Consider the following 57671-nt stretch of genomic DNA (forward strand, 5'->3'; position numbering starts at 1 on the left):
TTTTTACTTTTGTTAACTCACAATACTTTGAAATAATCTCTGACTTCTCTTTTTTACTTGATTTCAAATATTTTTCTATCAACCTTTTGGTTAGTTCCATATCGAATGCCTCCATTTTTTCCTTGCCTCCTTCCAAAAGAGTCAAGGATATGATATCATTTCAAAGACATCGAATTATGATCTAACCAATCTTTTTCACGGACATGTAATATTATCTAATGCGTACAGTTGACATTTTTGAAATTATATAGTAAAATACACAATGGAGGGCCTAAAGAATCTCGTGCACGTAATGGTGCTTGGCACTTTAATAGTGCGAAATTCCGCATTAAGGTCGGATATTATATTTTTTGATAATCAGGCCCTCCATTTTTGACCCCAAATAGGGGTTTTTTGTATGTATTGTCAATAACGGATTAAGTTGCCGGTGTAGCTCAACGGTAGAGCGGCTCATTCGTAATGAGTAGGTTGGGGGTTCAAATCCCTTCACCGGCTCCACAATATTTTTAGTAATCAAAGCGTCTTGAGACGCTGTTTTGTTTTTATAGACGTTATCAGATTGATAATTGAAAGGAGAAGAGGAAGTGATACTCCAAGATTTTGAGAAAAAAATATTTAAATTTATAAGAGACTATAAAATTTTTAACAAATATGATAAAATTCTATTAGGAGTTTCCGGTGGAAAAGATTCAATGTCTTTGCTTCATGTAATGTTTAAATTATCCAGAATTATGGGATTTGAAGTATCTGTAGCCCATTTAAACCATTGCATGAGAGAAGAGGCTGATAGTGACGAAGCCTTTGTAAGACGAGTTTGCGAGAAACTAAGTGTACCTTTTTTTTCCAAAAAAGCGGATGTTTTTACATACTCAAAAGAAAACAAGGTAGGCGTTGAAGTAGCGGGGAGAAATTTAAGGTATGAGTTTTTTTATGAAACATTAAGAATGTTAAGTTATAATAAAATAGCAACCGCTCATCATATGGATGATTTATTTGAAACAATGATTTACAGAATTTTGAGAGGAACAGGTATATATGGATTAGGCGGCTTAATCCCTATAGAAGAAGAAATAACAAAACCAATGTTATGTATAGACTTGGAAGAAATCAAAAATTATGTTACAATTAATAATATAGAGTATGTGGAAGATAAGTACAATTATTCTTTGGATTATGCCAGAAATAAGATAAGATATGAATTTACTCCTTTATTTGAGAAGATCAATCCAAGGTACAAAGAAAGTTTCTTTAGACTTGCAAAAATCATTTGGAGTTACAGGGAAGAAGTTAAAAGGAAATTTGAAGAAAGAAGTGAGATCAGTAAAGACTCATTAAAATTAAGATTAGAAAATGACTTTTTCGATGGCGAAATAATAAGAATTGCCTTTTTGAAGTTTGGTAAATATCCTCCAAATATGGAGGAAACAGAGAAAATCATAAAAATGCGCAAGGGTGGAGTAAGAAAGATAAATGGGTTAAGTATAACAAAAAAAAGTGATTCTCTGCTAGTTAAAATTTAATAAACTTATAGAATTGAGAAAAGAGGAGGTCTAGTCTTGCAAAATAAAAGAAACCAATCTAGAGTTCTTTGGCTATTATTAATATATATAACAATAGGTATTTTTATATATGTTGGAGTTAACAGCCTTATCGGTACTCCAGATGTTTCGAAAATAGAATATAGTGAGTTAGTTCAAATGTTGGAAGATAAAAAGATTGTCTCTCTAGAAATAGAAGATTCTGGCTATGCCAGAGCAAGAGATAATAGAGGACTTTATTATGAAACATATGCCCCAACTCTTTTATCAGACCAACAATATGTTTATGGACTTGCAAATCAAGGAATAGAGATTAAATATGTCAGAAGCTTAGAAAACAGTTGGTGGTTCTCTATTTTAACGTTTCTTTTGCCTGTTTTCTTACTTATTTTTCTTTTCACCTTTTTGTTTCGATCAAGCGGGGGTGGAGCAAATCAAGGTATGAATTTTATAAAAAGTCCTGCTAAAAAATATGACCCCAAAAAAACCCGCACCACTTTTAATGACGTTGCAGGGGTTAAGGAAGCGAAAGAAGAATTAACAGACGTAGTAAAATTTTTGAAAGATCCAAAGGTTTTTAATAGGCTAGGCGCTAGAATGCCAAAGGGTGTGCTTTTAGTAGGGGAACCAGGCACAGGTAAAACTTTACTTGCTAGAGCAGTGGCTGGAGAGGCAGGTGTACCATTTTTTTATATTAGTGGTTCTGATTTTGTGGAACTTTTTGTTGGGGTAGGAGCCGCAAGAGTTCGAGATCTTTTCAATCAAGCTAAGGCAAACGCACCTGCTATCATTTTTATTGATGAAATAGATGCAGTTGGTAGGCAAAGAGGATCGGGTCTTGGAGGAGGTCATGATGAAAGGGAGCAGACCCTTAACTCCATATTAGTAGAAATGGATGGATTCGATCCAAGTATTGGAATAATAGTTATGGCAGCTACAAATAGGCCTGATGTTCTAGACAAAGCTTTGCTAAGACCTGGAAGATTTGATAAAAAAGTGGTAATTGATAGACCTGATGCCGAAGGAAGGAAGGATATATTAAAGATTCACTTTAGAGGCAAGAAAATAGCCCCCGATGTTGATTTAGAGGTGTTAGCCAGAGCTACTCCTGGATTTGTCGGAGCAGATTTAGAAAATTTAGTCAACGAAGCGGCGCTTTTGGCAGCAAGAAACGGGGAAAAGTTCATAACAATGAAGGATTGCGAAGAAGCTATCGAAAGGGTTATAGTTGGTCCCGAGAGGAAAACGAGAGTGCTTTCCGAACAAGAAAAAGAAGTCGTTGCATATCATGAACTAGGTCATGCTATTTTAGGAACTATCTTACCAAATGCTGACCCTGTACACAAAGTAACAATTATTCCTAGAGGTTACGCGGCCTTAGGGTACACCTTACAGTTACCTTCTGAAGACAGGTATCTGATGAATAAATCTGAAATACTCGATGATATTGCGGTAATGTTAGCTGGTAGAGCCGCAGAAGAAATAATATTCGATGAAATTACCAGCGGAGCCGAAAATGATTTAAAGCGAGCTACAGAAATGGCAAGAAGGATGGTAGAAAGTTTTGGTATGAGCGAAAAAATAGGTCCTGTAGCTTGGGCTAGCGAAAGTGAAGAAACGTTTTTAGCACGTGAACTATTTAGAGAAAAAAACTATTCGGATGAAACTGCAAAAGAACTGGATTCTGAGGTAAAGCAAATAATAAATAAAAGCTATGAAAAGGCTAAATCAGTGTTGTTAGAGAACAAGGAGAAGCTACAATTCATTGCTCAATATCTTTTAAAAAAGGAAACTATCTCAGGACAGGAACTAAGAGACTTATTACAGAAAGATACAGATGACCTAAAGGAATATTTTGAAAATCTTGGAGTATCCTCAACTCAAGAAGAAGCAAAGGTGGTAAACTATGAGTACCTTTCTAGAGAAAATAATCTCATTGAAAGGAAAGGAATTTAATTACTCCTTTAAAGTAAAAGATGAAAGTTATTTATGGTCAGAAGATAAAGAAGTTATAAGTTTTCATGCTTTAAGCACCTCTTCTCTTTTAGAAGAAATACATAAATGTACGTATAATATTTTAAAAGATCTTTTGGAAAAAGATCAAGTTTCTGTAGTTTCACATAGTTGCATAGACCATCTGTCCTCTACACCTTATTCTTTTAAGGTATTCATAAAGTTAAAAATAACAGATGTTTCCTACAACAAAGTGCATTTTCAGGGAGAAGCCTTTGATGAAATTAACAAAATCGCAACTTTTGAATTAACTCGAAATATTGTTTCTAAAAAGATCCTGAGAAAAAACTTAAATCAAAAAATGGAGAGTATAAATTTGTCAGGACAAATTTCTGAGCGTTACACATGAAGATGAGTCTTAGTTAAATAAGTTAACCAAAAAAATATCCCAAAGGGGGGAAAGAAAAGTGGCAAAAAAAAGTATTATGATAGTAGAAGACGATCCGGCGATCTCTGAAATGTTATCTTTGAACTTGACCAAAGAAGGTTACGAAGTAATAACGGCTGTGTCTGCTGATGAGGCTTTAAAGAAATTAGAGGAAAAAGATACCGACTTTTTCATAGTGGATATTATGTTACCAGGTTCAATGGATGGATTTGATTTAATTAGAATCTTGAAATCCAGCGAAGATTATCGCAATACGCCCGTACTCATATTGAGTGCCAAAGATGATGCTGCTGATAAAGTAGCTGGGTTAGAACTTGGTAGCGATGATTATGTCACTAAACCTTTTAATGTAAGAGAACTAATTGCAAGAATTAAAAGCATATTTAGGAGACAAGCTGCATCAGCTCAAATGAAAGAAGAAGGACCCAAAAAAATTACAGCCAAAGATTTAATTATCGACACTGAAAGATTAGAAGTTTGGGTAGGGGGAAATCCAGTCAGCCTTACCCCGTTGGAGTTCGATTTGTTAGTTTTTCTTGCTAAAAATGAAGGAAAAGTCTTTAGTCGAGATGTATTGTTGGATAAATTGTGGGGTTATGACTACTACGGAGATACAAGAACAGTAGACGTTCATATCAGAAGGTTGAGAACAAAGATCGAAGAAGATCCTTCTAATCCAAAATACATAATTACAGTAAGAGGGAAAGGATACAAATTCAGAGATCCTGGAAAGGAAAGAAACTACTAAATATTCAATGGCAGAGGGTAATACCTCTGCCTTTTTTCCAATTGGATTTTATTAATAAACTAGGTGAAAATATTGGTCAATATATATATTATCGTTATTTTATTGCTTATTATCACAAATATTTTATTTATATATGCTTATTCAAGAAAGAGAAAAGAAGAAAAGGCTCATCAACGGTTTAAAAATGAGATTGCAAAAAGCATAAATATAAACATAAAAAATCCTGTTGATGATTTTCTTTTGCATCAACTAACTTTGTATATTAAAAATTTAGAAGAAAAATACAAATCCGAAAAATACAAAAGAAGGAACATATTTTCGATTCTAGATACCCTTTCCGAAGGAATAATATTGGTTTCTTATAATCAAAATGAAATTATCAGGGTGGATTTCGCTAATTCTTTTGCCAAAAATATTTTCACAACAGAAAATTTTGTCGGTAGGTCATTAACAGAGGTAGTTGACAATCACAATCTCATTGAATTGACTTTAAAAAGTTTTAAAACTAATAAAGATTTGGAAGAAGAAACTTCATTCTATTATCCAGAAAAAAAATACTTCAGATGTCAAGTTAAATCAATAAATGTTGAAAATTATAGAGTTATTATTTTGTTAGATATCACGAAAGAAAAAAATTTAGAAGATCTAAGAAGGGAATTCTTAACCATCATGTCGCATGAAATGCGGACACCTTTATCTGTTATAAGCGGATACTTAGAAACGATATTGCACGAACCTAATTTGGACGAAGAAATTTATCAACCACTAAAAAAAATAGAAGAAGAAATATCGAGATTAACCAGAATGTTTAACGATCTTTTAGATATAGAGAGATTGGAAAAAAATATAGGCGAAGAAAAAAGATTTGTATATTTCAATTTTTCTAATACGGTAAAGAGAGCCTTTGATTTCTTTAAAATTGTTGCTGATAAGATGTCCATTGAGTTTGAAGAACAAATAGAAGATGATCTATACGTTTTCGGTAATGAAGATAGACTCCTTCAGGTAGTGTATAATATTTTAGACAATTCTTTTAAATTCACAGCTTTAAAAGAAAAAGGCGAAAAGAAAGTATGGTTAAGATTGTACGAAAATGACAATACTATAATTTTGGAAATTGAAGATACAGGAATAGGCATACCTTCAAAAGAATTAAAAAGGATTTTCGATCTATTTTACAGAGTAGACAAATCGAGAAGCAGGCAAGTACCAGGCTTGGGGATTGGTTTGTACATAGTCAAAACTGTTTTGGATAACCACAATGCAAGAATATATTTAGACAGTGAAGAAAACAACGGTACATTGTTTCAAGTCATCCTTCCTATCAAAACAAATAATGAAACGGAGGTTTAAAGTTGAGAGCATACGATATTATAAAAAATAAAAGAGATGCTAAAGAAAATACAAGAGAAGAAATAGAATTTATGATCAATGGCTATTTAGAAAACCGTATTCCAGACTATCAAGTTTCTTCCTGGTTAATGGCTATTTTCTTCAACCATTTAACAGAGGAAGAAAGTTATAATCTAACGGATGTAATGCTTAAAAGTGGAGATATTATAGACTTATCAAGGATCACAGGTAAAAAAATCGACAAACACTCTACTGGAGGCGTTGGTGACAAAACTACAATAGCCATAGCACCTATGGTTGCTTCATTAGGGGTTAAAATAGCCAAATTATCGGGCAGATCTTTAGGGCACACTGGAGGAACTATAGACAAGCTTGAATCTATTCCTGGTTTTAAAACCTCTCTGACCACTGAAGAATTCTTTGAAATAGCGAACAACGTAGGGATTGTTGTGGCTGGACAGACTGGAAATATTGCCCCAGCAGATAAAAAGTTGTATTCCTTAAGGGATTCTACCGCAACTGTTGAGGAATTATCCTTAATAGCTTCAAGTATAATGAGTAAAAAACTCGCCATAAATAGTAACGGAATCCTTTTGGACATCAAAGTGGGTTCAGGGGCGTTCATGAAAAACATTGAAGATGCCAAAGAGTTAGGTAGAATCATGCTAAAAATCGCAAAAAGATACGATAAAAATACTGTTGCTTTAATTACCAATATGGATCAACCTTTGGGAGATAACGTTGGAAACGCTTTGGAGGTAATGGAAGCAATAGATACAGTCAAAGGAAAAGGCCCAAAAGATTTTTCTGAGTTATGTTTAGAAATCTCTTCTTATATGGCTTCCTTATCTGGTATAATAACCTATGAAGAAGCGAAGAAAAAATTAATAGAAAACATAGAACGCGGTATAGTAAAAGAAAAAATGAAAGAATGGATAAAAGCTCAGGGCGGAAAAGAAGAAGTAGTTGATGATCCCACTAAGTATCTTAATATATCCTCAAAAACTTTAGAATTCAAGGCAAAGGAACAAGGGTATATAACCTTTATTGATACCGAAAAAATAGGTTTAGCATCAATGGTATTAGGAGCCGGCAGACAAAAAAAAGAAGATATTATCGATAAAAGTGTTGGTTTAACAATTAACAAAAAACTTGGTGATAAAGTTGAAGAAGGGGAGACAATAGCTAAGTTGTTTGTCAGTGACAACAGCGACGTTGATGCCTCTCTAAACCTTTTAAATGCTGCTTACAACATTAGTAAAGAAAGACCTAAAAACATAAATAAAAATGTAATTCTTGATGTTTTATTTTCCAATGAGAAAAGTTGATTGGATGGAGGATCATTCATTGATGAAAAAGCTTATCTTTCTCTTCTTGCTAATAATTCTAGCAATAAATTTATTTTCTGAAGAAGCTATTTTTATATCTCAAAAAAATCCTCCTGTGAATATGGAAGCTATCAAAAATCAAGATTATTTTTATATTAATGTTGATTATCTTTCCAAATATGATAGCATGGTAATGAATCGCACTTCCAGAATAATGTATATAATATACAATAAAAATGTTTTAGAAATTAGTTTGAACGATTATTACTCTAAAATTAACTTTATAAACAAATACAATAATTCCGTACTTATTATCGATGAAAATGTATACATAAGGGAAGATGTCTTATCTACATTCTTACAATTGAATAATTTTAAAGATATTGACAATATTTTCTTCTACTCAGAAATTCCTAAAATAACTACCTGTAATGTTAGTACAAGTGAAATCAAAATTGAATTTAATTCATATCTCTCAGAAGATTCGATAACTTTGACTAGAATAACAAAAGATGGAGATTACTTATTAAGCATAAAACCTGTTGCACCTATGGAAAGTATTCCAAATAATCTCGACTATTCATACTCAAACAATACCGCTTACTTAAAGTTCAAAAGTGATTTCAACTATGAAGTTAATTTAAATGGGAAAAATTTATCTATTATCATCGATGAAAAAGTTATTTCAACCAGCACCGATACGGATAAAACCACATATGAAAACGAAGGTCTTCAATACATTGAAAAAACCGAAGAATTAAACGGACAAAGGTTAAAAATTTACCAATTAATCGTCGATCCAAAAATATATCAAATAAAAGTTGATTTGAATAATTTAGGAACACGCTCCGATGTATATTCTTTTTTAAAAGAGAAAAATCCGATCTTTTCTGTTAACGCTTCTTTTTTCGATCCTCAAACTTTGGAACCAGTGGGAAATATCATATCCGACGGCGCATTATTACATTTGAGTTCTTATTCTCGGCCTGCATTAATTATAGGAACAAATTTTCTAGACATCGACTATATTAAATTAGAATACCAATTAAATATTGATAATCTGCTTTTTTGGATAAAATCCATTAATTCTACCTGGAAAGGAGACGTTAAATTATATACTCATCATTATAAGGGAAACATAACGGAAACAGAAGAGAATTATGTTTTTTTCTTAATTGATGAAAATAACCGAATTATATCAAAAAACAAAACAACTCCTTCTGAAGGTGAAAAATTAATACTTGTAGATAAAAAATACGAAAAATATTTAGAAAATATATCTTTGGGAACAAAAGTCGATTTCACACTTAATAAAAGCGAAAATTTGACAAACGATCCTACTTTACTTTTAGAGGGTGGGCCCATATTGATACATTCCAAATATACGCAAGAACAACTAGATGCAGAAAAGAAAAGTTACTCCAATGGAATAATTTATGGTAAAGCCCCTAGAACTGTAGTAGCGATAGATAAAGAACAAAATATCAATTTAATGGTAATTGAAGGACTTGATAATCCGGAAACAGGTCTTACATACGACGAAACAAGAAACCTGCTATTTAAAATTGGTGAGTTTGAAGTTGCGATGATGCTAGATGGTGGTAGTTCTTCTATAGTTTATTACGAGGGTGAAATACAAAATTTCAAAAACGAAAAAACTCGTAATTATATTCCCGTGCTTCTAAGTGTTTATAAAAAAATCCCGTAGTTAAGAAATAGATTTAGAATGGAGGGGTAATAGTGAGTGAATATAACGCTGAAAAAAAGAGGATCATAGGATTCTTTGGACATCATGGATGTGGTAAAACTACCCTTATGGACGATGTCCTTGTAAATCTTGGATTAACTGATAGAATAGGTCAAAGACATTTAGACAAGGATCCTGTTGAAAAAGAAAAAGGAGCAACCTTTTCTAACCACATTTTCTCGTTCGATTTAGATGATTCAAGAATGTACTTTTTTGATACACCGGGATCTTTAGACTTTATAGGAGATATACAAATAGCTTTAAACGCTGTGGACAACGTAGTTATTGTAATAAACGCTTCTGCTGGTGTGGAAGTAACAACAGAAAGAATTTGGAATATGGCGAGAGAATTAAACAAGCCTATCGTATTTTATGTAAACCAAATGGATAAAGAAGAAGTTAACTTCGGAAACTTAATGCAAGAACTCAAAGAAAGTTTTGAGGACGAAATAAGAATAGTTCCTTTCCAGGTTCCCATAGGTGAAGGCTCAGATTTTAAAGGAGTTATAAATCTTTTATCAAATGACGTATTTATATATGAAGAAGGGACAGGCAAATCCTCCAAACAGAGTGAAATCCCTGATAATGCTAAAGATTATTTGGAAAGATTTCATTCTGAAATAATAGAAGATATTGTTGAAACCAACGAAGAACTAATGGAAAAATATTTTGAATCCGGCGAAGAAGGATTAAGTCAAGAAGAATTGATTTCCTCACTTCATAAAGCGTATGATGAAGATAAAATAATTCCTGTATTCATTGGATCTGCTTTAAAAAACATTGGTTTTGATCAATTGATAAAGGCTTTAATGAGTTTCGGAATGACCCCGCTTGAAAGAAAGTTTCACACTGAAGAAGGCAGTGAGATTTCTTCCCAAGAAGATGGTCAGTTTTTAGGTATCATCGTTAAAAATGAAGTAGACCCGTTCGTTGGAAAACTCACCTATCTAAGGGTTATTAGCGGTTCTTTAAAAGCCGGTTCTAGTATCTATATTGTTGAAGAATCCACAAGAGAAAAGATTTCCCATATCAACATACCTAGATTTGATAAGAACGAAGAAGTCGAAGTCGCTGGTGTTGGCGATATCTTAGTTATACCTAAGCTTAAATCGAGTAAAATAAATCAAACCGTATCCAGTGAAGAAACGTCAAATAGGCTGAAATTACCAGAATTTCCAGAACCGATGATATCTAAGTCTATAGCCCCTAATTCTAAAAATGAAATAGACAAAATTACTGAATCGTTGGCAAAAATTGCAGAGTCAGACCCAACATTTAAATGGGAATTCGATGCGGAAACTGGAGAAACGGTCATAAGTGGAATGGGAACCATTCACTTAGAAATAATGATAGAGAAATTGAAGAAGAATTTCGGCATTGATTTTGAGGTAGGAAAACCAAAAATTGCTTACAAGGAAACCATAAGAAATAAATCCCAGGCAGAATACAAACACAAAAAACAAACCGGAGGTCATGGTCAATACGGTCACGTTAAAATAGAAATTGAACCGCTAGAAAGAGGAAAAGGCTATGAATTTGTTGATAAAATCGTTGGAGGAGTTATCCCAAAAAATTTCATACCATCCGTAGACAAAGGTATCAGAGAAGCTATCAAAAAAGGTGTTTTGGCTGGTTTTCCTGTTGTTGATATTAGGGTCACTCTTTTTGATGGCTCTTACCATGAAGTTGACTCTTCAGATATTTCATTTCAAATAGCTGCAAGGCACGCATTTAAAATAGCTATGGAAAGCGACACACCGGTTATTTTAGAACCAATTATGCATGTTGAAATATTCTTACCCACTGAAAACACAGGAGATGTTATCGGTGAAGTTACAGCTAAAAGGGGAAGGCCTTTAGGAATGGAATCAGCCGGGAAAGGATACGATAAGATAGTGGCTGAAATTCCATTGGCTGAAATGCTGGATTTTTCACCTCGTCTCAGTTCTATCTCCTCAGGAAAGGGTTATTTTACCATGAAATTTTCCCATTATTCAGAAGTCAGCCCTGATATACAAAACAAAATAATAGAAGAAAGAAAAAGGGAAGAAGAATTACAAAAATAAAATGGGGCTATGCCCCATTTTTATATATCTTTTGCAGCTTTGTGCAAAATGGTTTTTTAAGTTTGCCGCATTGTGCAAACTGTGGCACTTCAAAACTAAGATTTTCATTTTAAAAGGGTCACAGGACAAATAAATAAAAAGGAGAGATGTATGGTGTCTATTACAACAAAAACAGGTGATAAGGGTGAAACTTCTCTTTGGAGTGGAGAAAGAGTATCAAAAGACGACCTAAGGGTTGAAGCCTACGGTACCGTAGATGAATTAAACTCATTCCTTTCCGAAGCAAGCCACTATTTAAAATCTCATGAAGTAAAAAAAATAATTAACGAAGTACAGAATAATTTATTTAAAGTAGCAGGAGAATTAGCTTCCAAAAGTCAAACATATAAATATCCCATTCAAGAAGAAGATGCCCTTAAAATTACGAATTATGTTTATGAATTTGAAAACAGGTTAGATTTAAAGGGATTTGTAATACCCGGAAGAACTTTGCAATCTGCAAAGTTAGATATTTGTAGAACTATAGCTCGAAGAGCAGAAAGACGAATTATCGCTTTAGACAAAAAAGAACCTGTATCAGAGCCATTAAAAAAATATGCAAATAGATTATCTGATCTGTTATTTGTATTAGCTCGTTTTGAAGAGTACATAGAAGATAAAATTGAATTCAAAAAATGGTGAGGGAATTAAAATGTTCTGCATCAAATTAGAATTGAAAATTAGGTTGTTTGGAATTGGTTCTTTGAAAGACAAAAGATCGGTAGTGAAAACACTTATAAACTCACTTAGAAAAAAGTACAATGTGTGTGCTCTAGAAGGGAATTATAACGACTCGAAAAATTACTTGGGAATATTCGTATCGTCGTTAAGTCAAAGCAGAGATTATTTACTAAACCTTATTGAACAGATTGAGGATGACATCGAACTTAATTATGGTTTAGAAGTTGAAAGGGAAGATTACACAATTTTTTAATTGTTATATGACCGCATAGTTAGGAGGTTATAATTTGGATTTAACCAGAATTATAGAAGAATTAAAAATGTATTTAAAAGCAACTATTAAATCTAAAAAAAGATTAGAACATATCTACAACGTTGTCAATTTCTCCATAAAATTAGCCCAAATCCACAAACTTCCAGAAAGAAAAGTGGAAGTCGCCTCGTTAGGACACGATTTGTTTCGAGATGTAGATCCAGGCAGGTTAATAAAATTGGCGGAGTTTTATAAAATTCCACTTGATAAATTCGATAAAAATCGCCCCATTCTCTTGCATGGAAAAGTAAGTGCGGAATTTTTGGCAAGGAAATTCCTTATTGACGATGATATATACCAAGCGATATATTATCACACGAGCGGTTATGAAAAAATGGGAGATATAGGAAAAGCGCTTGTTATTTCCGATTCAGCAGGAGATGACAAGAATTTTGAAGGCGTTGAAGAACTAAGAAAGGTATCAATCATATCTTTGAATGAAGGGTACAAATTAGCGATTAAAAACAAAATAAGCTATGCATTAGCTAAAGAGAGATACATATTGGAAGATACATATAAGACATGGAACGCACTGTGTCAAATTTGAGGATTTGTATCAATTTCCACCTAAGCCATATTCGTTTTCTGTATTATTCAATACATAAATTCTATTACTGGAAGGCAAAAATACTAACGGGTCGTAATTTGTATCGGCCTTTTTAACTTCGAAGTGAAGGTGAGGACCTGTACTTAAACCTGTATTTCCCACTCTTGCTATCATTTCGCCTTTTTCGACATATTGACCCTCATACACATTTATTTGAGAAAGATGACCGTAAACATAAGAACCATTGGAAGATTCTATTTCAACCATCAAACCATATCCGCCATTTTCGCCAACGAATTTTACTTCTCCCGCTTCAACACAAAAAACGGGTGTGTCGATGGGTGCCGCAAGGTCGATCCCTTTATGAAAAGAATATTCTTTAGTAATAGGGTGAATCCTATATCCATAAAGAGAAGAAATCGTACCATAAACAGGCCATATTATACTTCTTTCGTTATTAAAAGCTTTTCCTACAACACTTTTAGGGATAAAAAGTTTTTGATTAACAAAAATAGTTGTTGTAGCAAGATTGTTCGCTTTAACTATATCAGAAACGCTTGTGAAAAACAATTTAGCGATATAAGTTAGATTATCTCGCTTTTTGACTTCATAGATATACCCTTCCGGTTGAGGAATCGATATTACTTGCCCAATTTTTAAATTGTTTGGAGATAAATTAGGATTCCAATCTAAAATAGTTGAAATGGATACGTTGTATTCAATTGATATACTATACAATGTTTCATTACTTTTAATTTGATGTTCAACGATAGAATAAGACGAAAAGGCTACTACAGCCAAAATTGAGAAAGTAAAAAATACAGCCGCTCTTTTAAGACTGCCCAAAAGTTGTCTTCCCCCTTACTGATTCAACAGGTTAATAAAGAATACGAATTTATTATACCATATGATAATCTTTATCTAGTAAAAAAATAATTAACAATTCCTAAATTTACTTTCTCTTATTTTGATTTTTCTAATCATTGACATCTATTAAAATTGGTGTTAGAATAGAAAAATCTCTTCTGAGAAAAGCCTATGATTGCCACTATGGTAAAAATGGGCTTTAATTTTTTAAATATCTTCCTAAAATGGGGGAATATTTTTAATATGAATCTATTTTATTTAATCCCAGCTATATTGTTAGGATGGTCTTTAGGTTCCAACAATTCTTCCAATGTATTTGGACCAGCTGTGGCTTCTGGATTAGTTCCATACAAAAAAGCTATTATAGTATCTGCATTTTTTGTTTTTGTCGGCTCAGTAGTTGGGGGGAGAAATGGGTTAAACACCTTGGGGGCTTTGACTAATTTAAGTGTTGAACTACTATCATTAGCCTTATTTTGTGCTTTTTTAACGATGATTTTTATGAGTTTGATTGGGCTTCCTGCATCTGCTACCCAGGCTGTTGTAGGAGCTCTGATTGGTTTAAGTATTCTAAAAGGAACGTTCAATTCAGCCATTTTAACAAGAATTTTTATTTCGTGGATACTTACTCCTATTGGTGCCTTGGTTTTCGCTTTTATATTATATAGACTTTTAGCCCTAATATTTAGAAAATTTTTGGGGATCACAGCCCAAGATAGATTCTTAAAAGTACTAACATGGCTCGCTATTTGTTATAGTGCCTACTCATTAGGGGCTAACAACGTTGCAAACGTTACTGGAGTATTTGCAAACGTTTTACTTACTCCTAACTTTTTACTTATTATAGGTGGTTCAGTAATAGCGGTTGGAATTTTATCTACAAACAAAAAGGTTTTATATACCGTAGGGAAAGGAATTGTTGAATTAGATCATTTTTCATCATCCATATCGATTTTGGGGGCAGGGGTTACCTTGTGGGTCTACTCTTTAATTGGTATCCCTGTCAGTGCCGCACAGGCTACAATAGGTGCCATTATAGGTGTTGGATTAGCAACAGGTACTAGAACTTTTGATACTAATACGATAATGAAAGTAATATTTGGTTGGATAGGAACACCTATGATTTCTGGACTTATTTCTCTTATAGTATTATTACTAATTCAATTATTATATTAAGAAGAGGGGAGTTACCAAGCTCCCCTCTATTTTTTTATTTTGAAAATTTTTTCTCCATTATATATTGGTCTATTCCTTGAGCAGCTTTGTGTCCGTCTGCAACTCCGTGAATTACATCTGGACCATGTACTATATCCCCACCTGCAAACAGCCATGGTAAACCTTCCACTTGACCGTACTCGTTTGTTTTTATTTTTCCTCTTTCTATCTTCATGTTCTTTTGGATCTCTTCCGGCAGATAGCTGTAATCTGGAGCCTGCCCAACAGTCATTACGACCATATCTGCATTTACCGTAATAGTGTTACTTTCATCGTATTTTGGGTTGAATCTTCCGTCCTCATCGAATACTTCCACACATTTCCTAAATAACACACCTTTCAGTTCTCCATTTTCAACTATCACCTTCACGGGACCCCATCCTGGATGAAAAATTACCCCTTCTTCTCCGCCTTCAACAATCTCGTCTTCATCAGCAGGCATCTCATCAAAGTTTCTCTCTAAACTGAGGACATGTACTTCAGATTTATTATATTCCATGTTTTGGAGTCTGAGCATGGACCTTGCAACATCCATGGCAACATTTCCTCCCCCAATTACCACAAGAGATTTCGGTATATATGGTTTTGGACCTTCTCCTCTGACATAATTTTTCATTTCTTCTAAAATTGTCAAAGAATCAAAGACTTTTTCATGATCAGATCCTTCGATGGGAAGCTTTCTACCTTTGTTGAATCCAGTTGAAACAAATATTACATCGTTTTTTGCTTTTAATTCTTCTAATGTGATATCCTTACCAACTTTTGTATTTGTTACTATCTTTACTCCCAACGACTTTATGTAATTTACATCTTGCTCAAAAGCCGAGTCTGGAAGCCTATAAGCAGGACCTCCATAATTAAGAACACCTCCCGGCCTGTTCTTTTCCTCATAAACAGTTATTTCATATCCCATTAAAGACAAGAAATAAGCTGCAGAAAGTCCGGCAGGTCCAGCTCCAACGATGGCAACCTTAGCGTTAGCCTTTTTTATAATCTCCTGATCTAAAATCTCTGGATATTTATCCTGTGGAACGTTATCCACGATATATCTTTTTAACCATCGTATTGCTATAGGTTCTCCTCTGTGACCTATAGTACAAGCTGTTTCACATCGATGAGTACAAATTCTACCGCATACCGCGGGCAAAGGATTCGTTTTATAAAGATCTTTCAAACCGGTTTGAAGATCGTCATTGTATATATCCTTTATGTAATCTGCTATGTTCATGTGTGCCGGACATGTCTTTTCACAAATACTACACCCCACACATCTTGAAGCCTCTTTTACAGCTTGTTCTTTTGAAAATCCTTTAACCATCTCTATGAATGAGGTTTTTCTGATTTCTGATGGGTCAATTTCCATCTCTTCTCTTTCCAAGTCAAGTAGGTCTGAATCTTCATCTCTAACATAACCTAAAGGTTTTTTAACTCCATGGATCCCGTCATCTGTGGGAATAAAAAAGAAGGTGTTTGGATCTTTAGATATATGTACATATTCTTTGGTCATCTGCAATGAACCAGTGGTACATATATCCACACATAAACCACAAAAGCTGCATCTACCATAATCTATGGCGGGCCTTTGTGGTTTAGAGCCTTCTACATCTGGGAGTTCTTCGAACTCAATCATTGTTATAGCATCTGTCGGACATATTTTTGAACAAGTACCACAACCGATACATTTTTCCCAGTCGTTTATATGAAAACCTCTATATCTATCCGAAGCCTCTCGAGGTGTCATTAAGATATCTTCCATAGGAACACTAACAGGCTTTTTCGTAAGGTATTTCCAGGCCCTTGCTGGAGCAAAAAAACTTTTTTCAGGTGTATTCATCATATTCACCTCTTCCTTTAATTTTTATCTATCTATTTCAGGAGCACAGACACCCATTGTATCCATCCAAAGCGCTGCATCCTCTATCCTCGTACCGGGCAAATATTTTTCTACCCCCAATAAACCTTGTGGATAGGATGCTCCTCTAACAGCAACTCTATAGGGTTTATCTTCTCCTTCTGAAACCATATAATAACCATATTCTCCTCTTGTGCACTCGATATGAGTGTAAACTTGACCCTTTGGAACACGCCACCTTAAAGCACTTCCACTAGATATTTTGTTCCATACTTTACCTTTTTTGGGCATTTTTTCAATTACCTGTCTTATTATTTTTATGCTCTGATACGTTTCGAGGTATTTGAAATACACCCTTGTATATCCATCTGAGTAGTTTGCGGTTGGGACAGAGAATTCTACTTGGTCATACCTTGCATATGGGTCTACTTTTCTAATATCGTATGCTTCTCCCACAGCTGATCTCATGCCTATCCCAGTAACTCCTAACTCCCAAACAACCTCTGCAGGTAACAACAACTTATCTTTGGTTCTTCTTTGAAAGAGGGAGTTCTTGAGAATCAAATCTTCGTATTCTGGAAGTCGATTTTCTAAATAATCGAGAAAACTCTTTATTTTCTCAATAGTTTCTTCACTCAAATCCTTTCTTACGCCACCTGGTACGATATACATATGGTAAACTCTTGCCCCTGTTATCTCTTCAAAGATATCCAATATAAGATCTCTATCTGCGAGTCCCCAATTGGGTCCAGTATAGAGTCCAACAGGTCCTCCTATTCCTCCAAGCGACATTAGATGGTTTGCGATTCTTGCTAGTTCTAAGATTATCATCCTTATCCAATGAGCTTTTTCAGGGACTTCAATTCCTGCTAACTCCTCTATCGCCATGGCGTAAACCATCTCATTAATATCAGGTTCTGGTACGCAAATCCTTGGTATGAGTGCAAGATTATTCATCCAAAGTCTTCTTTCCATAAGTTTTTCAAATCCTCTATGCAACATACCAGGCATAGGCCTTGCCCTGACGATGGTATCTCCATCAACATACATATGTACACTGAAATTTCCGTGCATTCCCGGATGATTTGGCCCCAAGTATAATTTAAGTTCTTTCATTTATTCCACCTTCTTTTATGACTTCTTTTACTGCGTTCTTGGAAAGTTCCACATCATACTTTCTATCAGGGAATTTACGCTTAGAATACTCTAACGGATCAAAATCTTTTCTCATAGGTGGTTTATCATCCCATAATTCTAAGAACAACGGTTTTTCAGAATCTGAATTACCTTCAAATTTTACTCCGAAGAACTCATGGATATCCCTTTCGTAGTATCTGGCTCCAGGGAAAATATCTATGATACTGATATATTCCGGATTTTTTCTATCTATCTTTGTTTTTACTAAAAAAGTAATTCCATTTGTCCAGTTGAACAAAACATAAGCTAGTTCAAATTTGTTTTCTTCAATCCAATCAATACAGGTTATCAAACTTAACTGTTTCCAACCTTTGTCCTTTAAATAAGTCAATATCATTGGTACATTATTTTGATCAACAACTAAACTTATTTCATTTTTCTTTGGCGTGGTGAAATCTTTTATATCGAAATTTTTCTCAAGAATGCTTATCATCTCTTTGGCATCATTCGTGGAATTCATCCTTTACATACACCTCCCCTAAAGAACGGATTTGATTATTTCGATACCAATCGTAATTCTCAACATATTTTTTCCATCCGTTGGCTTCGCCTTTTGTTATCATGTTTTCAAGCGTTTTGAAAGTATTCATTATAGCTTCAGGCCTTGGCATACATCCGGCAAGGTAGAGATCAACTGGAAGATAATAATCCAGCCTGTTGATCACCGCATAGGAATCATAGTAGATTCCCCCGTTTAAAGTACAAGACCCAAACCCTACAAGATATTTTGGAGTCATCATTTGTTCATAAGTGTATATAACTCTTCTTAAAGTTTTAACGCTTAAATAACCTGTTATCAGCAGAACATCTGCTTGACGAGGTGTTGCCATAGGTCCCATACCCAATCTTTCCATGTCGAATCTTGCTGTCATTGTTGGCGGAAGTTCTACCGCGCCACAACCTGTGCAATAATGAAGCATCCATAAAGATTTGCCTCTGAAGATATTTTTTATCTTTTCCCAAAAAGTTATGGTATCGTTTAAATCTTCTTCGAAGATATTCATCTGCTCTATTTTCTCTTCATTTGTCATACGTTCACCCCCAGTCCTGTAAAAATTACTATCGCAGCTTGAACAAGTGACAGTACTATTGGAACTCCATAGAAGAATGTTACAACATTCTCTATTCTAAAACGAGCCGAAACAGCGTATATCAGTGTGACTAAGGTATAAACAAAAAAGTACTTTATTAAGTATTCAATTAAATTTCCTCCTCCTAAAAACAGGTTCACGAACAAACCAACTTCAACTAAAGTTGCAAACTCGTGCTGCAACATCAACATACCGAAATGTTTTCCACCATACTCAACCATAGGTCCAGAGGCTATTTCTGCTGGTGCGATGGGCGTATCAAATGGTACCTTATTAAGCATACCGAGTAAAGATATAAAAGCTACTATGGCTCCTAAGGGCATAGTAAAAATATGCCATCCAAAAATCCCATTCATTTGTTGTACATGTGCCAATTCACTAAGTGAAGAAGTACCATAAACGTGTATCATACCGAATACAACTATCATAAATGGGACTTCATAAGCAACCATCTGAGTCAACGCCCTCATAATACCTATTCCTGCCCAGGCGTTTCCTGAACCAGAAGCACTCATAGCCATCCCAAGAGAACCTATTGCTAATAAATAGACAACTACAAAGAAATTATCAAGACCATTAAAAGCCACGATATTGCCAAAAGGTAAGAACATAAAAGTGGCTATCGTTCCTCCCAAAGCCATCATCACACCAAAATCATAAATAAAACCATGTGTTATAGATGATTTTGATAAAGCTTTAAAAATATCCATAAAAGTTTGATACCAGGGTGGTCCTACTCTTCTGTGAACTTTAGCGGTAACTTTTCTTTGAATACCATCAAGAGATACCTGCCATAAAAATCCCATGAAAACTATCATCAAGGCTATCAAATAACTCATATTTTATCACCCCAGAAAAAGGCTATTGTTATTATCACAGAAATCCAAAAGACACCTACAGAAGCGTTTGAAGAAAAGAACCAACTTCTGACAAGACGGCCAAATTCGTTTACTCTTAAAGCTATGGCATCATAAAATTTTTCCACTGATGGATGATTCTTATACAATCTTTCAAAAGGAGCGTAATAGTTTTTGGCATAATGATACGATTCAGGATCGTATATAAATTCGCCAGCAGTGTAAGTGTTCATTTGATCAACGGGCTGAGCCTTTTTATGTGTATAAAAAATCAATGCGGCTATAATGAAACCTATTACGAAGACGGCCGTAATCACTAAAGAATCCCACATGCCACTGAAGGAGTATATCTTAGAACCTTCTACACTGATTGGAACAAGATTCAGAGAAGCCTGAATCTTAGAAATAAATCCTAACATGTGAGAAGGAAACACGCCAAAATATATTGTAAGTAAAGACATCACAAGCATTGGAATCTGCATCATAAAGGGAACTTCTTTCACATCGTTGTGTTTAGGTGACAATTGACCTAAAAATACGGTAGCAAGAGGCCTAAATACGTACATGAAAGACCCTATACTTCCAAAAAAGGTGGCAAAAGCTATAAACATAAGTCCTTTGCTCGCTAAACCTTGGAAGATCAACCACTTTGATGCGAATCCACTCGTGGGTGGTATCCCCGCAATGGAAATTATGGCAACTAAATAAGCGGCAAAGGTTACAGGCATTTTCTTTATCAACCCACCCAGTTCACTCATATTTGTTGTACCAGTCCTATAAGCAACCGCTCCAATAGTTAAAAACATAGCGGCTGATGCCATTGCGTGATTGAAAATATGCATCATTCCACCCGCGAATCCTACTTGATCTAAAAGCGAGATACCGATCAATATGTATCCACCATTTGCAACGGTGGAATAAGCTATCAATCTTTTAGCGTCTTCTTGTTTTATTGCCATAAGGGTTCCAACTATAATGCTTATTGCTCCTAAAACCATGATTATATAATTTTCATAAGGAACACCGATTATATGAATATGGTTAGAAAAAATCTGCGAAGTGGGTATAATTGCGCTAACCAACAACGCTATAAATGCCCCCATTTTAACTAATCCTCCCGAAAGAACTGGAGAAAAAGTATGAGGAGCGTTCCCATGGGCAATGGGGAGCCACGTGTGAAATGGGAAAATTCCGAGTTTTGCTAGTCCTGCGATAATAATTACAAAATAAGCCATCACGGCTGTATTGGGACTGCTAATTAAATTCTGTGAGATACTTTCTATATCAAAAGTTTGATACAATGAGTATAAATACATCACAGCAAAAAACATTGAAAAAGAACCGATCGTACTGATTGCGTAATAAACTACAGAGGCCTTCCTTGATTTACCAAGGGGAATTATGAACAAGGAAGACCAAACTACCATCTCCCAAAATATGAATAACGTAAGAAAATCCTTGGCAAAGAAAACCCCCAACGTAGAAACTACAGAAAACACGTAGAGCATGTTGTATGAAGCAGGATTAACCATTTTTTCTATCCAATATGGATTAAAAAAAGACACAAGAAAATAAGTTAAAACCATTATTATGGAAAAGAACCAACCATAATTAGAACTCACCAATTGCAATGAAAATCCTCCAAAAGACCAAAGGTTAAATACTGTTCCAACATCGTTCATATATCCAAACAAAAAAACTAAAACAAACAATGTTGAAAAAATGGTAAAGTAGCTACCCAACTTTTTGTTTATCTTTGTTAAGAAAAAAGTCAAAATCGATAACAACAAACCTGTAATTAACAGAGAGTTTAACGCCATCTACATCACTCCCACTGACAAATAAGATAAGGATTCCTTCAAAGGTTCAGATACATTCTGTACAAAATCTCCGAGTAATTCTGGGTAGATTCCTCCAATAATGAATAAGAATCCAACAACTACCGCTACGACACTTATAACAAATAATTTGTTCATGGAAAATTTGGTGGTCAATTTTTCAGTTGCCTCCTCGTGTTCTTCACCTGGTACCCATAGTTTAACTAGCATCCTTATATAATAAACACCTTCCAACAAACTTCCCAACAATATTACTAATGGAATAATCCAGTTGGTATTGAAAGCAGTGTTTATAATATTGAATTTCGCATAAAAACCGAAGAACAAAGGAAGACCTATCAAAGACAAAGCAGAAACAGTAAATCCAAAACCTATTAGAGGATACTTTCTAAATATCCCCGCAGCCTGATCGATAGAATCACTTGAATTATTCTCATAAACGTTCGCGGCAGTAGAAAACATAACTATCTTAGCAAAAGCATTGTTTATAATTTGTAAAATTGCTGCGTACCCCCCACCTATTAAAAATAGTCCAGTGATCAATCCTGCCTGTCCAATACTTGAGAAAGTAAGTATTTCTCTCATATTCTTTGTGGCGGTCGCAGAAGCTTCGGCAAATATAAAGGTGATGAAAGTAATCGCGATAAAAATATTAAACAAAGGCCCACTAATGGTAATTAAATTGGAAAAGAACCTTCCAAATACCAAAAAAACTGTTGACGCATAAACAGCAGAAAATAATGGGGCAGTCAAGGTGTTCACATTAGAATAAATACCTCTAACCCAACTATTAAAAGGTATAAGTTTTGCCTCAACCGCTAAACCTGAAAAAATTAAAATGGAAACTATCAGTTGAATATTTGCTGAAAGTTCCGAAAAATGCATGGACAAATCAGACATGTTAAGACTTCCAACAACGGCGTATACAATAATTATTCCAAGTAAATACAAACTAGATCCCACGGAACCTAAAACCAAATAATTAAACGTATGATGGTACTTTCCATGTAACGTTGATATTATATAAGCTGAAATAGTGGCTATTTCAAAGAAAACGTAGAAGTTGAATAAATCATTAGTTAACACCATTCCATTTAAACCGGCTAAAGATATTAACAGAGGCAATGAATATTTTTCAATCTTCCTTATTCCAATCAGAGAGGAAACGAGAAACAAAACATTAATTAATACTATCCCAAATAAAGAATAATTATCCACCAACATGTTAATACCAAATGGCGGTTGCCAGCCTCCAAGTTCGTAACTTCCTTTTTGTACAAAAAAAGCAAAGATGGTGTTTAAAATCAACCCAAAAAACAAAAGAGATTTTGAAAGGTTTTTAAACATTACCCCAACGAACGCTAGAAGTAGAGGGATAACTATTAAAAGTACTGGATTAATCATCTGAACCACCTCTAATTTCATCTATTTCGATAGAACCCTTTTCAAAGTATACCTTTCTAATAAAAGCCAAGCCTAAAGCGGTAGTCCCAAAACCGATAACAATGGCTGTTAATACCAACGCTTGAGGGAGTGGATCAACATAATTTGAAACAGATTCAGGAGTTATAATCGGTGCGTTACCACCTTTAATGTATCCAACAGATATAATGAAAAGATTCAAACCTAATTCTAAAAGGTTCAGTGAAATAAGCATCTTAATCAAATTCTTCGATGAGAGTAAGCCGTAGATTCCAACAAAAAACAGTGCTAAAAATAAATACTGAATCATTCTTCTCCCCCCTGTGTTAAAAAGTTGCCAATGATATTTGATAATTCAGAACCAACTTTTAAACCTATCAAAACGTATAGTATAGGTGTCAATCCTGCGCTGAAAAGTTGACCAATCTCGCCCGAAGGCAAAAAGTTGTATAAAAATGAATTAAAAGCAAAAAGTCCTATTAACCCTAAGACTATAACCAAAACTCCCGAGGTGCCTTCAAGTACATTGAAGGCTTTCATCTTCTCTTTAAATTTATCATCGCTTATGTACATCAATAAAACCGATGAGGCTATCATTGCACCACCCGGGAATCCTCCACCTGGGGTTAGATGACCGTGAACGAAGATATAAATCCCAACGATCAATATAATGCCTGTTATAATTCGAACACCAGCTTTGAGAATGAAATTTGGTTTTACTCGAAAGATAATCCTTTCTTTCCCTACATTTAAAAGCAAGGCTACCCCCATTGCCGAAATAAAAAGGACTGTTAATTCTCCTAAGGTATCAAATCCTCTGTAATTAACGACTACAGAAGTAACAATATTAGCCGATCCTGTTTCCGGATAAGGTCTGGTTTCATCGACGTTTTTCTCTATGTATCCTTGTGAAACGGTGTTATTTAAATCTCTCTCACCGTACTTTGGAAAGAAACTTTCCGAATCGTACAATAATGAAAAAATAAAAAAGGCAAGGGCAAGCGTCATTAAAGCTGAAATAAACTTCTTCATTATTTTTCACCACTCTTTTTCATAGTCATCAAAGTAAAAACGAAGAGCGAGGTCATCAAACCCGAACCTATAACAGCTTGAGTTATAGCAACATCCGGAGCTTTCATGATTATGAATTCCACAACTGAGAGCAAAGACGTTATAGATAAAAAAACGATGGAATTCAACAACTTTTTCGATTCAATTGCCATCAAAGCGAAGAGAATCATTGTAAAACCAATGATTACAGCTATTATTTCAATCATCTTGGCTCATCTCCTCTTTCTCATACAAACTTTTTAAATCATCTTTTTGCAATTTTGCTATTTTTGCACCATGTAAGTAGGAGGCGCGAGCTAAAACGGAACTTCCAACGGGATTGGTGATAGTCATAAAAACGACTAAGATTAGTGACTTCAAAAACCACGTTGGGTTTAAAAATCCAACTCCTAAAATTAAAGAAAACGCACCTAAAGTCGTGGCTTTCGTACCTGCCTGTATTCTATTGAAAACATCCGGCATTCTGAATATACCTAAACCTCCCAATAGATAGAAAATCCCTCCAATTATTATTAAAACGTCTCCGATCACCTTCATTTTTTCGCCTCCAAATATCTGGAAAGAACAACCGTTTCCAAAAAGGACAGAACTCCGTAAACTATTGCAATATCCAAATAAATTTCATTTTTAAAAATATGCGACAGCAAAACAATAATTCCTGTGATCATTACGTTCATAGTATCCAAAGAGACGATTCTATCTGTTACTTCAGGACCAATTATCATTCTCAAGATCGAAAAAAACACACCTATTCCAATGAGGCTAAATACGACAATCTCTATCATTTGTATATCCTCCCCAAAATTTTTTCGAAAGTCCCTGTAACATGCTTTTTGTAATCTTTTTCGTTTTCACCTTTTATATCTATCCAATGGATGTATAGGTTTTCATCATCAGCATCAATTGCTAGTGTCCCAGGGGTTAAAGTAACGGAATTGGCTAAAGTTAACTTACCAACATCTCCCTTCAAATCAATAGGAATTTTCACAAAACCTGGGTTTAAAGGTATTTTTGGTGTTAAAACCCTCCTTGCAACATCGATATTTGATAAAAACATTTTGTAGACGAAAACAGGTACGTATACAACCACAAACAAAGGTAGTTTGTAAACAATGGAAAGATCAAACTCATAATCCACAAGACCTGCAATGACTCCTGCTAAAACAATTGAAACTAAGAACCCTACGATCAATTCAGAAAGGTTAAAAGAAGTCAAAAACAGCCAAATTACTAGAAGAACAACAAAAGTTGAAACAAACTTCTTCACAACAATCCCTCCACTTTATATAGTTTGTGAAAAAAAACTCATACTTGACACAATATAAATAATATACCCATACATTATACCAGTAATTGGTATAATTTCAAAATCAAAAAACAACTTTCTAATCGTTTTTAATCGTCCTTAATTACCTCTAATTATTCCTAATCGCTAATTTTCTATAGTATTTATTTTTTATGGTATAATTGAATATGCAATTTTTCATATCTTTTTTAAGTGTTGATCACCTTCCAGGGGGTACCATTGAAAGGAGGAACAAGATATGGAGAGAAGGATTTTAGGTAAGACGCAAGAAGAACTCTCTATCATAGGTTTGGATTTGGAAAAGCTGCTCGTAAGCGAATATAATTATGAAATTAAAAGGTTTTTAGAAAAGTTTATTCTAGGTGGTGTAAATTTCTTTGAAATTTCGCCTACATTGGAACCTAAAGACGAAGCGACTATTTTTCCAATAAATTTGCATAGGGATAAACTTTTTATTGCGGGTAAGTCTTTCTCCAAAAGCAGTGATGAGATACAACTGGACATAAAAGAACTCTTAGCTAAATTCAATCTTCAATATCTAGACTTGATCCAAATTGTTGCAAATACCCAAGAGGATATTCATAGAATTCTAGGTCCTGAAGGCGCGTTAGAGGGATTCTTTGCCGCTAAAAATTTGGGCTTAGTAAAATACATAGGTTTTTCAACAAACAAAGAAAGCATAGCTTTACAACTTTTAGAAAGTTATGATTTTGATTCGATTACCTTTCCCATAGATTGGATGAATTGGTACACTGGTTATGGAAGAAAAGTAATTTCTAAAGCCAAGGAAAAAGGAACTGGCGTAATAAGTAAACAAAATCTTATAAAAAAGATAACGAAGATAAATGCAGAAAAAGGGATATCGGACCTTCTTTATATTCCTTCTGAAAGTTATGAAGAAGTGAAGACAACGATAAGATTTTCTCTTACTAAGCCAATAACCTCTATATTATGCTCTAGCCACATAAACCTTTTAGAATGGTTAATAAAAGCAGCAGACGAATTCACACCACTTGATATAGAAGAAGAAGAAAATTTGCGAAAAAGTTGTGAAGATCTAGGAAAAGTTTTTAACCCTAAAAACATTTGAGGAGAAATTTTATGTATGTATCAGTAATAGGAGGAATAAATACAGATTTCAAAGGATCTTCTTACGAAAAATTATCTCTCAAGACTTCAAACCCTGGACGTATCTTTTATTCTTCAGGAGGTGTAGCTAGGAACGTTGCCCACAATTTATGCAAATTAGAAGTCCCTGTTAATTTATTTGGAGCAGTTGGGAACGATGTATTTGGTGAAATAATTTTAGCCGAATTAAATAATCTAAAGGTAAATACTAATTTTATCAAGATTTGTGATAATAGCAGAACGGGTGTTTACCTGGCTATTTTAGACGAAAAAAAAGATATGTTTGTCTCTATATCAGACATGGATATTATTAATGAGATAAATATAAATTATATAAAAAAACACAAAGATACGTTACTCCAATCAAAAATTGTCTTTCTTGAAGCAAATTTAGAACCTCAGACGATAGAATATATACTTAAAATCCTTGAAAACACGAATGTTTACACAGTTTTTAACGCCGTATCAAATCTAAAAGTAAAAAAATTAAAAAATATAACTGGAAAAATAGATTATCTGACCCTAAACTTCTCAGAATTGAAATCCTTAAGAGAACAAGAAAACTTGAATTTTTTTGATTATAAAAGTATACAAAAGACTTTTTCAGAAAAATTCCCCAATATTTTTAATTTAATTGTAACAAACGGGGAAGAGGGGGTTCTCCTTTTAAACAATCGCATTAAAAAAGCAGATTTCTTTTCTGTAGATGAAGTCGAAGACTCCGAAATAGTCGATTCCAATGGTGCCGGAGATGCTTTCACCGCTGGATTTATCTACGGCATTTACAAAGATGCTGATATAGAAAAAAGCATTGAATACGGAATAAAAGCCTCTCAAATTACCCTAAAAAGTCCAAAAACAGTGGCAGATGAGTTATCTTCTAAAATTTTTGATTAATTAAAAGGGCTGCCGGGCAAAGTGGCGCTATAGAAAGTTTGTAAAACAATAAAAATACAGCTTTTGGAGGAAAACTAATATGAATACAACCCTATATTTAGAAATAAAAGAAGAAGTGTACCAAGCTTTGAAAGAAAATAGACCTATCGTTGCCTTGGAATCAACTATAATTTCTCATGGAATGCCTTATCCACAAAATGTAGAAGTGGCAAAAAATGTAGAAGAAACAATAAGAGAAAGGGGAGCAGTTCCAGCAACTATCGCAATAATAGATGGCAAAATGAAAGTAGGATTATCAAAAGAAGAATTAGAATTCATGGCCACCTCCAAAAACATATTGAAAGCAAGCAGGATGGATCTCCCCGTTATCCTTGCAAAAGGTTTTAACGCCGCTACCACGGTTGCAGCAACTATGATTATAGCTGAACTTGCTGGAATAAAGGTCTTCGTAACGGGAGGAATAGGAGGTGTACATAGAAACGCTCAAGAAACTTTTGATATCTCCGCAGACCTGCAAGAGCTTGCGAAAACCAACGTGGCGGTGATATCTGCTGGACCTAAAGCTATATTAGATCTTCAATTAACCAAAGAATATTTGGAAACTTTCGGTGTCCCAGTGATTGGCTATCAAACAGACGAACTTCCATGCTTTTTTTCGAGGGAAAGTGGGATAAATGTACCTTATAGAGTTGAAACTCCTAAAGAAATCGCATCAATAATGAAGACAAAGTGGGACTTGGGCCTACAAGGGGGCATTTTTATTGCAAATCCTATTCCTAAAGAGTATTCACTGGATTTTGAGGAAATAGATAAAACAATAGAAAACGCAATAGAAGAGGCTAAAAGGCGAAAAATAAAAGGTAAGGAATTAACCCCCTTTCTACTTTCAAAAATAAACGAATTAACAAAAGGGGAAAGTTTAAAAGCAAATATTGAATTAGTCTACAACAATGCCCAACTTGGTGCAGAAATAGCAAAAGAGTTTAACATCCTATCTTAGGGGAAAGGAATGATGTATTTGAAAGAGAAACCCATCAAAAGAGTTGCGGCAATTCACGATCTTTCAGGTTTTGGAAAAGCTTCTTTAACCGTTGTAATTCCTATATTATCTTCTATGGAGATTCAAGTCTGCCCACTTCCCACTGCCATACTATCAACCCATACAGGGGGGTTTGAGGATTACTCTTTTTTGGATCTAACAGACAATATGAAAGATATAATATCGCATTGGAAAAAATTAGACCTGAGTTTTGATGCCATTTATAGTGGTTTTTTAGGTTCAGAAAAACAGATCGATATTGTAATGGAATTTATACAATATTTTTCACAGAAAAATGAAACTCTAGTAGTCGTTGATCCAGTAATGGGGGATGACGGGAGACTTTACGCTACCATTACTGAAGGCATGGTCAAAGATATGAAAAAACTAGTTTCCAAGTCTCATGTAATAACACCAAATTTAACGGAAGCTTGTTTTCTTTTGGATGAAAAGTACGACCAAGATATTAGTGAAGAGATGTTGAAAAGCTGGTTAAAACGTTTGTCAGACATGGGCCCAGAAGTCGTTATTATAACAAGTGTTCCTGATGAATCTAAATCAAAAATAGGGGTATTAGCTTATGAAAGGACAAATAATAGGTTTTGGAAAATCACCAATAACTATATAAAAGCCTTATACCCTGGTACAGGGGACTCCTTTGCAAGCGTTATCGTTGGTAGTCTTTTAAACGGAGACAGTGTACCAATGGCAATAGACAGGGCTACTCAATTCGTGTCTACGTGTTTAAAAGCTAGTTATGGTTATAAATATCCCCAAAGGGAAGGCATACTTTTAGAAAAAGTGCTTGATACTTTGAACGCCCCAACACTTTTACAAAGCTATGAGATTTTTTAGAAGAGTTTTTGTTGTATAATATTAGAAAGGAAAAGGTTGGTGCTTAAAAGTCATGAATTTATCTGTGTATTCAGAAATCGGAAAATTAGAAAAAATCCTTCTACATAGACCGGGAAAAGAGTTAGAAAATTTATCTCCTCATTATCTTTCTGATCTGTTATTTGACGATATTCCTTTTTTGTATAAAGCGCAAGAAGAACATGATTACTTTGCAAATGTTTTAAGAGAGAATGGTGTAGAAGTTTTGTATCTTACAGAATTGTTGACGGAAACGCTTAATGATTTGGATTTAAAAGAAAAATTTGTCAAAGAGTTTTTACAATTCTCAGAAATATACAATAGCTTCATTTATGCTCTTTTAAAAGATTATTTGTTTTCCCTAGATACCAAAGAAATGGTGGATACTATAATATCGGGTATACGTTCTGATGAACTAGAAATTAACAGAAACATCTTCTCCTTGAGGGTTAGAAGAGCGGATATAGAGTTACCTTTTTTCCTTCCCCCTATGCCAAACTTATATTTTCAAAGGGATCCTGTGGCGATTTTGGGAAAAGGTGCCTGCGTGAACAGAATGAAAACCTCAGCAAGAAGAAGAGAAGTTATGCTTATGGAATATGTCATAAAATACAACACAAAATTTGAAGGCACCCCATTGTATTACGAGAAAGATTACCCTTATCCAATAGAGGGTGGGGATATCTTAGTGTTAAGCGAAAAAGTTTTAGCGGTAGGGATTTCTCAAAGAACCTCACCAGAAGCTGTTGAAATCCTAGCTAAGAAGTTTCTAAAAGAAAATAAAGATACCTTTGAGAAGATAATTGCTTTTATAATACCTGATAATAGGGCTTATATGCATTTAGACACCATATTCACAATGGTTGATTACGATAAATTTCTAGTACATGCAAATTTAAAAGAAGATATAGATACTTTCATTATTACTAAGTCTAAAGAGGGATTTGATTTTTATGAAGAAGAAGAAAGTTTGGAAAACATATTAAAAAAACATCTTAATTTAGATCATGTCGAAATTATTAAATGTGGAAACGCTGATATAATAGCATCACACAGGGAACAGTGGAATGATGGCTCCAACAGTTTGGCAATAGAACCTGGAAAGGTTATCACCTACGATCGAAATTACATCACCAACAGAGAATTAGAAAAATCGGGGATAGAAGTTTTAACCATACCGTCCAGTGAATTATCTAGAGGAAGGGGAGGCCCTAGGTGCGCTAGTATGCCACTTATAAGGAGGAGATACTCTTGAGAAAAAAAGTTTTGATAATGGGAGCAGCAGGTAGAGATTTTCACAATTTCAACGTTTATTATCGCGATAATCCTGACTACGAAGTTGTTTGCTTCACAGCCACACAGATTCCTGATATCGAAGGAAGGCTTTATCCCAAAGAACTCGCTGGAGAGTTGTATCCCAATGGGATACCCATAGAATCAGAAGCAAACCTAGTCAATCTTATCAAAGAAAACAACATCGACGAAGTTGTGTTATCCTACAGCGATTTGCCGTTTTCGTATGTAATGGAAAAGGCTTCTTTGGTGCTTGCTAGTGGCGCAGATTTTAAACTTCTGGGCCCCAATAATTCTATGTTGAAATCCAAAAAACCTATTATCTCGATTTGTGCCGTTAGAACCGGTTCAGGAAAAAGTCAAACAACGAGGAGAGTTTTGGATATTCTAAAAAATAAAGGTTTAAAAGTAGTTTCAATCAGACATCCAATGCCATATGGGAACCTAGTAAAGCAAAAGGTACAAAGGTTTGCCACTTACGAAGATCTAGATAAACACGAATGTACAATTGAAGAAAGAGAGGAGTATGAACCTCATATAGATAGGAACTCTGTCATCTATGCAGGTGTTGATTATGAAGAGATATTGAGACAGGCGGAAGAAGAAAATCCCGATGTTATATTATGGGATGGTGGAAACAACGATTTTTCATTCTATAAACCCGATTTATCTATCGTTGTAGTCGATCCACACAGAGCCGGTCATGAAGTATCCTATTTCCCTGGAATGACGAATCTTATTATGGCAGATGTTCTAGTTATCAATAAAGAAGAAACAGCAACATTGGAAGGCATTGAAAAAGTAAGAGCAAATATAGAAAAATGGAATCCAAACGCAACAGTGATTGATGCCGCATCTCCTTTGTTCGTCAAAAATCCTTCTATTATAAGAGGAAAGAGATGCCTTGTTATTGAAGATGGTCCAACCTTAACTCACGGCGAAATGACCTATGGAGCCGGTTTCATAGCTGCCAAAAAGTTTGGAGCTTCTGAAATAATTGACCCAAGACCTTATGCAGTTGGTTCAATAGTAAATACTTATAAGAAATATACTCATCTTGATAAAATACTTCCCGCAATGGGTTATGGAAAAAAACAGATAAAAGAACTGGAAGAAAGCATCAATAAATCCGATGCCGAAGTTGTGGTTATAGGTACACCAATTGATCTAACAAGAATTATGGACATAAAAAAACCTACAGTTAGGGTAACTTACGAGTTGCAAGAAATCGGTAAACCTGATTTAGAAGAAGTTTTAAGTAATTTTTTAGAAAATAAATAAAATGATTGAGAGATGCTCATTGAGAGCATCTCTCGTTGATGTTTTTTAATTTCTAAATTATCTAAGGAATTCGCATGTTGGAGGTGTGTTTTGTGGCAAATGTGTATGTTGGAGGAAAAAGAAAAAGAGGCAGAAGAATATGGCTTATCTTGATAATAATTATCGCTATAATCGCGGCTTTTTTAGGCTTCATGTTATATAGATACAACCAATTCATCAACAATCCTGTAGCAGCTTCGAGCAGTGTAACTTATACAGCATCTTATGACAATGGGCTATATTTTATAAGGGTTCTGAACGATAACAGAAAGATAATGATAGTCAAAGTAGAAGATGGAACTACATTTCCAGAGTCTTACATTACTCTATCTTCTGAAAATTTAGATAAAGTGACAAACGATTTTTTGGAGTTGTTTGATCTTAACTCAAATTTTAATTACTATTTCTACCTAAATGATGAAGTTGCCAACGAGTTTATAAGTAAATTAGGAGGCAGCAACTTAAAAGGTATCGATGGATTTTTTGACGTTTTGAAGAATAGTGAGATAAGATTTTGGCAAGTTTTCAGTTTGGGAGGATACGTAGATATAGTCAAAAATTACGATAGGTCGACCAATTTAGACGAAGAAGGTATTTATGCCCTCATTGATGGCTTTTCAAAGTACTCTATTACCAATTACGATAAATTAACCGTTCCACTCCTTTTAAATGAACCTATTCAAATCAATATAGCAAATCAAACAATCGAAAGAAAATACGCGGATGTAGAGGCTTTTGAAAGGGTCAAAGAGATCGTGGAGTGATTATTATTTGAAAATACATATCTTAAGAATATTATCTTTCATTTTTCTGATTTTTTTGACACTCAGTTTTATAATACCTTTACGTAAGAATATTCAATTAGATTTATCCCCCATAGAATTTCCTTACTATTTCTTAGTCCTGGGAATGGACGAGAACATCGAAAGTTCAACAAGAACTGATGTCATAATCTTAGGGGGAATCGATAAAGGAAAAATCGTTTTTCTACCCATACCAAGGGATCTTTTGATCAGTATCGATCAAAGTGAAAGAAGAATTAACTCTGTTTATGAAATTTACGGCATAGACAGGCTAAAAGAAGAGGTCGAAAAATTAAGCGGTGTTCAGATTTCAGATTACATAATTTTTGATTATTCTATATTTAAAAGTATTGGTGACTTGTTTGCTCCAATAGATATATACATAGAATCAGATATGAGTTACTCAGATTACCATCAAAATTTACACATAGATTTTAAAAAAGGGTATAATAAGTTAAACGGTGAAGAATTGTTATATTATGTAAGGTATAGAGATACATCGGGAGATTTAGGAAGGATGGAACGTCAAAAAAATGTTGTATTGGCTTTATTGGATGAAGTTCAATCTGCTGGAATAAATAAACTCCTTGAAGCTATTAATATAGGTTTATCTGACACGATTAATTCTTTTGAAATCCAAGATCTACTTTTTTTGTATAACCAAGCGAAGGATGCCCAGATGGAATTTATCTCATTCCCCTATCTAATCAAAGATAGCTATGTAGTTGTTGATGAAAGTAAAATACCCCAAATTCAATACAAGTTGAAAACCTTTGAAACATATTCTGACCAAAGCAATGATAAACCAAAAATTCTCATAACCAAAAATTTTTCTAGTAAATTATATAATTTTTATACATATGTTTTTGACGTATGGAAAAAACCGGGGTATCAGATTAAGGTGTTGGATGAAACTTTTGATGGTTTAAGTGACCAATATTCATATGTTTTTTTTAGGAACGTCGAAGAAGAAACTAAGGAAAAGATAAAGGCAGATTTGAAAGAGACGTTCGGAACAAATTTCATCGAAATAGAAGATAAGTACAAATATTTCCAGTTGATAGATTTTATTTCAGAAAATTTGAACGATCCAACGGATTACGATGCTCTGGTGGTTCTCAATGAAAGGTGGTAAAAGAAATAATCCGGTTTTACTTTTGGCTATTTCTTTTTTCACAAGGTCGAAAAAAAACTTTAAATTCTCACTCATCGCTATGATAATAGGGGTATGGGGTATTATAGTAGTTACTTCAATAATAAATGGTTTCGATAGCTTGTTAATAGATTCAATAACTAATTTTTATCCTCATCTAGTTGTTAGAGGAAATTACACTCAAACCTCATCAGAAATAGACAAAATTGTAAATTTCAACATCACATCTGTTGCAATTATAAACCAATCTAAAATTGCCTTCTCTCAACTTATGGAATTGGATGATCTATCAATCTATGAAGGATTTATAAATGAGGAAAAGGGTACCGAAGGCCTTATATTAGGAAATAAATTAGCGAATAATCTCAATGTTGAAATTGGTGATACCATAATAACTGTTAGAACAAAGGGCCTATTACCGATTTTCCAAGAAAGTACCATTACAGGAATATTCGATTCTGGGGTATATTCGTACGATTCAACTTTCATATTGTCTCAAAATTCAAACCCAAAAGAATATACCGGCATTTTTTTAAAAAATCCAAACAAGGCTCAACAATTTAAAGAAAAATATCTTTCTAGTTACTCCGCCCTCACTTGGGAAGAGTCCAATGAAACTTTGGCTAAGGCAGTCCAATTTGATAGCTTGATAGCTTTTATGATAACTTTTTTCATTCTTTTGATTTCTGGATTCAGTATATCAAACTCGGTTTCTTTCTCTGTCTTTACTAGAAAGAAAGAGATAGCTATTTTAAGGGCTCTTGGTTTTCAAAGAAGACAAGTAACTACTATTTTTATCTTAGAAACTTTTTTAATATCTCTAGTAGGATTTGTACTTGGAGTTATTGCCGGTGTTTTAACCTGCTGGTTTCTAATTATTTTAAAGATCCCATTACCCGAAGGCCTCTTTTATGTGGAATATTTACCCATTAAGATAACAGCCAGCTCTTTTTTGATAGCCTTTTTAATAAACAGTTTTGTATCCATTTTTTTTAGTTATGTCGCATCAAGGCGAGCAGCGAGCTTCAATATTGTCGAATCTTTAAAAGATGAATAGAAGGGGGAGCTTAATTTGGCGGAAAAAGCATTTGTGATGATAAAACCTAACGCTGTTAAAAGAGGACTAATTGGTGAAATAATCAAAAGATATGAACAAAAAGGCCTAAAAGTAGTTGCTATGAAGATGATAAAGATGAAAAAAGCACAAGCTGAAGAGCTCTACAAAGTACACCAAGGTAAGGATTTTTATCAACCATTGATAGAATTCATACTATCTGGACCTGTGGTTGTTATGATTATAGAAGGCCCAAGGGTTATTGAAGCTGTTAGAAGTATAAACGGTGAAACGGATCCCCTAAAAGCTCAAGCAGGAAGCATTCGTGGAGAATTTGGGATAAGTGTCAGAAAGAACATTGTACATGCCTCAGATTCGATTCAAAGTGCTGAACAAGAGTGGAAAATTTTCTTTGAAGAAAATGAGATTTTTGAATATCTATGCGGGTTTGAAAACGAGTTGTAAACATCAAAGAGGTGAGGTTTATGAGGGTTGTAGGTCTTATTCTTTCTGGATCCACCAAAGATAATTTAGATAAATTAACTTTAAAAAGAACTAGCGCAGCCGTTCCTGTTTTTGGTAAGTACAGAGCGATAGATTTTACGTTAAGCAATATGGTAAATTCTGGCATCACAAACGTAGGAGTATTTACTCAATACAATCCTAGGTCTCTCATGGATCATTTGGGAAGCGGTAAAGAATGGAACTTGGATAGAAAAAGAGGGGGATTATTCATACTTCAGCCATTTATAAGCCCTCAAAGTCATAAAATGTACTATGAAGGAACAGCGGATGCAATATTTCAAAATTTGACCTTTTTGAGAAGATCATACGAAGATTTTGTTTTAATTGGTTCTGGAGATCATATATATAATATTGATTTTAGACCGCTTTTCAAATACCATGTAAAAAACGGCGCAGATATTACGTTGCTAACAAAAACTGTAGAAGAGGGAGTAAATTTTAGCCAATATGGACAAGTCATTACAGACGAAAATAACAGAATCACACAAATCTATGAAAAGGACTCCCAATATCGCTCTGATAAGATTTTTTTGGGTGTTTATTTTATAAACAAAGCGTTTTTGATGGAAATTCTATATGCCAACGTATCAAACGGTAAATTCGATCTATTAAAAGATATAATCATTCCCAATTTATCCAGGATGAGAGTTTTTTCTTACGATTTTGATGGTTATTGGAAAAATATAAAAAAATCTGTGGAAGATTATTATAATATTAATATGGATATTCTAAAAGAAGAGGTCAGAAATGAATTGTTTTATTCACCAGAAAGAAAAATATATACTAAGCTCAAAGATTCGGCTCCACCGAAGATTAACGTTAACGCCGAAGTCTCCAATTCATTTATATCTGATGGTTGTATAATAAATGGAGTTGTTAGAAATTCTGTCCTTTCTAGGGATGTGTACGTTGGAGCGGGTTCAGTAATAGAAAATTGTATAGTACTTCAAGGAAGTTATTTAGAGGAAGGAAGTGTAATTAGAAAGACAATAATTGATAAAAACGTAAGGATAAGATCAGGGAGAAAGTTGGAAGGCATAGGTAACGAGATCAACGTTATAGAAAAAGGGGCTGTTCTATAAAGGAGGCATTGAAATGCGTGTTTTAGCTATCATTTTAGCTGGAGGTCAAGGAACAAGACTTGGGGTAATTACAAACAATTTAGCAAAGCCCGCCGTACCCTTCGGTGGAAAATATCGTATGATCGATTTCACTTTAAGTAATTGCGTTAATTCAAATATAAATACAGTAGGTGTTGTCACTCAATATATGCCACATAGGCTGGTAGAACATTTGGGGATAGGAAAACCCTGGGACTTGGACATAAAAGGCGGAGGTTTACATATTTTGCCCCCTTATCTAAGCAGATCAGGAACTTCTTGGTACCAAGGAACAGCCGATGCGGTTTATCAAAACATAGAATTCATAGAAAGGTATAAACCTGATTTTGTGTTACTGTTGTCAGGGGATCATGTATATAAAATGGATTACAACGATATAATAGATTATCATATAGAAAAAGATGCCGATGGTACTATAGCCTGTATGGAAGTACCAGTGAGCGAAGCACATAGATTTGGTATAATGGTCACTGACCCTTTCGATAGAATAATCGAATTTCAAGAAAAGCCCAAAGAACCAAGAGGAACCTTGGCTTCTTTGGGTATATATGTATTCAAATGGAATTTTCTAAAAGATGCTCTAATAAGAGATGCCAAAGATAATACTTCTGAACATGATTTTGGAAAAAATATTATTCCCAAATCGCTAGTAGAAAATTCTCAACTGTATGCTTTCAACTTTGAAGGGTATTGGAGAGACGTTGGAACTTTAGAATCTTATCTTGACTGTAATCTTGAGATAATTTCTCCCTTGCCTCCGTTAGACCTTCATGATGAAAATTGGAAAATATACACTCAATCGGAAGAGTTACCACCTGCTTTCATTGCAAAGGGATCTAGTGTAATAAAAAGCTTTGTTAGTGAAGGATCAGAAATATATGGTACAGTTGAAAATTCAGTAATTTTCCAGGGGGTAACCGTTTCAGAGGGAACTTATGTAAAAGATTCCATAATAATGAATAACGTATTTATCGGCAAAAATTCGTATATAGAAAAAACAATTATTGCTGAAAACACTATTATCGGTGATTCGGTTGAGATAGGAAAAGGCAAATTTTCAGAATCAAAAGTCGATAAAAAGATCTATAATTCAGATATAACTGTAATAGGCTTCAACTCGAAGATAAAAGACAAGATGATAATAGGGAAAAATTGTGTAATAGACAACGAGATAGATTTAAATGATTATGATGTGGAAGAAATAAAAAGTGGGGAAGGAATATTAAAGTGAACAAAAAATTTTTAGAAAAAACGTATATTCAAGAAAAGGGGAAAAAATATGGACTTTTATGCATTAAAATTTTTAGCAACCTCAAATTTAACTGGTGAAACGTATGTGGGATATATGTTTGGTAAAAAGGCTCAAACCCCCTATTTTAATGTTCTTTTGTTGAGTAGGGCTCAACTTAGAGAAATAGATCTTCCTGATATAACAAAAGATTATCTCGATTTTAAATCAGACATCGATATGCTGTATTATCAATTGTCTAAGGAAAAAAATAATAACCTTTTAACTCAGTTCAAAGCCTACTTCTACAGCATGCTAAAAAAAATGAAATTCGAGGTCACAGGGACAAAAATCTTTATGGCTATAGAAGATGAAGATGTTTATGTTTTAAAATCAATTTTGAGCGATATTTTAAGTGAATGGTCTGGAGATACAAAGATCAAGCTGGTAGCCCAGAAATTTGATTATAAGGATCTAACCTGGATAACAGCCGTTAAAGAAAAAGGTGAAGAAGGTTTAAAAGAATACTTAACTAGAGAGGACGTTAAAAGTGCAACCGAAATCTATCCAATAATAGACCCTATAGAAGGTTATTCCGTTTCTAAATTGGACATAGGTGAACCTATAATAGTTTTACCAATTGAAAATAAAAATGAAGGCGAAAAAAAAATGGGAGAAGTAGTCGAGGGAAAAATTATATCTAAAGAGTTGATTCCTTCAAGCGACTATATATTTTTAAAAGTAGATCTAGGGAATGGGGTTTTGGGTAAAGCGGTAGTTCATAGAGAGTTAAAGGTTTCAGTAGACCAAAATCGACTTCAAATTTTAAGAAAGTCTCAAGAAAAAACTGAACACGAAAACGAAACAAAAACTATCGGAGATTTATACGTCCAAATGAAAAATGATAAAAGTATACCTATTGATAAAAAAATAGGTTCATTAGATGTACTGATAATAGCTGGTTTCTCAATAATAGGTATACTTTTGATAATCTTAATTATTATACTACTGGGGTCGTTCTAATTTGAAAGTAGTGTTGACTTTTGTTATTATGATCCCAACGTTGATCTTTTCTGTGCTTTCATATGAATATACCTATCGGATCCTTGAATACAGAAATTTGAAAGAAAAGGAAATCACAGAAGCCTTTGAATTAATAAATGAAGTGGAAGAAATCTTTGCGTTAACGCCTCAAGAGTTTTTGAATAGTTATGAAATTAAACAAACAATATCGACAACAACGAAAGAAGCGACTATTCATGTTTTTGAATATAAGGGATATGACTTCGTATACATCGAAAATACACGCTAAGTAACAAATATATCGAAACAATAGGTGAATGGAGGAATATTTAAATTGCGTTTATCCTATGCTACAGCTGTAGAACTCGGTTTAAAAAAAGGAAAAATTGACTTCCCAAACTACACAGCTTATCTCATGATCGGGGAAAAGTGCCTTTTCAACTGTGCTTATTGTGCACAAGCTAGGAAGGCTGAAAGTAACGCAGATCTATTATCAAGAATCAAATGGCCTGAAATATCTCTAGAAACTTTTAAAAGTATCTTCATCCCAACAAAATTCAAACGTCTTTGTGTACAAGTTGTTTCTTCTTTAGATTACTGGAACGAATTAAACGAATTATTATCTTTATTGAAAGAAACAGAAATACCTATCTCTGTTTCTATAAGGCCAAGAAATATTGAAGAAGTTAGAACCTTGTTTAAAAAGTACAACGTTGATAGGGTTGGAATGGCTATAGATGTAGCAAACAAAGAACTTTTCTCAAAAATCAGGGGCGGTAGATACGAAGTCTATGAAAATATGCTCATAAACGCTTCAAATGATTTCCCCAACAGAATTACAACACATATAATCGTTGGATTGGGAGAAACAGACGAAAATATTATAGAGTTTTTATTAAAAATGAAAAAGTTTAAGATATTGGTAAGTTTATTTTCTTTTACCCCCATAAAGGGGACAAGGTTTGAAAACCTTTTACCACCTTCTTTATCTAGGTACAGAAAAATCCAGATCGCTAGAGAAATCATCTTACAACACGATGTAGAAAAAACCGATTTTCTCTTTGATTCAAATGGTAACCTTGAAAAATTGCCAGAAGCGGAGATAGATATGGAAGAAGCTAAAAAAACCTCGGGATGTCCATGGTGCACCCGTCCTTTTTACAATGAAAAACCAACAAAAGAACCATATAACATCCCCATACCTCGACACATCAATCTCTAAAGTTTCTCTTTTGCGATTTGTCTCCTTACTTCTACTATTTTTTCAACCTCATCGGTAATTATACCATCGTACAAACCCTTGAATGTGTGCAAATATTTAGGATCGTTGACCGTCCACAAAAATATCTTCAAACCCTTTTCTTTCCATTTATGCAAGAGTTCTTTAGAAAGTTCTATATCATCTTTTAAAGCGTCTATCCAAAGATTCAAAGAATAAAGACCGATCTCGTTATTCAATTCATCTACGTATTTTAAAGTATTATATTCACTGAGTAATCCAACTTTTGCACTTTTATCTAAACTTCTGACCTTTCTCAAAGCGTCAATTTTGAAAGAAGAAAATAGGGTTCTATCAACTGCATTTATTCTTTTAGTTATTTCGTAGGAAGGAACAGCCGCCTCAACTTCTTTGATTTCTAAATTAAGAATAGCTCGCTCATCTAAATTAAAGATAACTTCTTCGACTGTTGGAACGGTCTCTCCATTTTTAAAATGTATTTGTTTTAACTCATAGTAAGTTAGTTCCTTCAACTTTCTGTTTTCAATACTATCGTCGTGAAGAACAACTAACGTCCCATCTTTAGTTAATCTCGAGTCATACTCAATACCATCGGCACCATATTCTCTGGCTTTTTTAAAGGCTTCGATCGTATTTTCGACAAATTTTGCCCTGTAACCCCTATGCCCTAAAATTACAAATTCATTCATAATTTTTTAATCATCCTCCTAACCGACAGATGTGATAAAATAATTATATCATTAGAGCTCCTCTTGTTTCAAGAAAGGAGAAAAATTATGAAGGCATGGGAAAACGAATTTAATAGAAGAAGAAACGCCAAACCAAAAAAAGATCACATCGAAAAATGGGAAGATGTAGAAAAAATGAATGTTTTCCCAAAAGAGATATTGGTAACCCTTTGGGATAGTAAAGTTCCAGGTTCTAACGCCCCGGAATCTCTCATCGTTGGTGCAGTCCAATCTGTAGAAAATATGGGTAAAAACGTAAACCAAGCGGAGTTATTGCTGGATAAAGGATTCGAAGCATTAAAAAATAAAGATTACTCTAAATTAAAGGCTATAACTTCAGAAATTTTCTTTTCTCTTTCTAAAGCCGATTCATTGGACAATAACGCATACGAAAAGTATGATAGACCTTTGGACTGGGAAGATATCTCTAACTCTTTTCCTAAGCAAAAATTTAACAATATTGATAATCTAAAAGACAAGATTCATGGTGGTTGGTTAGGCCAACTTGCAGGTGGATCTATGGGAACCAAACTTGAAGGGTATACCCACGATGCGTTGGAAGAAACATATTCTGACCAATTGGGTACTTACATAGGTGAGGTTTCAACGATCAACGACGATGTCACCTATGAATTAATTTTTCTCAAAACTTACGAAGAGAAGTGGGAAAGGATCACTTCAAAGGATTTAGCAAAAAATTGGATATCCTACATACCATTTGGATGGAGTGCTGAGTTGATAGCCCTTGAAAATATTAAAAGAGGAATATTCCCACCCGAATCAGGATTTTTTAATAACCCATTTCAAGAATGGATAGGAGCACAGATGAGATGCATGGTTCATGGTTTATTGCAACCTGGCGATCCATATAATGCCGCAAAGTTATCGTTTATAGATTCACAAGTATCCCATAGTGGTAACGGTATATACGGTGGCATACATAGTGCGGTTATGACATCTTTGGCTTTTTCTGAAAAAGATCCAAGAAAAATAATAGAAAAGTCATTGGATTATATCCCCAAAAATACCGAATTTAAAAAAGTCGTAGATAATGTAGTAAAATATTGTCAAGCAAATAATGATTGGATCAACGTTCTCAGAAAAACAGAGGACAATTTCCAAAGGTATAATTGGGTTCATCTGTATCCCAATACCGCCTCTGTTTTGACTTCTCTGTGGTTTGGAGAAGGGGATTTTGATAAAACAATGAAGATCGTATCTTCTTTCGGTTATGACGTTGATTGTAATGCTGGTGAGGTAGGTACGATATTGGGGATCATGTATGGTGCAAACGATTTCCCTTCTTATTGGTCAGACCCTTTGAAAGACACGTTGGAAACCTATTTACCAGATTTTTCAAAGATAAAAATATCCTCTTTAGCAGAATGGACATTTAAATTAAGTACCCAAAATGGAATTAATAGATCGTAAAGATTATGGGTGGGCAAGCGGGGCGAAGGGGGCGCTAAAGCAGATTGCAAAGTTCATAAAAATAGTATAATAAATCGTATGGGGAGGTGTAAAATATGAAAAGATTCACATTTTTTGTGTTCATTGTTATTCTCTTTTCTTTCACAGCTTTTGCCGTACCACAAAGGGTAGCATACGTAATAAACGGTTCCCTTGGGGATCAATCCTTTTATGACTCTGGTTACGCTGGCATAAAACAACTGGAAACTGATTATGGGGTTCAAACAAGGGTAATTGAATGCAACTTTGATCCTTCGCTCTATTATCAAAGTTTACTCACAGCCGCAAATTGGGCAGATGTTATATTCGTAATCTCTTATGGTTTTGAAGAAGAATTAAAAACCATAGCAGCACAATTTCCCAATAAGATATTCGTTAATATTGACACCGTAGTTGAAGATAAACAGGGTATAATATCAAACGTTGATTACGTTGAAGAAGAAGGGGCTTTCATGGCTGGAGTTGTAGCAGGTATCGTTACAACAATGACTGAATTGGAAGGGATAAATCCTCAAAAACTAATAGGAGCAGTAGGCGGAGATGACGATATAGTCATCAGATCCTTTGTATATGGTTATGAACAAGGGGCACATTACATAGATCCGGAAATTGAAGTAAGAACGATATACGTGGGAAGTTGGGATGACCCTGCCAAAGGAAAACAAGCCGCTTTACAACTTTATTCTCAAGGTGTGGATGTAATATTTCAAATCGCAAGTTTAACCGGTACAGGTGTATTACAAGCCGCCCAGGAAGAAGGGAAATATGCTATTGGCGTAGATTCAAATCAAAATGGCCTTGCCCCAGGCCACGTGATCACCAGCGATCTTAAAGAAGTTGGAAAATCCATTGAACTAGTATTTAAAGACATAGTAGAGGGGAGATATGAACCCGGTACGTTGTACAAACTCGGATTAAAAGCCGGAGCAGTAGGATTGGCTATCGATGAATACACATATCAGATTCTTCCTCAAGAAACTGTAGAAAAAATATTACAGATCCAGCAAGATGTAGCGGATGGAAAGATTGTGGTCAAAGAGTATAGAGAATAATAATCCATAGGTGGTTCTAAATGTCGTATATACAAATAAAAGATATTTATAAAGTATACCCACCTGATGTTTTAGCCTTGGAAGGAGTGAATTTCTCCTTAGAAAAAGGAGAAATTCACTCTATTATAGGCGAAAACGGAGCCGGAAAAAGCACGTTGATGAAGATCTTATACGGTATGGTGCCTCCATCCAGTGGTCGGATCTTTATCAATAGTCAAGAACAAAAAATAACTAACCCAAACGTAGCTATTAAACTTGGGATAGGTATGGTTCACCAAGAATTTATGCTCGTTCCTTCTTTTAAGGTATACGAGAACGTTGTTCTGGGTATGGAAAAGACAAAAAATTTCGGCTTCTTAGATAAAGAAAAAATATTAAATGAGTTAGAAGAGATTACCAAAAAGTTTAGTTTGGCTGTTGATTTACAAGCAACTACTTCTAACCTCTCTGTCGCAGCCCAACAAAAAGTGGAGATTCTAAAATTGTTGTACAGAAAGGTTGACACATTGATTTTTGATGAACCAACAGCGGTATTAACACCTCAAGAAACTCAGCAACTATTCAAAGAGATAAGAAATATTAGAGATACCGGTAAAACCATTGTTTTTATCAGTCATAAATTGGAAGAAGTATTGGAAATCTCAGACATCATAACAGTTATGAGAAGAGGAAAAATTATCTCAACTTTAAAGAACGATAACCTTTCAAAAGGTGAATTGGCAAAAATGATGGTGGGTAAAGAGGTCATGCTAACAGTGAAGAAGGTCCCAAAAGAACCAGGTAAAGAGGTTTTTAAATGTGAAAATTTGACCGTTGCTTCGAATAAAACAAAGATAAACCTATTGTCAAACATCAATATTGTTATTAGATCAGGTGAGATAGTTGGTTTAGCAGGTGTCGAAGGCAACGGTCAATACGAGATTGTACAAACAATAATCGGTGAAATTTATCCGGATCACGGAAAAATTTTTATAGAAGATCAAAATATCACAGAGTTCCCTATTAGAAAAAGAAGAAGACTAATAAGTTATATTCCTGCCGATAGAAAAAGATTTGGATTAGCTTTGAACGCTGTTTTAGTAGAAAATCTTTCAATGACTCACCACTTAGGTGAAAGATTATCAAAATTCAAATACATCATGGATTGGAAAAAGGCTAAAAAATTTGCGAAAGATTTGATCAATCAATACAACATCCTTTCAAGAAGTATAAACGATGTTCCTAAAAGTCTTTCCGGAGGAAATCAGCAGAAATTAATAGTTGCACGTGAATTCAGCCTCGATGCGCCTTTTTTGCTTTTGGACCAACCAACCAGAGGATTAGATGTTGGTTCAATCGAATATGTTCATAACGTTATCCTTGAAATGAGAGAAAAAGGGAAAGGGATTCTGATGATCTCTGCAGATCTGGATGAACTTTTATCTATGTGCGATAGGTTGTACGTGGTACGAAAAGGAGAAATAGTGGCTGAATTAGACCCCAAAATTCACTCAAAAGAAGAAGTGGGCGAATACATGTTGGGGGCTAAACTATGAAAAGTTTAAATAAAATATTAACAGGAATCATTGGTATAGCCTTGTCTTTTCTTGCAGCTGCGGTTTTGATAAAACTCCAGGGAAATTCCCCTATCGAAGCTTATCGAGCATTATTTAATTACGGATTAGCTTCATGGTTTTCTCTTTCTTCAACTTTAAACAACGCTACCCCATTGATATTAACGGGTATGGCTGCAGCAATAGCATTCAGTTCAAACGTGGTGAACCTTGGAGAACCAGGACAACTAATTGTTGGAGCTTTGACCGCTGCGCTTTTAGGATACTATCTACCCATACCAGGAATCTTGGGGATATTTGTTATTTTGGTAATTTCTGGTATCGTTGGGGGCTTATATGGCGGCTTGGCTGGTGTACTAAAAAAGTATTATAAAATGGATGAATTTATAACCACTTTGATGTTGAATTTCATAGCAGATTACTTGACTTTGTACTTGGCGACCTACCCATTTTTGGATGAAAACTCGTATGTTCCCGCCACTCATATGATAAAAAGAGAATTTTTTCTTCCCACTATAAACGGAATAAATATCAGTTTCTTCATAGCGATTTTTATGGTCTTTGTTTCATTTTTTGTTGTGACTTATCTAAAAAAAGGTTACGAATGGCGTATGATGGGACATAATTATGATTTTTCAAAGATAGGTGGCTGTAAAAATGAAGAAAATTTAATCTGGGTTATGTTTTACACAGGGTTCCTTTCCGGCTTAGCAGGTGCTTTGTTGATATTGGGTGGAACTCAACATAGGTTTATTAAAGGGATAGGAGCAAACTATGGCTGGGATGGAGTAATGCTTGCCATAGTGGGAGGTAACGGAGTAGTTGAAACATCAGTTTTTGCCATATTCTTCGGGTTTCTTAAAGCAGGTGGAATAGGTATGGAATTCGAGGTATCAATACCTTCTGAATTCACAATGGTTCTTCAAGCTATAATCGTTTTATTGGTTGTTGCAACAAGGAGTACGATATCTTACTACAGTGATAAAATCAAAGCTTCTCTGAAAGCAAAAAGAGTGGTGAAATCCTCTGACTGATATAATTTCTTTATTAATTAGAGACAGTTTCAGTAGCGCAACTCCTATACTTCTTGCAGCGTTGGGGGGCACTTTTACCTATTACGCTAACGTATTCAACATTGCTATGGAAGGTATGATGCTTATCGGGGCTTTCTTCGGAGTTTTGGGAAGCTATCTTTTTCAAAGTTGGGCAATGGGCATGTTGTTTGCAGTGATTTCCGGAGCTGTTGTTGCCCTGATTTTTTCGGCATTTGCATTGTCCCTTAAAACAGACGAATTCTTGACAGGAATCGGTATAAATATGCTCGCTTTGGGTGGAACTACGTATCTTTTAAGGAATATTTTCGACGTAAAAGGTGCTTTCATATCTCCAAAGATAGAATCTCTTCCAACATGGGACATACCCATTTTAAATCAAATTCCTATTCTTTCACAAATATTGAACAATCATCCTTTTATTGTTTACATAACAATACTTTTAGCCTTGTTGTTAGAAGTTATAATATTTCACACGAAATTTGGTCTCAGACTTAGGGCAACAGGGGAAGATCCAGAAACCACAAGATCTTTAGGCATTAACCCTAATAAAATGAAGTTTACCTCTATACTACTTTCAGGCATACTTTCTTCCATGGCTGGAACATACTTATCCTTAGGCTATGTCACTCTTTTCAGCGAAAATATGTCAAACGGCAGAGGATGGATATCTTTGGCTATAATAATCTTAGTAAAAGGTCGTCCTTTAGGAATACTTTTAATGTCTTTACTGTTCGGGTTTTTTGAAAGTGTGACCTTCACTCTTCAAAACTTCAATATCCCACCACAAATCACTTCTATGTTACCTTATTTAATTACTTTGGTAGTCTTATTTCTATACAGTTCCAACAAAAGAAAAGAAGAAAAATGAATAAAATTAAGAAAACAGAAGAAAAACTGAGTTAACCGACTATAATTCCGTCTAATTTCCTCTAATCACCCATAATCAAGTTTGCAATTTAAATTATTTAGAGATATACTTTAATTAAGTAGTTTCGAAAACGTTTGCATAATAATTGTAACAAGGTGGTTTTTATGAATAGACAAGTAACTATAAAAGATATAGCAAAAGAAGCGGGGGTTTCCATATCTACTGTTTCAAGGGTGGTAAACAGTTCCTTACCAGTAAAAAAAGAAACGAAAGAAAAGGTCTTAAAGGCAATTGAAAAGTTGAATTATTATCCCGATTCTCTCGCCAGAAGTTTAAGAGTAGGATACACTAAGACAATAGGTATAATCATCCCAAATATTGCCAACCCTTTTTTTGCAACTATAGTAAGAGGAGCAGAAGATTTTCTAAGATCAAAAGGCTTTTCTTTGATTATATGCAATTCGGATAACAACATTTCTGAAGAAAAAAAATTATTTAAAACATTAATCGAAAAGAAAGTCGATGGGATTTTGTACTCAGGCATAGGTGACCATGTTGAAAGTCTCATAAGCAGAAATGTAAAAACCGTTTTCATAGACAGGGTCATTAAAAGCAATAAATTTTCTTACGTTTGTTCAAACAACTACAATGGAATGCATAAATTACTTGAATATCTATACAATTCAAATCACAGAAAATTCATATTTATCAGCGGTAAGAAAGAAATATTCAGTGCAGCTGAAAGATTAAGAGCCTTCCAAGATTTTGCAAATGAATACAATATAGATTTTAAAATATATGAGGGAGAGTATACTCATGAATCGGGGATTTCAGTTGCTAAAAAGATTAAAAATCTTCCCGACGTTGTGGTATGTGCAAACGATTTGTTGGCTTATGGAGTTATAGAACATTTTAAATCAAAGGGTTTGAAAGTGCCAAAAGATGTAAGCGTAACTGGCTACGACGACATCGCCTTTAGTAAAATGTTCTCACCACCATTAACGACTGTGAAACAACCTATGTATGAAATGGGAAAAACAGCTGGAGAAATGATCTTTACAATACTTTCAAAAACAACAGATCACATCCCTGTAAAACAGTTTGAGAACGAGATAATTATTCGAGAAAGTACGAGGAGGAGAAACTAATTTGAAAAAGCAAGGCATATTCAATTCTAAGATATCATATTTTGTTGCATCGATGGGACATAAAGATATGTTAAGTATAGTTGATATGGGTTATCCAATACCAAAAGATGCGACATTTGTTGACTTGGTTTTTGATAAAGGTATACCAAATTTTATCGATACCATAAAAATGGTTTTATACGAATTAGAAGTAGAGAAAGTTATTATTGCCAGTGAAATGGAGGCAAACAATCTTAAAAATTATCAAAAAGTGCTCGATATATTTTCAAATATAGAGATAGAGAAAAGATCACATGAAGAGTTTAAAGATTTGGCAAAAAATTCCAAATTTTTTATAAGAACTGGAGAATGTACCCCCTTTTCAAATATTATATTGATTTCAGGGGTGATTTTTTAATGTTATTAGAGATGGTAGATATTACCAAAACCTTCCCAGGGGTTTTAGCGCTTGACAAAGTCAGCTTCAACTTAAAAGAAAAAGAGATACACGCTCTGCTAGGCGAAAACGGAGCGGGCAAAAGTACGTTAATCAAAATACTTGGGGGAATTTACCAAGCTGATAGTGGGGAGATAATTTTAAATGGAGAAAAAGTAATCTTTCGTTCCCCAATAGAAGCCAAAAAAAGAGGAATATCTATAATACATCAAGAATTAATGCTGGCTGAAAATTTATCGATTGCAGAAAATATATTTTTAGGAAAAGAGAAAGGTAATTTCTTGAATATCGATTTTAAATCTATGGCTATCGAAGCAAAAAAATATCTAAATATGCTTGATTTTGATATTGACCCAAAAATAAAGGTTTCTAATCTAAACGTATCAGAAAAACAGTTGGTAGAAATTGCTAAAGCTATAGCATCACAAGCCAAAATTATCGTTATGGACGAACCTACTGCTACAATTACCGAGCACGAGACACGTACTTTATTTAAGGTTATGCGGGATCTTAAAGAAAAGGGGATTTCTATTATTTTTATAACCCACAAACTCGAGGAAGTTTATCAAATTGCCGATAGAGTAACCGTTCTTAGAGATGGTAAATTGGTTGGTTCTGGAAATTTAGAAGAACTAAACCAAGATGACCTGATAAAGATGATGGTAGGAAGAGAAATAAAAGATATGTTCCCCAAGTTTAATAAGGTAAGAGACAAAATTGCCCTAAAAGTTGAGGAATTTGAAATTCCTGGAAAGGTCTACCCACTTTCTTTTGAAGTTAGGGAAGGGGAAATATTTGGAATAACAGGATTGGTTGGTTGTGGAAAATCAGAACTGGCATTAGGACTTTTTGGGGCATACAAATCAACTTTCAAAAACCTTATTGTAGAAAACCAAAAGGTAGAAGAGCTCAAGTCTCCCTCTCAAGCTTTGAAAAGGGGTATAGTTTTGGTTCCTGAGGATAGAAAAACCCAAGGGCTAGTTCAGCTATTGACTGTTGTTGAGAACATAACCATTCCCAATGCTGAAGAATTCGCTCCTATTTTCAATATTGATTGGAAAAAAGCTATCGAAGAAACTAAAAATCAGGTCCAAAAATATAATATAAAAGTATCGTCTAACAAACAAAAGGTGAAAAACTTATCTGGCGGAAACCAACAGAAGGTTGTATTAGCAAAATTCTTATTAAAACAACCAAAAATTGCCATCCTTGTAGAACCTACTCGGGGAATAGATGTTGGAGCTAAAATTGAAGTTTATAAGCTCATAAACGATTTAGCTAATAGAGGAATGGGAGTGATATTAGTGACTTCAGAGATTCCGGAAATTTTGGGGTTATGTGACAGAACTCTGATAATGCACAGAGGAAAGAAAACAGCTTTATTGGAAAAGGAAGAAATGACACCAGAAAATATACTAAAAGCTGGAATGGGGTTGGTTGAAATTGTTTAAAACTCTCTTAGTTTTTATGAGAAAAAATCCTGCCCTTGTTGGTTTTATCATTTTGTTTGTGGTACTTTCAATTTTTACAGACAGCTTTTTTAATCTCTATAATATCGTTAATGTCATTAGACAAGTTTCAATAATGGCTATCCTCGGTTTCGGAATGACACTTGTAATAATTTCTGGAGGAATAGATCTATCTGTTGGTTCAACCTTTGCTTTTAGTGCTGTTGTTATGGCTTCCATAGTCAAAGATGGAAGAGTCCTATTAGGAATAATTGTAGGCTTATTAATTGGCGCAGCGATAGGGGCATTTAATGGAATTGTCATATCGAAAGGCAAAATCCAACCTTTCATTGTAACATTAGCTACAATGGCTATAGGAAGGAGCTTAACCTTAGCATACACTGAAGGAATCCCCATCTCACTTTTCCCAGATAGTTTTAGATTTTTGGGTAGAGGGGATATATTTGGTATACCAGTCCCCATTTTGATTATGTTAGGTATATTTTTTCTTTCCCTTTACATACTGAAAAAAACAAAATTGGGATTGTATATATACGCAATTGGAGGAAATGAGGAAGCCACGAAACTCAGTGGAGTAAACGTAGATAGATATAAAACCGTTGTTTATATGTTGAGTGGACTTTTTAGTGCGATCAGCGCAATAATCTTGACAGCAAGATTGAACAGCGCTCAAGCCACTTTTGGGCAAGGGTATGAACTTGACGCAATAGCAACAGTCGTTTTGGGTGGAGCAAGTTTAGCTGGAGGAAAAGGTGGAGTGTTAGGAACGTTGTTTGGTGCCCTTCTTCTGGGAACAATTAACAACGGAATGAACTTGATGAATATTTCCCCATTTTATCAAGATTTAGTTAAAGGAGTCATAATACTGTTAGCTGTTCTTTCAGAAAAAGAGGAATAAAAACATTTTTCGATAGGCGAAGGGATAATGCTTTCCCTTTCCTTTTGGGTGGGGAGCGGGGGAAGGGCGCTGAGAAAAACATATCAAAGGAGGTAGAGAAAGATGAGAAAGGTATTAGTATTTGTATTGTTAGTGTTGTTTGTTTCAACGTTTAGTTTTGGAGTAAAGATAGGTTTATCGGTTTCAACATTGAACAACCCATTTTTTGTTGACTTAGCAAACGGTGCTGAAGATAAAGCAAATGAATTAGGGGTAGAACTGTTGGTAGTTGATGCCCGAGACGATCCAGCAAAACAACTAAACGACATAGAAGATCTGATATTACAGAGAGTCGACATGATTTTAGTAAATCCCACGGACAGCGACGCTATTGTATCAGCTATTGAAGAAGCAAACGATGCTAAAATCCCAGTAATAACTGTTGATAGAAGTGCCAATGGTGGAAAAGTTTTGCTCCATATAGCTTCAGACAACGTTGCTGGAGGAATGATGGCAGGTAGTTTTATTGCTGAACAATTAGGAGGAGAAGGAAAGGTTATAGAATTGGTCGGAGTTCCTGGAACTTCTTCCGCAAGAGAAAGAGGTCAAGGTTTCAACGAAGAAATATCGAAATATCCTGGTATTGAAGTAGTAGCCAGACAAACAGCAAACTACAACAGGGCTGAAGGGCTAACCGTTATGGAAAACCTACTTCAGGCCTATCCTGATGTAGACGCCGTTTTTGCTCATAACGATGAAATGGCTTTAGGTGCATTGGAAGCAATAAAGGCTGCTGGGAAATTACAGGATATAATCGTTGTTGGGTTTGATGCCACTCCCGATGCATTAGCTTCTGTTGAAAGTGGTGAACTTAGTGCAACAATAGCTCAACAACCTTACACAATGGGGGAACTGGCAGTTGAAAAAGCTTATGAATATTTGACCACAGAGACAATTTACTTCCCCGTTCCACTTCAATTGGTAACAAAATAACTTAAAAAGGGGCTTTATGCCCCTTTTACTGAAACTATCCAAAGGAGAGATAACCTCATGATCGCTGTAATTGGTAGCAGTAACATGGATATTGTATTCAACGTTGAACATTTTACACTTCCTGGAGAAACCCAAAAAGCCCTTTCCTTGGACTTTTATTTTGGGGGCAAAGGGGCAAATCAAGCAGTTGCAGCCGCTAAGTTATCTGAAAAGCCTGTTTACTTTTGTAGCTGCCTAGGTGATGACGAATATGGGAATCAAATTTCTCAAAACTTTAAAAAGTATAAAATAGAAGGTTATTACGTGCAAAAGAATGAAAAAACAGGTAGGGCTTATATAGAGGTTGATAAAAATGGAGAAAATAGAATAATTATCTTCTCGGGTGCCAACGATAATGTGGACAAAGAGAAAATAGATAAGTTTTTTGATCAATATGGTGATGAAATAGATATTTGTTTATTGCAGAATGAAATTCCCATGCAAAGCGTTGAGTACGCTATTTCTAAGTTAAAAGAAAAAAGGATAACTATTATTTACGATCCTGCCCCTGTTGGAAATACAAAGATAGAAAGTTTAAACGGTATAGATTTTTTAACTCCCAATATTAAAGAGTTTATGTTCCTTTGTGAAAAAGAAAAGATAGATTTCGACGAAAACAACCTCGACAAATCAATGCTTGAATTTAAAAGAATTAGCAAGGTAAAAAATTTGATTGTAAAGATGGGAGATAAAGGCGTTATATACATTGATGAAGATGAAAACTTAGCGAAAATTAAACCTCTAAAAGTAAAAGCTGTTGATAGTACCGGTGCAGGAGACATCTTTAATGGAGCATTTGCCGTAGCTTTTTCAGAAACAAAAGATTTAAAGAAAAGCCTTAACTTTGCCAATACCGCCGCCGCAATTTCTGTTGAAAGAAAAGGAGCTCAGTCTTCAATCCCTAAAAAGGAAGAAGTATTAAAACGCTTTTTATGAATTATTACTGTACAATTGATGCAAAACACCGTTTTTCCTCAAAGGAACGAATAATTTATACATGAAAATTAGTGCGAGCGTATAAAACACTGAACTAATTAAGAACAAGTAAGTATAACCACTTGGTAATACACTTACGATTCCAAATATAAATGCAGCCAAAGACCTTGTCAAAAAATTGGCGGCGTTTCTAAGGCTATATATCGATGTGACTCTATTCTTTGGTAGAGCACTCAAAACAGAGGATGTTTCCACAGGGTTGGTCATATTTGTGAAAGTAAATCTTAGTGCATAAATAACAACAAAAACAAAAGGATTTCGGATGAAACCTAAACATATAATCAACGGAATAACTATACCATTTAAAATGAATGTATATTTAAAAGGACCAAATCTTTTACCAAGTACTGGTGAAAGGGCAGAGCCAGCAGCCGCCCCAAATTGTGCAATTGACAGAGATATACCTATCAAGGAAGGAGACATGTTGAAGAGGTCTTTGTATATAATATTCCCAAAATTGACAAACAATCCCGCTCCAAAAGATATTGCTGCCGTTCTTAAAAGATAGTACTTTAAAATGTATTTTTCTTCTTTGTTGTATTGGGAAAAGTCTAAAACTTTTTGAAGGGTGACTCTTTTATCTCTAACGCTTTCGGGTAATTTTCTTAATAATATGGGTGATATGGCATAACATATCCCTGTTATGTAAAGAGTCAACCCTAAACCCAGATATTCTCCCATAAAACCACCTACGAAATTCCCTAAAACACCGCTAGCCATAAAAATAGCAAAATTGTATCCAAAAGCAGCTCCTCGAGTTGAACTATCGGTAACATCCATCAGATAAGAATCCAAAAGTAATCTCCTAGAGGTCATGAATCCACCATTTAAAAATCCAAGGATTAATAAAATATTTTTATAGGGAAACGTACTTCTGATCAATAATAGAATGCCAAAACTTATGGAAGATATAATTATCATTTTTTTCTTTCCGATTCTATCCCCCAGGATCCCTATCAAGATCCCTAGGATGGCAGCACCCAACATCTCTAAAGAGGTCATTCGACCAATGAACTGATTTGTATAACCCAAATCTCTTAAAAATAAATTAAAAACAACCCTATAAATTGCCCAAAAAGAGCTACTTATGGACGAAAAAATAAGCAGATTAATAACCTTTTGCGTCAGTTTACTCACCTCAATATAGTTAGCTTATCTAACTATATTGTACCACCATTTTTTAGAATCTTTTTGGAATTTACATTAAATTTCTTTTAAAAGCAAGATATGTTACTATCCGCTCTTGGTTCGGTGCCCCCTATCAGTACACCATCGTCCGTTCTATATATGAATTGTCCCCTTCCAAAATTAGAGGAATTTAATGAAACCTCTATTTGATGACCTTTATCTACTAAAGACTCTAGAATATACGTCGGAAATTCTTTTTCTACCATAATTTCCTTGCCCTTTACCCATTGCCATCTTGGAGCATCTAAAGCTGCCTGAGGATTCAAATGAAAATCAATAAAATTATTAAGAAATTGTAGATGACCTTGTGGTTGCATGTACCCTCCCATAACTCCAAAAGGCCCTATCGCTTTGTTCTCTTTGGTTATAAATCCAGGTATAATGGTATGGTATGGCCTTTTTAGTGGTTTTAAACAGTTGTGATCTTCTTCATTCAAAGAAAAGCTTGTTCCTCGGTTTTGAAGGCTTATACCAGTATTTGGAACTACTATTCCAGAACCAAATCCCATATAGTTACTTTGAATGAAAGAAACCATATTTCCGTCTTTATCCGCGGTTGCAAAGTAAACCGTTCCTCCGGAATATGGATCTCCAGCCTCTGGTAATAGTGCATATTCACCTATAAGATTTCTTCGCTTTTTTGCATATTCTTCTGATAAAAGCGATTCTACTGATACTTTCATCTCTTCTATATCAGTAATATATTTCAATCCATCGCTAAAAGCTAACTTTAAGGCTTCTATTTGCTTGTGGTAACTTTCTGGATCTTCTTTACATCTCATTTCAAAGCCTTTTAGTATGTTCAAAGCCATCAAAACAATTATACCTTGTCCATTTGGTGGTAATTCCCATACGTCAAATCCTCTGTAATTTACACTAAGTGGTTCTAACCATATAGGTTCATAACTTTCTAAATCTTCTTGGCAAAAGTAGCCTCCCGTCTTTTTTGAAAATGTAACCATCCTTTGTGCCAACTCTCCAGAATAAAAACTTTTTGCTTTTGTCTCAGCAATTAATTTTAGAGTCTCGGCGTGATAAGTTGATTTCCAAATTTCTCCAACATCAGGTGCCTTCCCATTCGGGGCAAATACTTCAAACCATGTTTTAAAAATTTCTCCCTTAAACTCTTTTTTATACCTTTTAAAAGCGCTCTGCCATGATTTTGCTGTCACAGGCGAAACGGGGAAACCTTCACTTGCATATTTTATGGATGGTTCTAATAAGTCTTCAAAAGGAAGGACACCAAATCTATCAGACAAAGTTGCCCAAGCAGCCGGAGCACCTGGAACAGTTACTGATTCCCAACCAAACGGAGGTATTTTTTCAAACCCTTTTTCTTTCATTAGTTCCAAGGTGAGATTTTTTGGAGCGTATCCGCTGGAATTCAATCCATATAGTTTACCGTCTTTGTAAAGTATAGCGAAGGCATCGCTACCTATACCGTTGGAAGTAGGTTCCAAGACGGTCAAGCCTGCTGCCACTGCAACAGCCGCATCGAAGGCATTACCCCCTTTTTTTAAAATATCTATACCTATCTCAGAAGCTAATGGGTTTGTTGTTGTTACCATTCCGTTTTTCGCATAAATGGGGATCCTTCTTGATGGATAAGCAAATTTTAATGGATCAAACATCTGAACTACCCCTTTCTTTTAATCTAATTTTAAGGAACGTAGTCTATTATACCATTGAAAGCAAACAAATTAAAGGGGCGTAGATACAGATTTTTTATGACGATATAACGGGTTAATTTCAGGAGGTGAAGTAATTATGATAAAAGCTACGAAATTCACTAGCATTCTATTAATTTTTCTATTGTTTATATTTTCGTCTTTCGCAAGTAATACGTCTTACAATCGATTCACAGATTTGGATAATTTATCTTTAGTTTCTTCTATTCACGGTAATCTCAATTTAATGGAATTGATTGGCGAGTCAGAAATGGATCAAAATGAGAAATCAATGATTACTATAGGGGTCTATCATTTAGCCTTTACAGATGATTACACAATGAAAATTAAAGAATTAACTGATCTCAACTATCACCAAGACTATAATTCAGCTTTTAACGCAATGGCAAGTACATCACACAACCGATCTAAAAGTCATTCTGACAAATTGATCAAATCAGATCCAAACGTTAAAAATAAAAATTATAAAAACGATTACTCTTATAAAAACGATTTAACAAACAAGTTTGTTCAAAAAAACAGTAAGTTAGATTACATAGTTTCTCTTAATCTTTTAAAACAAAGTACACCGGATTTCATCGAAATTCAACAAAATGTATTCATTTTTTCTTAGAGATATAAAATAAATGTGATACAATAAGCACTAAAGATTAGTGGGTTTTTTTATCATAGTTTCTATAAAATCTCAGAGAGGAGGGAAAAAAGATGAAAAAGGTTTTTGCAACGTTGTTGGTAGGTATGTTAGCTGTATTTAGTTTCGCTGCATTTGAAGTCACAGGTGGTTATGTGAATGCATCGTTAGCGGCTAGTGACACAGATGTTGCAACATCTGTGATGATGCATGGTGTTAGTGTTGGTGCAAACTATCTGTACGATGAATTAGGTGTAGAAGGTGGAGCGTTGTTAGTCGGCGGTTCTTTTGATTATTATTTTCCAGCAGAATTTGTCAATGAAAGTGATGTAGCTACAGATTTATCTCAAATGAGTTTGGGTGTCAACGCTGGTTACAGACAGAGCTTAAACGCTTTCTTGCCAGACTTACCATTTGGAATGTATGTACAAGGCTTGGTTAACTATTCCTTCGGATTGGGTGAAGATAAGGTTGTAGCAAGCAGTTTAGGTTTCGGCGGTGGAGCTGGAGCAAACTTTGTAGTTCAAAACCTCGACATGAATGTAGGTGCAGATGTCTTATTTGAAAAACCAACAGTAGCTGAGGATTATGACGAAGTTTATAAGAGTGAGTTCCAGTTGAGACCAAAATTCAAGGTTTACGCAGGCGTACAATTCTAATTTAAAAGTAAACAAAATAACTTAAAAACCTCCTTACGGAGGTTTTTTATTTTAATTTTTTTCTCATTTCGATAGCGACTATTCTATACCCTGATTTTAAAAAGAGAGTTTCTAAAAATTTCAAAAATTTTGGCAAAGTTACAATTCTCTGTTTTTGAAAGCCTTTCATCAGATTAATGTATGTCTCGGTGAATCCAAGATTTTTATACAAATTATACGCAACTTTGTTGTTTCCAAAGACATTCAATTCAAGAGATTTTACGTTTTCTTTCTTTAATGTTTCTTCTAATTCTTTTATAGCACTCTTTGCAAGTCCCTTTTTTTGATACTGTGGAAAAATCCTAATATCGTATATAAACGCTTTTTTAGAACTATAATTAACAAAAACCCATATTCTTCCGACGTGTTCGTTATTACCTGTTATAACATTATAACCGTAGTTTTTCCCTTTTTTAACATCTTCGTTCCAGATGGTATCAATTTGATCCTCAGCTCTTGCCAAGGCTTCTTCATATGGAATCAACAAATTCTCAGCCAAAACTTTTGCATATTCTTCATACATTTTCTTTTTGTATATTTCAAACTCTTCTTTGCTCATTAATTCGAGCTTCGTTACCGACACCTCCAAAGGATTTTATCTTTTCCCG

58 protein-coding genes and 1 tRNA gene are annotated in these 57671 nt (G+C 34.6%); 41 read left to right on the plus strand and 18 right to left on the minus strand.

The annotated features are described in order from the left end of the window. The first annotated feature begins 423 nt into the window (after window positions 1–423). From X926_RS02705 to yqeK, 12 genes are all read left to right on the plus strand, one after another. Window positions 424–498, plus strand: a tRNA-Thr gene (locus X926_RS02705). Between the two features lie 86 nt (window positions 499–584). Continuing rightward, window positions 585–1520 (plus strand): tRNA lysidine(34) synthetase TilS, encoded by a 936-nt coding sequence (gene tilS / locus X926_RS02710; protein ID WP_103064893.1) that lies wholly within the window; start codon window positions 585–587, stop codon window positions 1518–1520. A 36-nt stretch (window positions 1521–1556) separates the two neighbouring features. After that, window positions 1557–3494 carry an ATP-dependent zinc metalloprotease FtsH gene (gene ftsH, locus X926_RS02715; protein WP_103064894.1) on the plus strand — a complete coding sequence of 646 codons (1938 nt, stop codon included), beginning with the start codon at window positions 1557–1559 and terminating at the stop codon, window positions 3492–3494. Further along, window positions 3445–3900: a thioesterase family protein gene (locus tag X926_RS02720; protein ID WP_103064895.1), complete on the plus strand. Its 456-nt coding sequence runs from the start codon at window positions 3445–3447 to the stop codon at window positions 3898–3900. The genes ftsH and X926_RS02720 overlap by 50 nt, the downstream gene beginning before the upstream one ends. 58 nt (window positions 3901–3958) lie before the next feature. Then, window positions 3959–4687 (plus strand): response regulator transcription factor, encoded by a 729-nt coding sequence (locus X926_RS02725; RefSeq protein ID WP_012208701.1) that lies wholly within the window; start codon window positions 3959–3961, stop codon window positions 4685–4687. A 72-nt stretch (window positions 4688–4759) separates the two neighbouring features. Beyond that, window positions 4760–6040, plus strand: a complete 1281-nt coding sequence (locus tag X926_RS02730) for an ATP-binding protein (protein WP_103064896.1) — start codon at window positions 4760–4762, stop codon at window positions 6038–6040. A 2-nt stretch (window positions 6041–6042) separates the two neighbouring features. After that, window positions 6043–7368 carry a thymidine phosphorylase gene (locus tag X926_RS02735; protein WP_103064897.1) on the plus strand — a complete coding sequence of 442 codons (1326 nt, stop codon included), beginning with the start codon at window positions 6043–6045 and terminating at the stop codon, window positions 7366–7368. Between the two features lie 22 nt (window positions 7369–7390). Continuing rightward, entirely contained in the window at window positions 7391–9076 is a 1686-nt protein-coding gene (locus tag X926_RS02740) for a phosphodiester glycosidase family protein (RefSeq protein ID WP_233186669.1), read from the plus strand. A gap of 32 nt (window positions 9077–9108) precedes the next feature. Next, on the plus strand, window positions 9109–11181 hold the full coding sequence (fusA, locus tag X926_RS02745; RefSeq protein ID WP_103064899.1) for an elongation factor G: 2073 nt from the start codon (window positions 9109–9111) through the stop codon (window positions 11179–11181). Window positions 11182–11334: 153 nt separating this feature from the next. Then, on the plus strand, window positions 11335–11862 hold the full coding sequence (locus tag X926_RS02750; protein WP_041534059.1) for a cob(I)yrinic acid a,c-diamide adenosyltransferase: 528 nt from the start codon (window positions 11335–11337) through the stop codon (window positions 11860–11862). A 10-nt stretch (window positions 11863–11872) separates the two neighbouring features. Continuing rightward, window positions 11873–12154, plus strand: a complete 282-nt coding sequence (locus X926_RS02755; RefSeq protein WP_012208707.1) for a DUF503 domain-containing protein — start codon at window positions 11873–11875, stop codon at window positions 12152–12154. Between the two features lie 34 nt (window positions 12155–12188). Further along, complete coding sequence (gene yqeK / locus X926_RS02760) at window positions 12189–12761, plus strand: bis(5'-nucleosyl)-tetraphosphatase (symmetrical) YqeK (protein ID WP_103064901.1); 573 nt, start codon at window positions 12189–12191, stop codon at window positions 12759–12761. Window positions 12762–12770: 9 nt separating this feature from the next. Here the strand turns inward: yqeK and X926_RS02765 are convergent, their stop codons facing one another. Continuing rightward, window positions 12771–13607 carry a M23 family metallopeptidase gene (locus tag X926_RS02765; protein ID WP_103064902.1) on the minus strand — a complete coding sequence of 279 codons (837 nt, stop codon included), beginning with the start codon at window positions 13605–13607 and terminating at the stop codon, window positions 12771–12773. 264 nt (window positions 13608–13871) lie between these two features. Between X926_RS02765 and X926_RS02770 the strand changes: the two genes are divergently transcribed. Next, window positions 13872–14804 carry an inorganic phosphate transporter gene (locus tag X926_RS02770; protein ID WP_103064903.1) on the plus strand — a complete coding sequence of 311 codons (933 nt, stop codon included), beginning with the start codon at window positions 13872–13874 and terminating at the stop codon, window positions 14802–14804. Window positions 14805–14838: 34 nt separating this feature from the next. Here X926_RS02770 and X926_RS02775 read toward each other — a convergent pair whose 3' ends face one another. The 13 genes from X926_RS02775 to X926_RS02835 are packed head-to-tail and all read right to left on the minus strand — an operon-like array spanning window position 14839 to window position 25438. Next, the gene (locus X926_RS02775; protein WP_103064904.1) at window positions 14839–16677 is read right to left on the minus strand and encodes an FAD-dependent oxidoreductase; all 1839 of its coding nucleotides are present in this window, start codon (window positions 16675–16677) and stop codon (window positions 14839–14841) included. Window positions 16678–16701: 24 nt separating this feature from the next. Then, a complete protein-coding gene (locus tag X926_RS02780) occupies window positions 16702–17811 on the minus strand; it encodes an NADH-quinone oxidoreductase subunit D (RefSeq protein ID WP_103064905.1) in 1110 nt (369 codons plus the stop codon). Continuing rightward, the gene (locus X926_RS02785) at window positions 17798–18352 is read right to left on the minus strand and encodes an NADH-quinone oxidoreductase subunit C (RefSeq protein ID WP_103064906.1); all 555 of its coding nucleotides are present in this window, start codon (window positions 18350–18352) and stop codon (window positions 17798–17800) included. Before X926_RS02785 ends, X926_RS02780 begins: the two co-directional genes overlap by 14 nt. After that, complete coding sequence (locus X926_RS02790; protein ID WP_103064976.1) at window positions 18336–18896, minus strand: NADH-quinone oxidoreductase subunit B family protein; 561 nt, start codon at window positions 18894–18896, stop codon at window positions 18336–18338. Before X926_RS02790 ends, X926_RS02785 begins: the two co-directional genes overlap by 17 nt. Window positions 18897–18919: 23 nt before the next feature. After that, window positions 18920–19822: a respiratory chain complex I subunit 1 family protein gene (locus tag X926_RS02795; RefSeq protein ID WP_103064907.1), complete on the minus strand. Its 903-nt coding sequence runs from the start codon at window positions 19820–19822 to the stop codon at window positions 18920–18922. Further along, window positions 19819–21660, minus strand: coding sequence for a proton-conducting transporter membrane subunit (locus X926_RS02800; RefSeq protein ID WP_103064908.1), 1842 nt, complete (start codon window positions 21658–21660; stop codon window positions 19819–19821). Before X926_RS02800 ends, X926_RS02795 begins: the two co-directional genes overlap by 4 nt. Further along, window positions 21661–23082 carry a complex I subunit 5 family protein gene (locus X926_RS02805; RefSeq protein WP_103064909.1) on the minus strand — a complete coding sequence of 474 codons (1422 nt, stop codon included), beginning with the start codon at window positions 23080–23082 and terminating at the stop codon, window positions 21661–21663. Then, the gene (locus tag X926_RS02810) at window positions 23075–23410 is read right to left on the minus strand and encodes a sodium:proton antiporter (RefSeq protein ID WP_012208718.1); all 336 of its coding nucleotides are present in this window, start codon (window positions 23408–23410) and stop codon (window positions 23075–23077) included. The genes X926_RS02805 and X926_RS02810 overlap by 8 nt, the downstream gene beginning before the upstream one ends. Beyond that, window positions 23407–24132, minus strand: a complete 726-nt coding sequence (locus X926_RS02815; protein WP_103064910.1) for a Na(+)/H(+) antiporter subunit B — start codon at window positions 24130–24132, stop codon at window positions 23407–23409. The genes X926_RS02810 and X926_RS02815 overlap by 4 nt, the downstream gene beginning before the upstream one ends. Further along, window positions 24132–24377 carry a hydrogenase subunit MbhD domain-containing protein gene (locus X926_RS02820; RefSeq protein WP_012208720.1) on the minus strand — a complete coding sequence of 82 codons (246 nt, stop codon included), beginning with the start codon at window positions 24375–24377 and terminating at the stop codon, window positions 24132–24134. Before X926_RS02820 ends, X926_RS02815 begins: the two co-directional genes overlap by 1 nt. Further along, window positions 24370–24708, minus strand: coding sequence for a monovalent cation/H(+) antiporter subunit G (mnhG, locus tag X926_RS02825; protein WP_012208721.1), 339 nt, complete (start codon window positions 24706–24708; stop codon window positions 24370–24372). The genes X926_RS02820 and mnhG overlap by 8 nt, the downstream gene beginning before the upstream one ends. Continuing rightward, window positions 24705–24956 carry a monovalent cation/H+ antiporter complex subunit F gene (locus X926_RS02830; protein WP_041534061.1) on the minus strand — a complete coding sequence of 84 codons (252 nt, stop codon included), beginning with the start codon at window positions 24954–24956 and terminating at the stop codon, window positions 24705–24707. Before X926_RS02830 ends, mnhG begins: the two co-directional genes overlap by 4 nt. Next, window positions 24953–25438, minus strand: coding sequence for a Na+/H+ antiporter subunit E (locus X926_RS02835; RefSeq protein WP_012208723.1), 486 nt, complete (start codon window positions 25436–25438; stop codon window positions 24953–24955). Before X926_RS02835 ends, X926_RS02830 begins: the two co-directional genes overlap by 4 nt. Before the next feature lie 277 nt (window positions 25439–25715). Between X926_RS02835 and X926_RS02840 the strand changes: the two genes are divergently transcribed. The 15 genes from X926_RS02840 to X926_RS02910 all read left to right on the plus strand — a co-directional run bounded on the left by X926_RS02840 (window position 25716) and on the right by X926_RS02910 (window position 40156). Beyond that, entirely contained in the window at window positions 25716–26567 is an 852-nt protein-coding gene (locus X926_RS02840; protein ID WP_103064911.1) for a hypothetical protein, read from the plus strand. Window positions 26568–26578: 11 nt separating this feature from the next. Beyond that, complete coding sequence (locus X926_RS02845) at window positions 26579–27502, plus strand: carbohydrate kinase family protein (protein ID WP_103064912.1); 924 nt, start codon at window positions 26579–26581, stop codon at window positions 27500–27502. A 79-nt stretch (window positions 27503–27581) separates the two neighbouring features. After that, a complete protein-coding gene (locus tag X926_RS02850; protein ID WP_103064913.1) occupies window positions 27582–28502 on the plus strand; it encodes a pseudouridine-5'-phosphate glycosidase in 921 nt (306 codons plus the stop codon). A gap of 12 nt (window positions 28503–28514) precedes the next feature. Next, the gene (locus X926_RS02855; RefSeq protein ID WP_103064914.1) at window positions 28515–29396 is read left to right on the plus strand and encodes a pyridoxamine kinase; all 882 of its coding nucleotides are present in this window, start codon (window positions 28515–28517) and stop codon (window positions 29394–29396) included. Between the two features lie 52 nt (window positions 29397–29448). Next, entirely contained in the window at window positions 29449–30669 is a 1221-nt protein-coding gene (locus X926_RS02860; protein ID WP_012208728.1) for an arginine deiminase, read from the plus strand. Window positions 30670–30686: 17 nt separating this feature from the next. Beyond that, window positions 30687–31988: a cyclic 2,3-diphosphoglycerate synthase gene (locus X926_RS02865; RefSeq protein ID WP_103064978.1), complete on the plus strand. Its 1302-nt coding sequence runs from the start codon at window positions 30687–30689 to the stop codon at window positions 31986–31988. 92 nt (window positions 31989–32080) lie between these two features. After that, on the plus strand, window positions 32081–32791 hold the full coding sequence (locus tag X926_RS02870; protein ID WP_103064915.1) for a hypothetical protein: 711 nt from the start codon (window positions 32081–32083) through the stop codon (window positions 32789–32791). A gap of 7 nt (window positions 32792–32798) precedes the next feature. Next, window positions 32799–33965 carry an LCP family protein gene (locus X926_RS02875; protein ID WP_103064916.1) on the plus strand — a complete coding sequence of 389 codons (1167 nt, stop codon included), beginning with the start codon at window positions 32799–32801 and terminating at the stop codon, window positions 33963–33965. Continuing rightward, window positions 33952–35040, plus strand: coding sequence for an ABC transporter permease (locus tag X926_RS02880; protein ID WP_158245182.1), 1089 nt, complete (start codon window positions 33952–33954; stop codon window positions 35038–35040). Before X926_RS02875 ends, X926_RS02880 begins: the two co-directional genes overlap by 14 nt. A gap of 15 nt (window positions 35041–35055) precedes the next feature. Continuing rightward, a complete protein-coding gene (gene ndk / locus X926_RS02885) occupies window positions 35056–35502 on the plus strand; it encodes a nucleoside-diphosphate kinase (protein ID WP_012208733.1) in 447 nt (148 codons plus the stop codon). Between the two features lie 20 nt (window positions 35503–35522). Further along, on the plus strand, window positions 35523–36644 hold the full coding sequence (glgD, locus tag X926_RS02890) for a glucose-1-phosphate adenylyltransferase subunit GlgD (protein ID WP_103064918.1): 1122 nt from the start codon (window positions 35523–35525) through the stop codon (window positions 36642–36644). Between the two features lie 13 nt (window positions 36645–36657). Continuing rightward, window positions 36658–37914 carry a glucose-1-phosphate adenylyltransferase gene (locus tag X926_RS02895; protein WP_103064919.1) on the plus strand — a complete coding sequence of 419 codons (1257 nt, stop codon included), beginning with the start codon at window positions 36658–36660 and terminating at the stop codon, window positions 37912–37914. Window positions 37915–37962: 48 nt separating this feature from the next. Continuing rightward, window positions 37963–38934 (plus strand): DUF4899 domain-containing protein, encoded by a 972-nt coding sequence (locus X926_RS02900; protein WP_103064920.1) that lies wholly within the window; start codon window positions 37963–37965, stop codon window positions 38932–38934. A 1-nt stretch (window position 38935) separates the two neighbouring features. Continuing rightward, window positions 38936–39223 (plus strand): hypothetical protein, encoded by a 288-nt coding sequence (locus X926_RS02905; protein WP_103064921.1) that lies wholly within the window; start codon window positions 38936–38938, stop codon window positions 39221–39223. Between the two features lie 45 nt (window positions 39224–39268). Continuing rightward, the gene (locus tag X926_RS02910) at window positions 39269–40156 is read left to right on the plus strand and encodes a radical SAM protein (protein ID WP_103064922.1); all 888 of its coding nucleotides are present in this window, start codon (window positions 39269–39271) and stop codon (window positions 40154–40156) included. On the opposite strand, the gene X926_RS02915 is transcribed toward X926_RS02910, so the two are convergent. Beyond that, complete coding sequence (locus tag X926_RS02915; protein WP_012208739.1) at window positions 40153–40863, minus strand: glycerophosphodiester phosphodiesterase family protein; 711 nt, start codon at window positions 40861–40863, stop codon at window positions 40153–40155. The genes X926_RS02910 and X926_RS02915 overlap by 4 nt on opposite strands. An 87-nt stretch (window positions 40864–40950) precedes the next feature. On the opposite strand from X926_RS02915, the gene X926_RS02920 reads away from it, so the two are divergent. From X926_RS02920 to rbsK, 11 genes are all read left to right on the plus strand, one after another. Continuing rightward, on the plus strand, window positions 40951–42333 hold the full coding sequence (locus X926_RS02920; RefSeq protein WP_103064923.1) for an ADP-ribosylglycohydrolase family protein: 1383 nt from the start codon (window positions 40951–40953) through the stop codon (window positions 42331–42333). A 95-nt stretch (window positions 42334–42428) separates the two neighbouring features. After that, complete coding sequence (locus X926_RS02925) at window positions 42429–43424, plus strand: BMP family ABC transporter substrate-binding protein (RefSeq protein WP_103064924.1); 996 nt, start codon at window positions 42429–42431, stop codon at window positions 43422–43424. 20 nt (window positions 43425–43444) lie between these two features. After that, window positions 43445–44959: an ABC transporter ATP-binding protein gene (locus X926_RS02930; RefSeq protein ID WP_103064925.1), complete on the plus strand. Its 1515-nt coding sequence runs from the start codon at window positions 43445–43447 to the stop codon at window positions 44957–44959. Continuing rightward, entirely contained in the window at window positions 44956–46011 is a 1056-nt protein-coding gene (locus X926_RS02935) for an ABC transporter permease (RefSeq protein ID WP_103064926.1), read from the plus strand. Before X926_RS02930 ends, X926_RS02935 begins: the two co-directional genes overlap by 4 nt. A 16-nt stretch (window positions 46012–46027) precedes the next feature. Beyond that, a complete protein-coding gene (locus X926_RS02940; RefSeq protein WP_103064927.1) occupies window positions 46028–46900 on the plus strand; it encodes an ABC transporter permease in 873 nt (290 codons plus the stop codon). Window positions 46901–47064: 164 nt separating this feature from the next. Continuing rightward, the gene (locus X926_RS02945; protein WP_103064928.1) at window positions 47065–48048 is read left to right on the plus strand and encodes a LacI family DNA-binding transcriptional regulator; all 984 of its coding nucleotides are present in this window, start codon (window positions 47065–47067) and stop codon (window positions 48046–48048) included. 1 nt (window position 48049) lies between these two features. Then, the gene (rbsD, locus tag X926_RS02950; protein WP_103064929.1) at window positions 48050–48445 is read left to right on the plus strand and encodes a D-ribose pyranase; all 396 of its coding nucleotides are present in this window, start codon (window positions 48050–48052) and stop codon (window positions 48443–48445) included. Beyond that, the gene (locus X926_RS02955) at window positions 48445–49935 is read left to right on the plus strand and encodes a sugar ABC transporter ATP-binding protein (protein WP_103064930.1); all 1491 of its coding nucleotides are present in this window, start codon (window positions 48445–48447) and stop codon (window positions 49933–49935) included. Before rbsD ends, X926_RS02955 begins: the two co-directional genes overlap by 1 nt. 16 nt (window positions 49936–49951) lie before the next feature. Then, entirely contained in the window at window positions 49952–50851 is a 900-nt protein-coding gene (locus X926_RS02960) for an ABC transporter permease (RefSeq protein ID WP_041534308.1), read from the plus strand. Window positions 50852–50953: 102 nt separating this feature from the next. After that, complete coding sequence (gene rbsB, locus X926_RS02965) at window positions 50954–51823, plus strand: ribose ABC transporter substrate-binding protein RbsB (protein ID WP_012208749.1); 870 nt, start codon at window positions 50954–50956, stop codon at window positions 51821–51823. A gap of 57 nt (window positions 51824–51880) precedes the next feature. After that, on the plus strand, window positions 51881–52798 hold the full coding sequence (rbsK, locus tag X926_RS02970; RefSeq protein ID WP_103064931.1) for a ribokinase: 918 nt from the start codon (window positions 51881–51883) through the stop codon (window positions 52796–52798). On the opposite strand, the gene X926_RS02975 is transcribed toward rbsK, so the two are convergent. Together X926_RS02975 and X926_RS02980 are read right to left on the minus strand one after the other, a co-directional pair. Next, complete coding sequence (locus X926_RS02975; RefSeq protein WP_158245183.1) at window positions 52793–53995, minus strand: MFS transporter; 1203 nt, start codon at window positions 53993–53995, stop codon at window positions 52793–52795. The two genes, rbsK and X926_RS02975, sit on opposite strands and share 6 nt — an antisense overlap. 77 nt (window positions 53996–54072) lie before the next feature. Then, the gene (locus X926_RS02980; RefSeq protein WP_103064933.1) at window positions 54073–55677 is read right to left on the minus strand and encodes a gamma-glutamyltransferase family protein; all 1605 of its coding nucleotides are present in this window, start codon (window positions 55675–55677) and stop codon (window positions 54073–54075) included. A 136-nt stretch (window positions 55678–55813) separates the two neighbouring features. Between X926_RS02980 and X926_RS02985 the strand changes: the two genes are divergently transcribed. Together X926_RS02985 and X926_RS02990 are read left to right on the plus strand one after the other, a co-directional pair. Beyond that, window positions 55814–56347: a hypothetical protein gene (locus tag X926_RS02985; protein WP_103064934.1), complete on the plus strand. Its 534-nt coding sequence runs from the start codon at window positions 55814–55816 to the stop codon at window positions 56345–56347. A gap of 92 nt (window positions 56348–56439) precedes the next feature. After that, entirely contained in the window at window positions 56440–57024 is a 585-nt protein-coding gene (locus tag X926_RS02990; RefSeq protein WP_103064935.1) for an outer membrane beta-barrel protein, read from the plus strand. Between the two features lie 46 nt (window positions 57025–57070). Here the strand turns inward: X926_RS02990 and X926_RS02995 are convergent, their stop codons facing one another. Further along, window positions 57071–57622, minus strand: coding sequence for an N-acetyltransferase (locus X926_RS02995; protein ID WP_103064936.1), 552 nt, complete (start codon window positions 57620–57622; stop codon window positions 57071–57073). Window positions 57623–57671: the final 49 nt, after the last annotated feature.

This window comes from Petrotoga sp. HWHPT.55.6.3 (genome assembly GCF_002895495.1).
In the GTDB taxonomy this organism is placed as follows: Bacteria; Thermotogota; Thermotogae; order Petrotogales; family Petrotogaceae; genus Petrotoga; species Petrotoga mobilis.

Coding starts and splice junctions, on each gene's coding strand:
- X926_RS02720 (WP_103064895.1), top strand. CDS start 3,445: ATGAGTACCTTTCTAGAGAAAATAATCTCATTGAAAGGAAAGGAATTT.
- X926_RS02740 (WP_233186669.1), top strand. CDS start 7,391: ATGAAAAAGCTTATCTTTCTCTTCTTGCTAATAATTCTAGCAATAAAT.
- X926_RS02755 (WP_012208707.1), top strand. CDS start 11,873: ATGTTCTGCATCAAATTAGAATTGAAAATTAGGTTGTTTGGAATTGGT.
- X926_RS02770 (WP_103064903.1), top strand. CDS start 13,872: ATGAATCTATTTTATTTAATCCCAGCTATATTGTTAGGATGGTCTTTA.
- X926_RS02775 (WP_103064904.1), bottom strand. CDS start 16,677: ATGAATACACCTGAAAAAAGTTTTTTTGCTCCAGCAAGGGCCTGGAAA.
- X926_RS02780 (WP_103064905.1), bottom strand. CDS start 17,811: ATGAAAGAACTTAAATTATACTTGGGGCCAAATCATCCGGGAATGCAC.
- X926_RS02785 (WP_103064906.1), bottom strand. CDS start 18,352: ATGAATTCCACGAATGATGCCAAAGAGATGATAAGCATTCTTGAGAAA.
- X926_RS02790 (WP_103064976.1), bottom strand. CDS start 18,896: ATGAATATCTTCGAAGAAGATTTAAACGATACCATAACTTTTTGGGAA.
- X926_RS02795 (WP_103064907.1), bottom strand. CDS start 19,822: ATGAGTTATTTGATAGCCTTGATGATAGTTTTCATGGGATTTTTATGG.
- X926_RS02800 (WP_103064908.1), bottom strand. CDS start 21,660: ATGGCGTTAAACTCTCTGTTAATTACAGGTTTGTTGTTATCGATTTTG.
- X926_RS02805 (WP_103064909.1), bottom strand. CDS start 23,082: ATGATTAATCCAGTACTTTTAATAGTTATCCCTCTACTTCTAGCGTTC.
- X926_RS02810 (WP_012208718.1), bottom strand. CDS start 23,410: ATGATTCAGTATTTATTTTTAGCACTGTTTTTTGTTGGAATCTACGGC.
- X926_RS02815 (WP_103064910.1), bottom strand. CDS start 24,132: ATGAAGAAGTTTATTTCAGCTTTAATGACGCTTGCCCTTGCCTTTTTT.
- X926_RS02820 (WP_012208720.1), bottom strand. CDS start 24,377: ATGATTGAAATAATAGCTGTAATCATTGGTTTTACAATGATTCTCTTC.
- mnhG (WP_012208721.1), bottom strand. CDS start 24,708: ATGAAGGTGATCGGAGACGTTTTAATAATAATTGGAGGGATTTTCTAT.
- X926_RS02830 (WP_041534061.1), bottom strand. CDS start 24,956: ATGATAGAGATTGTCGTATTTAGCCTCATTGGAATAGGTGTGTTTTTT.
- X926_RS02840 (WP_103064911.1), top strand. CDS start 25,716: ATGGAGAGAAGGATTTTAGGTAAGACGCAAGAAGAACTCTCTATCATA.
- X926_RS02845 (WP_103064912.1), top strand. CDS start 26,579: ATGTATGTATCAGTAATAGGAGGAATAAATACAGATTTCAAAGGATCT.
- X926_RS02850 (WP_103064913.1), top strand. CDS start 27,582: ATGAATACAACCCTATATTTAGAAATAAAAGAAGAAGTGTACCAAGCT.
- X926_RS02855 (WP_103064914.1), top strand. CDS start 28,515: ATGTATTTGAAAGAGAAACCCATCAAAAGAGTTGCGGCAATTCACGAT.
- X926_RS02860 (WP_012208728.1), top strand. CDS start 29,449: ATGAATTTATCTGTGTATTCAGAAATCGGAAAATTAGAAAAAATCCTT.
- X926_RS02865 (WP_103064978.1), top strand. CDS start 30,687: ATGGGAGCAGCAGGTAGAGATTTTCACAATTTCAACGTTTATTATCGC.
- X926_RS02880 (WP_158245182.1), top strand. CDS start 33,952: ATGAAAGGTGGTAAAAGAAATAATCCGGTTTTACTTTTGGCTATTTCT.
- glgD (WP_103064918.1), top strand. CDS start 35,523: ATGAGGGTTGTAGGTCTTATTCTTTCTGGATCCACCAAAGATAATTTA.
- X926_RS02895 (WP_103064919.1), top strand. CDS start 36,658: ATGCGTGTTTTAGCTATCATTTTAGCTGGAGGTCAAGGAACAAGACTT.
- X926_RS02900 (WP_103064920.1), top strand. CDS start 37,963: ATGGACTTTTATGCATTAAAATTTTTAGCAACCTCAAATTTAACTGGT.
- X926_RS02915 (WP_012208739.1), bottom strand. CDS start 40,863: ATGAATGAATTTGTAATTTTAGGGCATAGGGGTTACAGGGCAAAATTT.
- X926_RS02920 (WP_103064923.1), top strand. CDS start 40,951: ATGAAGGCATGGGAAAACGAATTTAATAGAAGAAGAAACGCCAAACCA.
- X926_RS02925 (WP_103064924.1), top strand. CDS start 42,429: ATGAAAAGATTCACATTTTTTGTGTTCATTGTTATTCTCTTTTCTTTC.
- X926_RS02930 (WP_103064925.1), top strand. CDS start 43,445: ATGTCGTATATACAAATAAAAGATATTTATAAAGTATACCCACCTGAT.
- X926_RS02935 (WP_103064926.1), top strand. CDS start 44,956: ATGAAAAGTTTAAATAAAATATTAACAGGAATCATTGGTATAGCCTTG.
- X926_RS02945 (WP_103064928.1), top strand. CDS start 47,065: ATGAATAGACAAGTAACTATAAAAGATATAGCAAAAGAAGCGGGGGTT.
- X926_RS02955 (WP_103064930.1), top strand. CDS start 48,445: ATGTTATTAGAGATGGTAGATATTACCAAAACCTTCCCAGGGGTTTTA.
- X926_RS02960 (WP_041534308.1), top strand. CDS start 49,952: ATGAGAAAAAATCCTGCCCTTGTTGGTTTTATCATTTTGTTTGTGGTA.
- rbsB (WP_012208749.1), top strand. CDS start 50,954: ATGAGAAAGGTATTAGTATTTGTATTGTTAGTGTTGTTTGTTTCAACG.
- rbsK (WP_103064931.1), top strand. CDS start 51,881: ATGATCGCTGTAATTGGTAGCAGTAACATGGATATTGTATTCAACGTT.
- X926_RS02980 (WP_103064933.1), bottom strand. CDS start 55,677: ATGTTTGATCCATTAAAATTTGCTTATCCATCAAGAAGGATCCCCATT.
- X926_RS02985 (WP_103064934.1), top strand. CDS start 55,814: ATGATAAAAGCTACGAAATTCACTAGCATTCTATTAATTTTTCTATTG.
- X926_RS02990 (WP_103064935.1), top strand. CDS start 56,440: ATGAAAAAGGTTTTTGCAACGTTGTTGGTAGGTATGTTAGCTGTATTT.
- X926_RS02995 (WP_103064936.1), bottom strand. CDS start 57,622: ATGAGCAAAGAAGAGTTTGAAATATACAAAAAGAAAATGTATGAAGAA.